A 56656-nucleotide genomic window follows, 5' to 3' on the forward strand; every position below is an offset into this window, starting at 1 on the left:
ATTCAGATATGGATACCACTCCATTACGAGTGGTGGGTTTCCCCATTCGGAAATCTCCGGATCAAAGCTTGCTTACAGCTCCCCGAAGCATATCGGTGTTCGTCCCGTCCTTCATCGGCTCCTAGTGCCAAGGCATCCACCGTGCGCCCTTTCTAACTTAACCGTTAAAAAGAATCACTACGTGATATCTTGCATTACTAATTGAATGTGAATTACTTCTGTTATCTAGTTTTCAAAGAACAACATCTCGAAGAATCGAATGATCCTTCAAAACTAAACAAGACAGGGAACGTTCTGTTTATAAGACCCAAGGTCTTATATTCCGTTAAAATCCTTAGAAAGGAGGTGATCCAGCCGCACCTTCCGATACGGCTACCTTGTTACGACTTCACCCCAATCATCTGTCCCACCTTCGGCGGCTGGCTCCATAAAGGTTACCTCACCGACTTCGGGTGTTACAAACTCTCGTGGTGTGACGGGCGGTGTGTACAAGGCCCGGGAACGTATTCACCGCGGCATGCTGATCCGCGATTACTAGCGATTCCAGCTTCACGCAGTCGAGTTGCAGACTGCGATCCGAACTGAGAACAGATTTGTGGGATTGGCTTAACCTCGCGGTTTCGCTGCCCTTTGTTCTGTCCATTGTAGCACGTGTGTAGCCCAGGTCATAAGGGGCATGATGATTTGACGTCATCCCCACCTTCCTCCGGTTTGTCACCGGCAGTCACCTTAGAGTGCCCAACTGAATGCTGGCAACTAAGATCAAGGGTTGCGCTCGTTGCGGGACTTAACCCAACATCTCACGACACGAGCTGACGACAACCATGCACCACCTGTCACTCTGCCCCCGAAGGGGACGTCCTATCTCTAGGATTGTCAGAGGATGTCAAGACCTGGTAAGGTTCTTCGCGTTGCTTCGAATTAAACCACATGCTCCACCGCTTGTGCGGGCCCCCGTCAATTCCTTTGAGTTTCAGTCTTGCGACCGTACTCCCCAGGCGGAGTGCTTAATGCGTTAGCTGCAGCACTAAGGGGCGGAAACCCCCTAACACTTAGCACTCATCGTTTACGGCGTGGACTACCAGGGTATCTAATCCTGTTCGCTCCCCACGCTTTCGCTCCTCAGCGTCAGTTACAGACCAGAGAGTCGCCTTCGCCACTGGTGTTCCTCCACATCTCTACGCATTTCACCGCTACACGTGGAATTCCACTCTCCTCTTCTGCACTCAAGTTCCCCAGTTTCCAATGACCCTCCCCGGTTGAGCCGGGGGCTTTCACATCAGACTTAAGAAACCGCCTGCGAGCCCTTTACGCCCAATAATTCCGGACAACGCTTGCCACCTACGTATTACCGCGGCTGCTGGCACGTAGTTAGCCGTGGCTTTCTGGTTAGGTACCGTCAAGGTGCCGCCCTATTTGAACGGCACTTGTTCTTCCCTAACAACAGAGCTTTACGATCCGAAAACCTTCATCACTCACGCGGCGTTGCTCCGTCAGACTTTCGTCCATTGCGGAAGATTCCCTACTGCTGCCTCCCGTAGGAGTCTGGGCCGTGTCTCAGTCCCAGTGTGGCCGATCACCCTCTCAGGTCGGCTACGCATCGTCGCCTTGGTGAGCCGTTACCTCACCAACTAGCTAATGCGCCGCGGGTCCATCTGTAAGTGGTAGCCGAAGCCACCTTTTATGTCTGAACCATGCGGTTCAAACAACCATCCGGTATTAGCCCCGGTTTCCCGGAGTTATCCCAGTCTTACAGGCAGGTTACCCACGTGTTACTCACCCGTCCGCCGCTAACATCAGGGAGCAAGCTCCCATCTGTCCGCTCGACTTGCATGTATTAGGCACGCCGCCAGCGTTCGTCCTGAGCCAGGATCAAACTCTCCGATAAAGTAGTTTGACTGACTACGCACATCGCTGTGCGATTTATTTAAAACTTTGAATTAACAGGTACGTTTTGTCTTGTTTAGTTTTCAAATATCATTATAATGGAGCGGGTGATGAGAATCGAACTCACGACATCAGCTTGGAAGGCTGAGGTTTTACCACTAAACTACACCCGCGTTTGAATTGGCGCGCCCGAGAGGAGTCGAACCCCTAACCTTTTGATCCGTAGTCAAACGCTCTATCCAATTGAGCTACGGGCGCTTATCAGGCGACTTAACTATCATACTACCAATCAGTTATGATGTCAAGTGTTTTTTTTATTTCTTTTCAAAGTCTTTTTCTCGACCTCATTTATTATACACGCTTTCGAGAATTTGTAAAGTCTTTTTTCAAAAGATCATTTTCTCATTTGTCGTTATCGCTTTGTTCATCAGCGACGTCTAATAATATACCATGCACTTTAAATTAGGTCAACACTTTTACGAAACTTTTTTCTCACTTATTATTCCCTTCTATGTAATAAATAAAAAAGCAGGATTCCCAGGAACCCCGCGTCTATTCAGATTACCCGCTCACCTTGGCTTCCGCGCTATTACGATCTGTTTTTTCATAAGCACGGAAGTTTTGTTCAAGCTGTTCGAGCGACAGACCTTTCGTTTCCGGAAGGAACCTTTTCACAAATATAACGGACGCTATCCCTAACAAGACAAAAATGAAGAAGGTTGCAGACAATCCGATGTTTGCGAGCAGGACCGGAAAAGTGAAACCCACAAGGAAGTTCACGATCCAGAGGCAGAAGACAGTGACCCCCATACCAAGTCCCCGCAATCGAAGCGGGAATATCTCCGACAGCATCAGCCAGGTCACCGGAGAGACAGCCCCCTGCTGAAACGCAAGGAAAGTGACTGTTAATGAAAGAACCACATAAGGAAGAGCGGGCGATCCTTTCAGCACGACAGACAGAACTCCGATCAAAAGCAGCACCGCAGTCGTTCCGATCAGCCCCGTCATCAGCATCGGGCGGCGGCCGACTTTGCCGAGAAGCCATATTCCTACAAAAGTCGCGAGCACCGAAATCACACCGTTAGCGATATTGCCGATTAATGCGGCTTTTGTCTCGAAACCGGCATCTTTTAAAATTTGAGTTCCATAATACATAATTGAATTCACGCCGGTGAGCTGCTGCACTACCGCAATTCCGATCCCGACAAACACAATGCGGCGCACCCACGGAACGGCAAGATCCTTAAAGGCGACCTGCTCCATCTCAGCTTCCTTATGAAAGGCAGATTCAATCTCAGCGAGCTCAGACTTCGCTTTCTCTTCATTCCTTATTCGCCGGAGAACGCGCAGAGCATCTTCTTTTCTTCCTTTAGAAACCAGCCAGCGCGGACTTTCAGGAACTCTCAGCATACCGAAAAACAAGAATACCGCAGGAAGAGCCGCGATAACGAGCATATAACGCCAGGCGTGAGAGGTATCACCAAGCACATTGCCGATAATAGCATTACACGTGAAGGCAAGCAGCTGGCCTGTTACAATCATCAATTCATTTTGGGTAACCATTCTCCCTCGGCTTTCCGCCGGCGACATTTCAGCCAAATACGCCGGAACGGTTACGGATGCTCCCCCGACGGCAAGCCCCAGCAGAAAACGGGAGATGACCATAACAGATACGTTAGGCGCCAGTGTACATCCAAGCGTCGCTGCAAAGAACAAAACGGCAAGGATAAGGATATTTTTACGTCTGCCGTTATAGTCCGACAATCTCCCTCCGAAAACTGCTCCGATCGCAGCCCCCAAGAGCAGGGAGCTCGCCACCATCCCTTCAGTCAAAGCGGTAAGATTAAGCTGGTCAGCTTCCGCCATAAACGGCAGCGCCCCATTAATTACACCTGTATCGTAGCCGAAAAGCAGACCCCCGAACGTCGATACTAAAATGATGGTTCTCAAAAATGAATGCTGGCTGCTATTTTTATTCATCTTCAAATCCTCCTAGTTTTTACATAGAGATAATATCGGAATATTCAGTTATCAATATTTGCACCTATAACGTCTGCATACAAGTTCTGACCGTCCAAAACAGTTATATAAGAAGAAAATAATCCGAAAGCGTTATCATTTATAGTGATTATCCGCTCTCCCCTCTCGTCAAATTGTTATTTTATAGTTACTTTGTAGTGAAGTTATAATGATATTATTGGCATTTATGTTATTATCATAATTTTAAAAGCGCTTTCAGTCAATAAATATTTCAGAAAATTTTATAACTTACCTTTATATTACCTATATATAACCAATTTGTGTTTTTAATCGGCTCATTTCCACGATATACTCAATAGTTAATCTCTTCTCAATAAATAATTGATTATATATTGAAAACCCCCAACTGCTGATTGGGGGGTTTTTGATTTATTCTTCGTTTATTGTAACGATCGTTCTTCCTCTCGCTTCTCCTTTTAAAAGAGCAGGAAGCGTATCCGGCAGCTCTTCAAGTGTAATTTCCTTTTGAATAAAGGCCTCCAGATCTGCAGGCTTGAAGTCATCAGCTAAACGCTGCCATGTTTTCTTTCTTGTCTCCATCGGACAGAATACGGAATCGATTCCCAAGAGACTGACGCCGCGCAATATAAACGGAAAGACTGTAGCCGGGAGTTTCGTTCCCGCTGTCAGTCCGCTCACAGCAACTGATCCGCCGTACTGAATCTGACTGAGAACTGAAGCAAGCGGCTCACCTCCGACCGGATCGACGGCCGCTGCCCATTTTTGTTTTTGCATTGGTTTTAACGTGCCGTTATACACTTCGTCACGGTGAATGACCGTCTTTGCTCCGAGGCTCTTCAAATAGCCGCTTTCGTCTTCTTTTCCCGTACTGGCCTCGACCTCGTAACCTAAGGTTGAAAGAATGGAGACGGCAAAGCTTCCGACGCCGCCTGTCGCTCCTGTCACCAGCACCTTCCCTTTTTCAGGAGCGGCATGGTTTTCTTCAAGACGCTGGACGGACAATGCGGCAGTGAAGCCGGCGGTTCCGATCGTCATGGCTTCTTTAAGTGTCAGACCTTCAGGCAGCGGCACGATCCAATCTGCCGGAATGCGGGCCATCCCGCTATAACCGCCAAAGCGGGAAACACCTATGCCGTAGCTTGTCGCAATGACTTTATCCCCCTCTTTGAAACGGGCGTCATCTGAGGAAACGACGATTCCCGCTAAATCAATTCCCGGGACGAAAGGGTACGACGTTACGATCTTGCCGTCAGGAATGGCAGCCAAGCTGTCTTTATAATTCACCCCTGAGTAGCAAACCTTAATCAGCACTTCACCCTCGGGAAGGTCCTGAACCGCCAGCTCCCGTACGCTGACTGAAAACCGGTCTTCACGTTGATCGACTACTAACGCTTTAAATTGATCTGTCATTACTACGTCTCCTTAAAATGAATTGAATGGCTTTGGAAAAGCATAAAATAAGTTTGATTTGTTTTCAAATGTCCTGCCCCGTGTAGTATGATCAAAAGTAAAAACAGCGAAAGAGTGGTTACGCATCATGTCTGATAAACAAAACAAAGATAACAAAAACAATAACAGCAGCAATCAGCCATTACCGGACATTATTCATACCGCCGTTTTCAAGGCGCCGATACAAGTTGTCTGGGATACGGTCTCCACTGCGGACGGCCTGTCTCTCTGGTTTATGCCGAATGATTTCACACCTCAAGAAGACAGTGAGTTTCAGCTGGAATCTCCGTTCGGTCCGTCTCCGTGCAAGCTGCTGGATATTGAAGCGCCGTACCGCCTTTCTTTTTCGTGGGATACGGAAGGCTGGATCGTTTCTTTTGTCTTAAAGGAAACGGAAAGCGGAGATACGGAATTCACTCTCATTCACGGCGGATGGAAAGAGCCGGAAGCCGTCATCAATAAAGTCAATCGGAAAAGCTCCGAGATTCACAGTACGATGGATCAAGGATGGAACGGGCTTGTCAACACGAAACTTCGCGGAGCGGTTGAGGCTTAACACAAAAGGACGGACACGCTTTCCGTCCTTTTTTTGATGCCGATACATAAAAACTGACTTTGCAAAGACACTAACAGAAGAACCGAAAACTTCTTTCAGGGGGCGCTGTTTATGTATTATTACAAAGAAGAGCTGATCAATATCATTAAACCGGACAAGCCGGACCCGGCCGCGGCCAAGGTGCTTCAGGAAATTTTAGGCGGGCACTACGGAGAAATGCGGACGATGATGCAATACTTTTTCCAAAGCTCTAATTTCAGAGGAAAAGAAAAACAGTTCCGTGACCTGCTTCGCGGTGTATTTTTAGAAGAGATCGCACACGTTGAGCTTGTCCAGCATACGATCAATGCGCTGCTCGACGAAAGCGGCGCTGAGGGCCCCGGAAATCAGGCGGCAGATCAGGCGCCGCTTGACGAAGCAGTTAAACACGCCAATCCGCACCATTTTATCATCGGAGCGCAAAGTTCTCTTCCTGTAGACGCCGGCGGCAATCCATGGAACGGTTCTTGGGTATACAACCACGGGAATCTGATTTCCGATTTATTGGACAATGTCGTGCTGGAATCAACCGGCGTGCTGCAAAAGACACGCATTTATGAAATGAGTTCAAATCAGACGTTCAGAGAAACACTCGGTTTTCTGATTGTCCGTGACAACGCCCATCAAAATGCATTTACAAAAGCGTTGGAAACACTGGGTGTCGAATGGGGCAAATTATTTCCCGTGCCGAATTATGATATTGAAAAATACCCGGAATGCCGGAAATTCGTTGAGATGGGTTATCATAATACTCAATTTAATTTCAGACTGGATCCGACACGGATCGGAGAAATTCTGCAGGGAACGACGCCGAGCCGAAACGGCGGCGAATTAAGTGTGTCCGAGCCTCCTAAAGGTTTCCCCGTGCCGGAACTTCCTGAGCTTCCGAATGAGCACAGCCCCGGACTGAAAGATATGAACTTGTAACAAAAAACGCCTGTTTCGGGCGTTTTTTGTTTTTCTGAATATGAGGTTTGAATTTGTTTAAAACGGGGAATATAAGCCGGGAGATCTTGCCATACGGCCGTTATTATAATGTGAGCACATTGCTGTACATACTTCGTTTCGAAAGTTGTCCTAATTTTCCAGCCGGCCGGCTGGGTATGTTTGAATGATAATGGGAATTATGTAAAGAGAACAATGTCTTTTTTAAGGAGGCAGCGAATGTCTAAGCAAGGAAACTTCCAGAAAACTATGTCACTTTTTGATCTTATTTTAATCGGCATGGGAGCCATATTCGGTTCGGCATGGCTGTTTGCCGTCAGTAACGTCGCCTCTAAAGCGGGCCCATCAGGCATTTTTTCCTGGCTGATCGGCGGGGGAATCATCTTATTGATCGGCTTGGTTTATGCCGAACTGGGCGCCGCGCTGCCGCGGACCGGGGGAATTATCCGGTATCCCGTATATTCACACGGACACCTCGTCGGATATTTAATTTCCTTTGTCACCATTGTGGCATACACGAGTCTTATTTCTATAGAAGTCACGGCAGTCCGCCAATACGTGGCGTATTGGTTTCCCGGTTTGACCGTAAAAGGCTCCGATTCTCCGACAATTGCCGGGTGGATATTGCAATTTGCGCTGCTCTGCCTGTTCTTCCTCCTCAATTACTGGAGTGTCAAAACCTTTGCGAAAGCAAACTTCATTATTTCGATTTTTAAATATGTCGTACCGATTACGGTAATTGTGGTACTGATTTTTCATTTTCACCCGGGCAATATGACCGTTCACGGATTCTCGCCTTTTGGTTTCACCGGAATTCAGGCCGCGATTTCCACAGGCGGCGTCATGTTTGCATATCTTGGGCTGCATCCGATTGTGGCTGTCGCGAGTGAAGTGCAGAACCCGAAGCGGAACATTCCGATCGCATTGATTGTCTGTATTATCGTGTCTACTATTATTTACACCGTGCTGCAGCTCACTTTTATAGGGGCGATCCCGGCGGATACCCTGAAGCACGGATGGCCGGCTATCGGGACTGAATTCTCCCTTCCGTTCAAAGATATCGCCGTTTTGCTCGGTTTGGGGTGGCTGGCGACATTGGTCATTTTAGATGCGATTTTATCACCGGGCGGTAACGGAAATATCTTTATGAATACGACTTCACGTCTCGTCTATGCCTGGGCCAGAAACAGAACATTATTCAGCATTTTTTCTAAAGTCAATAAAGAAACCGGGACACCGCGCGCCTCCCTTTGGCTTTCGTTCGGTCTGGCTGTTTTTTGGACGCTTCCTTTCCCTTCTTGGAACGCTCTTGTCAACGTATGCTCCGTCGCATTGATTCTGTCTTATGCGATTGCGCCGATTTCTTCAGCGGCGCTGAGAGTCAACGCGAAGAATATTAACAGACCGTTTTATTTAAAAGGGATGAGCATCATCGGGCCGCTGTCGTTTATTTTTACCTCTTATATTGTATATTGGTCCGGATGGCGCACCGTATCCTGGCTTCTCGGTTCTCAAATTGTCATGTTTCTGATCTATCTCTGTTTCAGTAAATATGCTCCCAAAGATGATGTCAGCATACGGCAGCAGCTGAAATCAGCATGGTGGATCGTCGGCTTTTATGTCATGATGCTGATTTTCTCCTATCTCGGCTCGTTCGGCCACGGATTGGGCATTATCAGCAATCCGCTTGACCTGATTCTGATCGCCATCGGTTCGCTCGGTATTTATTACTGGGCAAAATATACGGGTCTGCCGAAGGCTATGATCGACAGTGATAAATGACGAATGCCGGAAAGAAGTATGGTCTTCTTTCCGGTATTTTTATTTTAAGGGATGACAAAAAAGAGAACATGCGATAAAATGAATGACAGTCATTCATAAAAGGAGGAACCCCTCTATTGGCAAAACAAAGCTCGGGAAAATACGAAAAGATCCTGCAAGCCGCGATTGAAGTCATTTCTGAAAAAGGATTAGACAAAGCATCCATTTCAGAAATCGTCAAAAAAGCCGGAACGGCCCAAGGTACGTTTTACTTATATTTTTCTTCTAAAAACGCACTGATATCCGCGATTGCAGAAAACCTGCTCGACACTACGCTGGACAGAATAAAAGGGAAAGCGGACGGTTCTGAAGATTTTTGGACGTTGCTGGACATTTTGGTAGATGAGACATTTCACATCACCCGGCTTCATAAAGATATTATCGTTCTCTGTTATTCCGGTCTTGCCATTGATCATTCAATGGAGAAATGGGAAGCCATTTATCAGCCTTATTATTCCTGGCTGGAAGGCGTGATCAATACGGCCATTGAACAGGGTGAGGTCCACAGCGGCATTCATGTCAGATGGACGGCCAGAACGATTATCAACGTTGTCGAGAACGCGGCTGAACGGTTTTATATCGGCTGTGAACAGGATGTCGATCTCGAAGTATATAAAAAAGAAATATTCAGCTTTCTCAAAAGAAGCTTGCAGAAATGATTGGCGGAGACCGATCATTTTTGACCGCCGTAAAAATGACTGACATTCATTCATAACTGAGGTGACTGTATCATGTATTGGCTGCTTGTATTGATAGCCGGACTGTTAGAAGTAGTTTGGGCGTCCGCCCTGAAGCATGCGGATTCGCTCTTTGATTGGATTGGTATTTTCCTTCTGATTGCCGTCAGCTTTCTGATGCTGATCCGCTCTTATAAAAAAATTCCGATGGCTGCCGCATATACCGTTTTTGTCGGAATAGGCACCGTCGGCACATATGTAACGGGCGTCATTTTAGGTGAATCGTTTTCAATCGGGCAAATATTCTTTTTGGCTTTGCTGTTGTCCGGCATTTTAGGAATGAAGGTATTTACGAAAGAAACTGAAACAAGGGGTGAACATTAATGGCATGGCTGCTGTTATTTATTGCCGGAGCGGAGGAAGTTGTAGCGGCCGTTGCCATGAAACATATTGACGGTTTTAAAAAAAAGTGGCCGCTGATTGTCATGGTAACAGGCTTTATGCTTTCATTCTTTTGCCTTTCCGGAGCGATGCAGGTTCTTCCCACAGGTGTCGCGTATGCGGCTTGGACCGGCATGGGAAGCATCGGCGTTTCGGCCGTGGGCATACTTTGGTTTAAAGAAAAATTCAATCTGTCACAATTGGTGTCTCTGGGGCTTATCCTCATCGGTGTCATCGGCTTAAAACTGACAGCGTGACGGCCTGAGACAGCTTTTCAAATAAAAAACAAAGGACCCTAAACGGGCCCTTTGTTTTTTTATGCTGTTTTGATCTGTTCTGCTTTTCCCGCTCCGACTCCGAAAATAAAAATCAGAACGGAGACTGCGATCAGCATGAATAACGGAACCGTCCAGCCGTGCGTGATGTCATGCAGCAAACCGAATACGAGCGGCCCGAACGCGGCAAGCAGGTATCCGAATGACTGAGCCATGCCGGAAAGCGCCGCGGCTTCATGAACATGCCGGGTCCGCAGGCTGAAGAACATCATCGCCAAGCTGAACGCACATCCTCCCGCAATTCCGATCAAAATGACCCATAGCGGAGTGAGAGCCGGGCTTCCGAAAAGAACGCCGGCAATGCCGATAAGGAAAAATAAAGCCGTCAGTCCGGCGAGTGCGCGCTGATTTTTCATTTTAGCGGCAGCGATCGGCACGATAAAAGTAATCGGCAGGACTGAGAATTGCATTAATGAAAGCATCCATCCCGCCTTACTTGAGCTGAGACCATTCTGCTGAAGAATTTCCGGCAGCCAAGCGATGACGGTGTAAAAAATAAGGGATTGCAGCCCCATGAACATCGTCACCTTCCAAGCAAGCGGAGACCGCAGCAGACTGCTTTTCTTCTCTCCGTTTGTCCCAGTCGTGCGGACGGGCAGTTCGCGTCCTCGCATTTGCGGAATCCACATGACAAACGCAATGAAAGAAAGGATAGCCCAGCAGCCGAGCGCGCCTTTCCAGCCTAACCCCGCTGAAGAGGCGATCGGCACGCTGATTCCGGATGCAATCGCGCCGCACAGATTCATAGAAACCGAGTAGACGCCGGTCATGATGCCTAAATTTCCGGGAAACTTATGTTTAATGAGACTCGGCAGCAGGACGTTGCATACGGCGATCGACAATCCCAACAGAATCGTTCCGAAAAAGAGAGTGCCGATTCCGGCGATGGAGCGCAGCAGAGTTCCGGCTGTCAGGACAATTAATGATGACAGTAAGACAATCTCGGTACCGAAGCGCCGGGACAATAAAGGAACAAACGGTGACAGACATGCAAATGCCAAAAGCGGCACTGTCGTAATGGTGCCGGCAGCCGCATTGGTCATGCCGAGGCTGTCCCGAATTGAGGAAACGAGCGGCCCGACCGATGTCAGAGGCGCTCTGAGGTTGGCCCCTATCAATATGACTCCGATGACCAGCAATATCAGTTTTTTACGCTGACTTGCTTGCAGAATTTGATGTTCGTCTTTAATTTTCATGTTCATCCTCCATGTGTATTGTATCTTTAAATACTGTGATGTATTGGTTGACGGCCTCCATGGCCTGATCCGGTTTCTGTCCGATAATCGCGGCGGCAAGCTGGGTGTGGATCCGTATAGCAGGGGTGATTTCCAACAGGTTATGGACTGACGCACAAAGCGCCTCCGTCATATGCTCGTAAAGATCAGAAAGCATGTTGTTATGGGCCGCCTGTACAATGGTTTTGTGCAGTTTAATGTCAGCCTCGGCATACCGTTTTCGATCTTCATTTTGCAAGGCCGCTTCACATTCATCCAAGCATGCCTTCAGTGCTTTCAGGTCTTCGTCATTACGCCTTTCCGCCGCCAATCGCGCAGCTTCTCGTTCGAGTGCGTATCTGACTTCTAATGTTTCAAGCAAATTTGATTTTTTAATATGGCGGTAAAATGCCGCGCCGAGAACACTGGATGAGCTGACATACGTACCGCTCCCCTGCCTTGTCTGAAGCAGGCCGGCATGTACGAGCGCCCGAATGGCCTCACGCAATGTGTTTCGGCTCACATCAAATTGCTTCATTAAATCCAGCTCAGGGGGAATGCGCGTCCCGACCGGCCATTTATCCGATTGAATTAACGATTCAATTTGCGTCACCACTTGTTCTACGAGCGACAGTCTGCTTGTTTTGGATATCTCCATCAAAACACCTCTGAAATTTGTAGGATGATTCTATCATTGGGTAATATAACATAAAAGAAGCGAAGATGTAAATCAGCGGCAACAAAAAAAGAGTGAGTTTTTCTCTCACTCTTCGGCGCTTTTATGAACGTTTTATATTGACTGAGGTCACGACAAACTTGTCATGACGGTGGCGGGAAAATGAATATTCAAAGGGAGTGCCGTTGTCCAAAAAGCCTACATGCTCGACTTCAAGTATCGGGTCATCCGGCCGGCAGCCGAGATATTGCTGATCCATATCATCCGACTTGCACGCTCTGATTTTTCTGTGTGAGCCTGCGATTTTGAGCTGGAGTTCCCGCGTAATATGATCGTAGATGGAATGGTTGAGCACCTCGTCATTAATGCCGGGTATAAGGCTCGCCGGCATGTACGTTTTTTCAAGAACGTACGGTTCGCCTTCAACAATTCTGAGCCTTACTACATAATAGACGGGAGTCTTTTCATCGATGGCCAAATGTGCGGCGACATCTTGAGACGGAAACTGCACTTCAAACCGGATGACCTTGCTCTTGATATTTTTTCCTTTTAACAAATTGCTCAAGCCGAGAATTTCGTTGCTGACTACGTGAACGTGCTCATCCTGCATGGCTGATTGAATGATAAACGTGCCGTGCCCTCTTTTTCTGAAAAGCATCCCTTCAGCCGCAAGTGTATCAAGCGCCCGCTTCATTGTCATCCGGCTGCACCCGAACTCCGCAGCGAGCGTCTTTTCATCCGGGATCGGCTGATCTATGTCATATACACTGCTTTTAATCCTCTTTCTCATTTCGTTGGCGATTTTTTCGTACTTATTCATCGGTTTCCTCCGGCTGTATAATGTTTGATCTGTATAGACTCCTTACGGTTATCATAAATTTTTTTCCCGGCTTCATCAATGACGTTACAGCCGCCGATATTGAAAATGAAAGGATTTCCTTGAATTTTCTATGGAATCTCCCTCACTATTATGGTAGAATTTTTTGCAGAAACGGACACAACCGAATATTGCATACATTGTATAACCTCAATGATATGGTTTGAGGGTGTCTACCAGGAACCGTAAAATCCTGATTACAAAAATTGTCCCGTACACTTTTTGTAATCAGGATTTTTTATTTTCTAAAAAATAAAAAAAGGAGTATCTGTACATGAATTTCAAAGTATTTCTGCTTGCAGCATCTACCATCGCAGTCGGATTGGTTGAATTAATTGTGGGCGGTATTCTTCCGCAAATCGCTTCCGACTTAGATATATCTATCGTCAGCGCGGGGCAGCTGATCAGCGTGTTTGCGCTCGGTTACGCGGTATCCGGCCCGCTGCTTTTGGCGGTGACGGCAAAGGCTGAACGAAAGCGGCTTTATTTAATCGCACTGTTTATTTTCTTCCTAAGTAATCTGGTGGCTTATTTCAGTCCCAATTTCGCCGTACTTATGGTGTCACGGGTGCTCGCTTCCATGAGCACAGGGCTGATTGTCGTCCTTTCTTTAACGATTGCTCCTAAAATCGTGGCGCCTGAATACAGAGCGCGGGCGATCGGCATCATTTTCATGGGGTTCAGCTCCGCAATCGCTTTAGGCGTGCCTGTCGGCATTATCATCAGCAATGCCTTCGGATGGCGCGTTCTGTTCTTGGGAATCGGCGTATTATCTCTCGTTTCCATGCTGATCATCAGCGTCTTTTTCGAAAAAATACCTGCTGAAAAAATGATTCCGTTTCGTGAGCAGATCAAGACGATCGGGACCGCCAAAATTGCCAGCGCACATCTTGTCACCTTGTTTACATTGGCGGGGCATTACACACTCTATGCCTACTTTGCGCCTTTTTTGGAAAGAACGCTTCATTTGAGTTCCGTTTGGGTCAGTGTATGCTACTTTTTGTTCGGTCTGTCAGCGGTATGCGGCGGCCCGTTCGGAGGCTGGCTGTATGACCGTTTAGGAGCATTTAAAAGCATCATGCTTGTGACCGTTTCTTTCGCTCTGATCCTGTTTATTCTTCCGCTGACAACGGTTTCTTTAATCATTTTCCTGCCTGCGATGGTGATCTGGGGATTGCTCAGCTGGAGCCTTGCGCCTGCGCAGCAAAGCTATTTAATCAAAATTGCGCCTGAGTCTTCCGATATTCAGCAAAGCTTCAACACGTCCGCTTTGCAGATCGGCATCGCGCTCGGGTCAGCCATCGGCGGCGGCGTGATCGGACAAACCGGTTCAGTCACAGCAACAGCCTGGTGCGGCGGTTTGATTGTCATTATCGCTGTCGCGTTAGCTGTATTCTCTTTAACGAGACCCGCTTTGAAAAGAAAATCCGCATAAATGTGAGACCGCAAAAAAGCCAAAGGAGTTCCTTCGGCTTTTGCGGTCTTTTTATTTTGCGGCAGCAAGCTCGTCTTCTGTCACCCATTTATGATTGGTTACTTTTTGGCCGCCGTCAGTCGGTGTATAGTCGACCATATAAACGGTTGTCTTTTTGGCTGAATCAATAACGGCTTCGGCGCCCTTCATGCCTTTCATATGGGATGCCTCGATCACGGCCTTGTCACCCGGTTTTAACGTTTTATTACCGGCGCCCTTCAGCTCTTCCTGAATGACCCATTTATGATCTTCGACGCGCTTTCCTCCCGTTTCCGGAGTGTAAGATACACTGTAAACCGTTGTATCATAAGCACCTTTTACGGTTCCTTGCGCATTTTTCATGCCTTTCATATGAGAAGCTAAAATCATGACGTCACTGCCGACTTTATAAGTCGGATTTTCTGCCTTCTTTAAACCTTTCGGCACCTCGGATGAACCTGAGTGATTCATGTCTTCGTGAGAGTGCGTTTCTTTGTCTTTCGCTTTTTCGCTTCCTCCTGAAGATTGGCTGTTGCATCCGGCAAGCGCCAGAACGGGGATCAGGAGAAACATGCTGAATAAAAATAGTCTCGCTTTCATTTCAAGAACTCCTTTGCCTTTTTGATTTTTCACTTTCCCTTTCGTTTCTTCAGTAAAACAAAAAGATGGCCTGTCATTTCTCCTAATTCTTCAAATCTCTCTTTATTGCCTTTCATCAGGTGAAATTGTTCACAAAATGTACACATTAATGGAGATGCAGTATAATTCAATTATCAGATAATAGGGGGAACTCATCATGAAAACGAAGGTTTTTGCGGTGGTATTGGGCGCTGTTTTAATGATTGCGGGGTTGGTTTTGGCAGAAGTTTCGCTTTATATGGAATACATCACAATGCTCGGAGCTATGATTTTTTCTTCTATATTTATGTCAGAGCCGAAAAGAAAATTTCGCGTCATCAAAGAGGTTTGACTTTTCTATTACCGCCGTCTTCTCAGGACGGCGGTTTTGTTTTGCATGTCACTCAGTCTATCCGCACAGCCGTTTCTTCTGTACCGTCCTGATATAAAACGAAATGCGGGGCTGTTTGTGCTTTATCACCTGCAAATTCAATTTCAAGCGGCAGCGCCCTGACAAAATAACGGGTTTCCGTCATTGGGAATAATTCGAATGGAGTCTGCCCGTCTATTGTAAGATACAATCGGTTTTCTTTTACCGCCACCGATGCATGTGTGTCATCCTGAAATGAGTAATTGCCGGTAAATCTGCTGTAAATCGCAGGATCGATATCTGCTTTTTTCTGATCTGCCGGACGTTTCGGAATCACGTATGGCTGATCAAATAAGATGTTTACAGCCGCGGCAATTACAGCTTGTTCAAATTGATACGATTGTTCCATATTGCTGAGATAAATCAATGTTTTATTCTGGTCAATATATCGGATCATCAGAGTTGAATAGCCCGGCCAGCCTCCGTCGTGACTGATAACCTTCCCTTTTTGGGGGCTGTTTTGAATCATCCAGCCAAATCCGTATCCGAATTGCTTTTCTTCATTCCAATAGCCCGGTGTAAACGCTTGATCTTTAGACTCTTTGCCGATGATTTCTTCCGTATAAAGAGCCTGATCAAACAGATATAAATCTCTAATAGCGGAGTTAACGGTTCCGTCACCTTGAATTCCGTCAAGAAAGACGACATAATCAGTTTCCTCAAGTTCATCCGGCAGCACATATTCTCCGGAATGAACATCATACACATAGCCATATGCATAGTTCGGAATGTTTTCTTTACTCAGCCTTCTGTTATAAATCCGCGTATCGTGCATACGAAGCGGATGAAATACGGCTTGTTTCATAAATTCAGCAAAACTCATGCCTGATACAATTTCTATAATAACCGCTAACACCACATACCCCGTATTACTGTAAAGCCACTCCTTGCCCGGCGGGAAATAAGCATCCGGTTTATGCTGCTTAAGCATATTGATCACATCTTGATTAACGGCAATTCTGTCCCGGTCCCAATGTGTTAAGAACAACTCCATATAATCCGGCAATCCTGACGTATGATGGAGTAAATGCCGAATGGTAATGCCCGGATAAGGAAAATCAGGAAGCCACCGCTCTATCATATCGTCATAACACAGCTTCCCTTGCTGCTCTAAAATGATAACGCCTAAAGCTGTAAACGGCTTCGATACTGAGGCCAATTCAAAGACCGATTGGTCATTCAGCATCCTCTTTGTTTTCAGTTCTGCAACGCCGAATGAACCCTGGTATAAGATGCGGCCGTTTTCCGCTGCCAATACAGCGCCGTTTATTTCATGTCTTTCGTCTAAAGTGCTGAAAAGCTGTTCAAACGCTTGTTTTTTCTTATCGTTCATTTCACGAACCCCCATATACAAGCTGATTTACTCTTTTATACGAGCGGCCGCTTTAGAAGTTTCAATATTTTCCCTTCTCAAAACACCAGTCGGTATACTGCCGTTCAGGCAGCCGCGGAGGTTTGATGAAGGTCTTTTATTCACACAATACTGTGCAGGCTTCGAATTCAACATGCTTCTCGTCTTTATTTGCACCGGCAATTTCCATGGTCGAAAACATCGCGCAGACGACGGCTTTGTATTCGTTCATGACGGTTTGAATTTCAATCAGGAACCGTTCGGATGAAGCCGCGTATTCCGTTACGTACTCTTTCATTTTGCCGATAATATCATCTGCCTGACAGCTGAAGCCGGCCGCCTCCAAGTCACTCTCAAACTGGTTTTTGTTGATCATATGAATATGCATTTTTTAAAGGCTCCTTTCAGCAGCATTTTGTGGTTATATCTACTGTAAAGGACAGGCTTGGATAAACTTTTAATAAAATATGAACAAAATATGAATTGGCTCATCGGCTGACCGGCGGGCTTTCGGCTGTGCTCCGTTTCATTTGGACTACATGAAAAAATGACTTCTTTACTCTGTTAAAAACAGCTCATATATGATCTAATACCAGTAAAATGTTTAGGAGGCGGCCTATGTCAGCAGCAGGAAATCGGCAAAAATTTTGGGTCATGGCGATGCTTATAGCGGTCTTTGCCGTGTTCGTTTTCTCTTTTTCTGAGAATCATTCACAAAAGGACTGGCACACGGCGGTTGACCAGGCGTCTGTGAATGTCTTCGGCCAGCAGATCTTTGAAAAAAACCGTCTGGCAAAAACACTCGACGCACGTGAGGCAGAATCTCTTCTGACTCTTGTGAAACTTGCAAATGAAGAACATCACATCATCTAAAAGCCATTATAAAAAGCCTGTTTCCCTTTGGCAGAGGAAACAGGCTTTTTCCATGTATTATTGAGCATGTTTTTGTTCAATAAACCGGTCGATCCGGGCGAGAACATCCTTCATGTTCGTACATTCTTTAAAGCTTTCATTAATGGCTTGAATGCCTTGTTTGTATTCTCCGTTATGCAGCACTTCTTCCGCGGCAAGCTTTACCTTTTCAGCGCTTACTTCATCTTTTTGCACGGTATAGCCTGCATCCAATTCAGTCAGGCGACGCGCAACCATCGGCTGGTCTTTATCGTGCGGGATGACGACCAGCGGCACTTGATAATGAATGCCTTCATTTACACTGTTCATTCCGCCATGCGTGACAAACACGTCGGCCTGCTCCAGCACTTCAAGCTGCGGCACGTACGGTGCGATGATAAAGTTTTCCGGCGCCTGTTTGATTTTCGACAGATCGGCTTTTTCCCCGGCGGCAATGACTACTTTTCCTTCAAAATCTGAGAACGCGTCTATGCACAGATTGAAAAACGCTTCCGTGTCCCCGAGCACCGTTCCCATTGAGATATAAATGACTTTTTCATTCTTTAATGCGTCAATCGGGAAGTCGACGCGCCCTTTTCTCTTCGGAAAACTCGGACCGATAAATAAATACTCATCTCCGAATGTCTCACTTTCGGGCTGAAAATATCTGCTTGTATAGACGACGTTCAATTCACCTGTGTTGTTCATAAATTGAACCATGCTGTCAGGGGCGACACCGTATTTGTCTTTCATCTCGGCCAACAGCTCTTCACATTCCCTGTCCGGCTGAAACGGCACGGCCGATTCCGGGTGGAGCGGCAGTATTTTCAGACGGTCTTCATTGAACAGGAAGGACGCTGAAGAAGAGATGCCGGGAATGTTGAGATAATCCCGCACCAGCTCTCCCGCACCGAATTTATCATAATAGACGGCGTCGAATTGAATGTCCTCTGCCAGCCGCTGCACAATATGTAAAATCTCCAGTGACGTTTTGATATGAACCTTTAAAAATGCAAGTATGCCGGACGGACTGCCGGGATCAATGGGTGTCATTCTGAGCAGATCGCTGTGAAGATGAACTTTCGCCCCTACTCCTTCCAGTCTGCTTTTGTATTTTTCCGTTGAGATATAATGAACGTGATCGCCCCGTTCGCTGAAGGCCTTTGTCATACCCAATGTCGGGTTTACGTGTCCTTCTGCAGGAAAATTGATCATCAGAATATGTTTCGCCATTTTTCAAACTCCTTTGCCTTTTTTGCGTCTCTTCCATATCCATCATAAATGACGCGGAAAAAATCATGCAAGGAACATCCGTCAGGTCTTTATGACGGTTCGATGACATCGGCAAAAAAAAAGACAAGGCTTTTCACCTTGTCTATCGTGATGATTCGTCTGTTTCTTCCGCTCTCAGCACGCCTTTCAGATGTTCTTCATCATGCTTGAGATGCTCCGTCATATATTGCACGGCTTTTGTTTTGTCGCCCTTTTTTATTTCTTCAAAGATTTTTCGGTGCTCATGCAGAATAACCTCCGCACGGTCATCGCCTTTAAAATTAAGAACTCTGCAAAAATGAATCAGCACATTGACATGCTCAAGCAGCATGGCCAGCCGGCTGTTATGGCTGAAATCCACAAGGAGCTGATGAAACGTCTCGTTCAAGGAAATAATCTCAGTCTCTTTGACGCCTTTATTGATGGCTTCTTCCGTCTTGCGCAGCTGTTTTTCAATGAGGTCAATTTCACTCTCAGCCGCTTCATCAATAACCAGTTCGACTGCCAGTGATTCAAGTGACATTCTGATTTTATAAATCTCTTCAACATCCTTAACGGACAAAGAATAAATGACAAAGCCGTTTCGATCGTCTGCCGTCAGAAGCCCGTCCTTTTCAAGGAGCCGCATGGCTTCTCTGACCGGCGACCGGCTGACTCCGAAATCCTTGGCCAGCTGAGTCTCATTCAGCCGTTCACCCGGTTTAAAAATCCCGTCAAATATCATTTTTTTCAATTGGGAATAAAATTGCAGATAATACGGGATTGGCTTATCTAATTTAAAATTATCCATCTTTCCTACCTCTTCATACAATTTAGGCCTTATTGTTACCAAGATCATATAACAGTTTATCTATGGAAGCAACATTCCCGAGCTTGTCAGCATATCGGAGGTGGCGTAATATGGAACTATAATGAACGACGGTCGACGGTCTGCCGTAAACCGAAAACAATTCATTCAGAGGTGACGGAAACATGAAAACATACAAGATTGCCAGCATACCGGGGGACGGTGTGGGGAAAGAAACAGTCCCTCAAGCGGAGCGGGTGTTGAATGCGATTGCCGAATTACATGGAGGCATTGCCTTTGATTTCACTTCTTTTCCGTGGAGCTGCGAGTATTATTTGGAGCACGGGACTATGATGCCGGATGATGGATTAGAAAGGTTACAGCACTTTGATGCTTTGTTTTTGGGGGCGGTGGGGAATCAAAAACTCGTCCCCGATCATGTTTCGCTGTGGGGGCTGCTCATCAAGATACGCCGGGAATTTGAACAGGTGATTAATGTGCGGCCGGCAAAGCTCCTGCCGGGAATCACTTCCCCCCTCGTTAACCCGAAGGATTTTGATCTGATAGTCGTCCGCGAAAACAGTGAGGGCGAGTACAGCTCTGTCGGCGGCAGAATCTATCAGGGTGAGGACGAAATCGCCATACAAAACGCGGTCTTTTCCCGACGGGGTACGGAAAGAGTAATGCGGTATGCTTTCGAACTGGCGGCAAGTCGGCGGAAACACGTCACAAGCGCGACGAAATCAAACGGTATTGTTCACTCGATGCCGTTCTGGGATAACATCTTTAAAGAGGTCAGCCGTGAGTACGCCGGGATTGAGACGGATTCCCAGCACATCGATGCACTGGCGGCCTTCTTTGTCACGCAGCCGGAACGCTTTGATGTCATTGTCGCTTCGAATCTGTTCGGAGATGTGCTGACAGATATCGGTGCGGCGATTATGGGAAGCATCGGAATCGCTCCCGCAGCCAACATCAATGTAAACGGCAAATATCCTTCCATGTTTGAGCCTGTTCACGGCTCCGCCCCGGATATTTTCGGAAAAGGAATTGCCAATCCTATAGGCCAAATATGGACGGCGAAATTAATGCTCGATTCATTCGGAGAAGAGGAACTGGGCCATCTCCTCTTACAATCTATTGAAACGGTCACAAACAGCGGCATTCTGACTCCTGATGTCGGCGGAAAATATTCAACGGAAGATGTCACTTCCGCTATTATTTCTCAAATCAAGAACAGATAATACGAAAAAACCGCGGGCAGAAAAACTGCACAGCGGTTTTTTTCGTCTCAGACGGGACGGATCGCGCAGAAACAGGCCGATTCACCTGTGAAGCCCGCAATACGGCCTGATTGATCCTTTTCTACAGAAAAAAACCGCTGTATATCATGAGGAGCATCCAGCATCTGTTTTTCCAGTAATGCGGCTTTCTCTTCAGTCAGGCCTGCCCGTTCACACCAGACGGTAAATTGAAATGGTTTCAAAAAGCAGACAGCGGATTCAATCCGGAAGCCGGCTGTCTCCAGAAAACGGAGCCATTCTGTTTTTTTCCACGCCCGAAAGTGGCTCTGATCCCGTCTCTTCTCAATGTCATTATAAAAATGGTCATATTCATCCTTTTCAGGTGCGGTATTGTCAATGAGAAGCAGTCTGCCGCCCGGTTTGACAACCCGAAACGCTTCATGAACAAAGGCTCTGACATCGGGAAAATGATGCGCCGCGATTCTGCATGTGACGATATCGAAAGCAGCATCGGAAAACGGCATCTTTTCAGCATCGCCTTTTTCGAATGAAACGTTCGTCCATCCGTTTCCGGTTATAAATGCTTCAGCGGCTGCTAACATTTCTTCCGTGAGGTCATAGGCGATAACAGAGCGTACGAGAGGAGCGAGAGCGTTAGCCGTATGTCCGCCTCCCGTCGCGATATCCAGCACGTCCATATGCTTTTCGGCACCGGAAGCTGAAACGAGATACGCCAAATCCTCTCCTGCGGCGTGTCCTGGACTAGTCACATATTTCGCGGCGTTTTTGGCAAATTGCCGCTGCGCCTGCTGTTTAATTGAATCCTCCATTATACTCGGGCCCCCCTTTTCTTTCTGATTGCTGCCTTAATCAAAATAAACGGGTTCGTCCGGATGTTTGAGATATGCAAACATCCTATCAATCTGACTTTTTGTATTGCGGGCTTCAGATAGCGGCGGCAGTTCCGTTTCCGCAAAAAAGCCGGCGGCGCTTGTTTCTGTTCCCTCCCTGATCCGGCCGCCGATGATCTCGCATTTGATAAACACTTTGTAAACGTGGGCGGCGGACGGCGGATGGGAATGGCATTTCTTATCCATTACAGCTAACAGTTTAACGGGCTTTACGTCGATTCCTGACTCCTCTTTTACTTCTTTGACAGCGGTCTCGCCCGGAGAAATCCCGATATCAGCCCATCCGCCCGGCAGCGCCCATCTGCCGTCGCTTTTCTCTCTTACCATTAATATGCTCTGATCTTTAAAAACTGCCGCTCTGATATCAACTTTCGGAGTGGGATAGCCCGTGTCACCGGCGAATACGTCTTTGATGACCCTTTTATCGATGCCGGTATGATGCGCCATGATATCCACGCTTATTTTTCTTATTTCTTCAAATCTCTCAATATCATATATGTCTTTGGAATAAGCCAGCCCCGCTTGCGCCGCTGATTGAAGCTGTTTTGCCCATTCAAGCCATTTTGGCTCCATTTTTTCACCGCCCGTTATGTTAATTGACGAAACCCTGAGGGTCCGAGTATTGCACCTTGAGAGTACCGGTGCCCATGATCCGTTTCTGCTCCTTGTTTTCTGTGTATGACGGAGCGAATCCTGCCGGAAAATCAGAAAAAAGCAGGCCGATCTCGTCATAATGGAACAGGGTTTGTTTTTTTACGTGGCACAGTTTTGCAAATTCACCCGTTGTGAAGTATTTTCTGACGTCTTCGCTCATAATGCCTCCTTGACTATACGGTAACCATATCCTTTATGATGATCATTGAGAAGGCTGATTCACAAATGGCTTACGTAATGAAAGCTTTACCGTCTCAAAAAAAGCGGAAGAGGAGTATCAAGTATGACGATTGAAATCAGAACAGTCACGGAAGAAAACCGTGCCGATATACTGGCGCTTCATGTAAGGGAAAGCCAGACTTCATTTATTGAAACCGCGGAAGAGTGCTTACAAGATGCTGAGGATTGCCGGCATTATCAGCCGGCCGGTCTTTATGTTAACGGGGAATTGGTCGGCTTTGCCATGTACGGATGGTTTCCGGAATATGATGAGGAAAATGAAAACGGCAGAGTATGGCTTGACCGTTTTTTTATTGATGAACGCTATCAGGGACGGGGATTGGGCAAGCTGTTGCTTGATGCCCTTATCCGCCATCTCGTTCGAATATATGATTGCAGACGGATTTATTTAAGCCTGTTTGAAGATAATGTGCACGCATTGCGGCTTTATCAAAGATTCGGCTTTTCATTCAATGGAGAGCTGGACTTCAATGGTGAAAAAGTGATGGTGAAAGAGCTGTAAACCCTCTGTATAAAAGCAATTCGTCTTCTTGCCAATACCTTAAATTTGAGGTAACATAAAAATATTAGACGACGGTCGACGGACTACGGTCGATTATTAAAACCTGATACAGCGGAGCGGAACATGGTGATCAGGCATCTAAATGGAGGAGAAGATTGTGCTTATTATACTCGTTATGTTTCTTCTCGGGATTATTCTCGGGTTTATCGGCGCGGGGGGAGCCGGTTTTGTCATTGCACTTTTAACTATACTGTTTCACGTACCGATTCATACGGCTTTAGGCACCTCCCTTGCCGGAATGGCTTTCACAAGTTTATCGGGGGCATTCAGCCACTACCGTGAAGGCAATATTCAGATGAAAATCGGTCTCATCGTCGGCGTTTTTGCGGCATTCGGTTCGTTTTTCGGGGCAAGGCTTACTTCCCTTATCCCCGCAGATTTGCTGCATTACTTGACGGCGGGCATGCTGTTTTTATCTGCTCTGCTTATTTTAGTCCGGTTATTTATTGTAAAAGAAACACAAGAAGATTCGGGACAGCAAAGCAATCTGAACATATGGGTGAAAGCCGTTGTACTCGGTGTCATCGCAGGAATCTTGTCCGGAACGTTCGGGATCGGCTCTGCCCCTTTCATCCAAATCGGCTTAATGATTCTTTTGCGCTTATCCATCCGCCAGTCGGTCGGCACCACCATGCTTGTCATTATCCCGCTTGCGGTCGGCGGAGGACTCGGTTATGTGACGGAAGGATTTGTCGATTATATGCTGTTGGTCAAAGTGCTGATCGGAACGATGTGCGGCGCATATGTCGGAGCGAAATTCACCAACCTCGTGCCGAAAATCATTCTGAAATCAGCCATCTTTTTAACACCGGCCATCGCCGGTCTCATGCTTTTATTTTAAACTGAAACGGGAGGCGGCCGCCTCCCGTTTTGTTCTGTTCTTCATCTGTTTTCGAAGAGCTTTTTCAGCTTTGCTTCCGTTTCGGTATGATCTACCGGTGTATACACACTGCAGCGCAGATCACTGTTGCCCTGAACCTGAAATGAAGTCAGGTTAAAGACCATTTTTCCCGCCTTCGCGTGGCGGAACTCAATTAATACTTCGGGTGCCGAGCTGACTTCGCTCTCATTCCACAGCGTATGAAATTCCGAATACGTTTTCTCCATTTCTTCTATAAACTGAGAATACCACGTATCAGCTACATACTGGCCGTAATACGTTCTGAAAATGGCGATGAATCCTTTCACAAAGTGCTCCCAGTTCACGGCTAAACTTCTTAATTCTTTTCTGGAAAACAATAGCTCTATGAGATTCCGCTTTTCAGGAGGGATTTGTTCAAAATCTAAAAACACGTGCGCCGCAGCCTGGTTCCACCCTACGATATGACACCGCCTGTCCGAGATAATGGTGGGACAATAACGGAGCTCCTGCAGGATTTTTGAAAGAGACGGGCTGATAACCGCTTCTTCCTCCGCAGCAAACGGCTGCTTTACGCCCTCCTCAATGGCAAGCGCGTATAAATAATTTCTCTCATCTTTGTTCAGCTGCAGCGCATCGGAAACGGCGTCCAATACGGCTGCGGACACTTTAATGTCTCTGCCCTGCTCCAGCCACGTATACCACGTGGTGCTTACGCCGGCTAATTGCGCGACCTCTTCTCTTCGGAGTCCGGGCGTTCTTCTCCGTGTGCCCATCGGCAGCCCGGCCATCTGCGGAGAAATTTTGGCCCGCTGCGTTTTTAAAAACTCTGAGAGCGCCTGCAATCTTCCTTCTGGTATCATACCGAATCTCTCCTCTCTTACCCTGGTATTTATTATACTAGGATAATCAACAACTTGTAATAGGATAATTGCGAGTTACAATAAATACATACCGAAGGAGGAATGACCATGAAAAGAGTTGTGATCACCGGAATGGGAGTGATTTCACCTCTCGGCAATGATGTGCATACATTTTGGAAACACCTGACGGAAGGAAAATCGGGAATCTCTTTCATCGATTCGTTTGATGTCTCCGGCTCAAAGACAAAAATAGCCGGTACCGTCCGTGATTTTGACGCAGAAGAAAGATGGGGCAGAAAAGAAGCGAGACGGCTTGACCGTTTCAGCCAGTTTGCTTTAGCTGCAGCGGAACAGGCGCTTGAAAGCTCCGGGATTCAGCTCGATCAGATTGACCGTAAACGCCTTGGCGTGTACGTCGGCTCGGGAATCGGCGGCATCACGACTTTGATTGATAACGTTCATACTTTAAATGAACGGGGAGCGCGAAAAGTGAGCCCAAGCCTTGTCCCCATGATGATCTCAAATGCGGCCGCCGCTCAAATCAGCATCAGATTAGGCGCGCTCGGCCCCTCACTTTCTCCCGTCACCGCGTGTTCCATCGGCAATACGTCGATCGGGGAAGCATTCAACGCCATCCGGAATGATGACGCAGATATCATGTTTGCCGGGGGAGCGGAAGCGGCGATTACGAATTTGTCATTAGCCAGCTTCGGCAATGCCCACGCGCTGTCAGCGAGAAACGAAGACCCCGCCGCGGCAAGCCGGCCGTTTGACGCGGATCGCGATGGATTTGTCATGAGTGAAGGCGCGGGCATCTTAGTATTGGAATCATTGGATAGCGCAATCGGCAGAAATGCCCCGATCCTTTGTGAGGTGCTCGGCTACGGTGCGAGCTCTGACGCCTATCATATGGTGGCCTCCCATCCGGAGGGAACGGGCGCATACCTGGCGATGAAAAACGCTTTGAAAAAGGCGAATGTTTCAGCGGAAGACATTGATGTCGTAAGCGCCCATGCGACAAGCACAAAAGCCGGAGATCTTTCTGAAACATTGGCCATCAAGACATTATTCGGGGAGCTTGCGTATGATATTCCGGTTACGGCAAACAAATCAATGCTCGGCCACATGCTTGGCGCGGCAGGCGGCGTTGAAGCCATCGCTTTGACAGAGAGCTTGAGACACGGCATCATCCCGCCGACAATCAATCTGCAAAACCCTGATTCGGCATGTGATTTGGACTATGTAGCAGACGGGCCCCGCCATCAATCGTTAACGATCGGCCTTTCCAACTCATTCGGCTTTGGCGGGCATAATTCGGCGATCGTGCTGAAGACATATGAATAACGGGCATCAAAAAAAGGAGTGAATCATTTCACTCCTTTTTTGCTTTCTCCGGTTTTGTTGTTAAGGCGAAAAAAGCGATGGAACCGATAACGGATGTCGTGAACATAATTGCCCCCATCGGGACGGCCGTCGCTTCATTCATCCCCACAAGCGGCGACACGATGGAACCGAGAAGAAGCGGAAGCATGCCAAGCAGTGCGCTTGCGCTTCCCGCGCGGTGTCCCTGCTTTTCCATCGCCAATGTAAAGGTGCTTGTCAGCGTCATGCCGATCGTAATCATATAAATAAAAATTGAAATCACCAGTGCCGCCAGAGGTCCGTGAATGATCGTCATGACGAGCAGAACGGCAGTCGCCGTCATCGCTGTAATCACGCCGATTCTCAACAGGCTTTTTTCGTGAATGATCCCGCCGAAACGCCCGATGATAAAGCTTCCGGTAATGATCGCCAGACCGTTTATGCCGAATAAAACACTGAATACCTGAGGCGATACTCCGTAAATATCCTGATACACAAAAGGCGTACCGGAGACATACGCAAAGCTCCCGCCGTGAATAAAACCGACCGTCAGCGCATAACCGATAAATGACCGATCCTTCAGCAGGCTTCCCATTGTCCGCACGGAATTTCCGATGGAGCTCGGAATCCGCTTTTCCGGCGGCAGGGTTTCTGTCAGCTTGAGCGCAATGATGAGAACAAGCAAAAACCCGATAAAAGTTAAAAAGAGAAAAATCGTATGCCATGATGCAAACGGAAGCAGTAATATCGCGCCTCCCGTCATCGGCGCCACCATCGGCGCGACGGCGGTAATGACCATCAGCAGCGAGAAAAATTTAGAAAGCTCTCTTCCCGTAAACACATCTCTGACGATTGCACGGGATAAAACGAGTCCTGCCGAAGCGGTGAATCCTTGAAGAAAACGGGCAATCACTAATGTAGTAATGTTCGGTGCAAGCGCGCAAAACAGAGAAAACAAAGCAAATAAAAAAATACATAGTAATAACGGTTTTCTTCTTCCCTTCGCGTCACTTAACGGGCCGACAACAACCTGTCCGATTGTCAGTCCGATCAGACAAGCGGTTAAACTGAGCTGGACAAGCGATGCGCGGGCGCTTAAATCTTCAGCGATCTCAGGGAAACTAGGCAGATACATATCTATATTGAGCGGCCCCAGTATCGCAAGCATTCCGAGAAGAAAAGCCAGCGCAAGCCGCTCCTTACCGGTCGGATTATGCAGCATATCGTTCCCACCTTTCCTTTGTCAATCTCTCAAAACATTTGTATATTGTATCATAATTTTTTCTTTATTTTTAAAAGTTTTCAAAGGGCGCAAAAAAACCAAGGGCTGTAACAGCCCTTGGGTCCGGGTCACGCGGTAAAAGGTTTTACGCGTGTTTTTCTTTAAATGCTTTTGCGTATTGATCAGCCGCTATAATGGCATCCGCCACGTCGTCAGCCGTCACGTCAAAAGCGGCATGAATTGTTTCTTCTTCAATCGTCGCGGCTTCTGCCACTTTCATAATGTCCTCTTTAGATGCGTCTTTCAATTTGATGTCTTCAAGTGTGACAGGCAGCCCCAAGCTGATATAAAACGCGATATACCGCTCAATTTCCTCAAGCGAACGTTTTTCCAGCGCCAATTGAACGAGCGTGCCGAATGCCACTTTTTCACCGTGGGTCAAGTGATGGATTTCACCTTCAAGCGCGGTAAATCCGTTATGAATGGCATGTGCCGCAGCTAAGCCGCCGCTTTCAAATCCCAGTCCGCTCAGAAGTGTATTGGCTTCAACCACCGCTTCCAATGCGGGCGTAACGGCTTTCGCTTTCACAGACTCATAAGCGAGACGGCCGTATTTGAATAATACCGCTTCACATTTTTCCGCGATAGCCTCTCCGGCGATTGTCGGAATTCCGCCTGCCATCGTTTTACCGCCATTGGCGATGACACTGCGCGCCTCTATCCACGTCGCCATTGCATCGGCAATCCCTGATGCTAAAAAGCGCGGCGGAGCTTCCGCGACGATTTTCGTATCGACCAGAACCAGGTCAGGATTCTTATGATAGAAACGATAGTTTTCGAACGCGCCTTGTTCAGAATACACGACAGACAGCCCGCTTGTCGGAGCATCCGTTGAAGCGGCCGTCGGCACGATAACGGTATAGCCGTTTATTTCATCTGATACGGCTTTGGCCGTATCAAGCGTTTTACCGCCGCCGACTCCGATGACAATAGTCGCGCCTGCTTTTTCTGCGATGCCGGCAATTCTTTTCATTTCTTCCTGGGAGGCTTCGCCGTTGAAAACCGCCTCTTCAGAAGAGATATTGCTTTTCTTTAATTCAGCCGTCACCTTGTGGCCCGCGATATCCCATACGGTTTTGTCCGCGATGACGACGGCTTTTTCACCAACGCCCTCCAGATGTCCGCCGATCGTTTTAATGGCGTTTTTTCCCTGCACGTATTTGGCCGGACTGATAAAAATTCGTTCCAATGTCATCATCCCTTCTTCGTTGTCTCTCATTACATTTCTCTTATTGATAGAGCAGAAATGAAAACTCTTCTGATATAATTCCTCGTTTTAACTTGATTTAAACCTCATATACACTGCAGAAAAATCAATTTTCACGACATTGACAAGATGTGAAGGTGTCTATATAATCTTCGATATTGAAGCTGATCATTCTTTACTGAATGAACAAACGAGATTGTGAATGATTCGTCTTAAAAATTATTTAGTTCTGCTGGATAATTTTTGAGGCGTTTTTGTTTTTTATATATTTTTGACTGCGGAGGAGGTTTGCACATGAAGAACATTTGCAAGGATATACTGATGATTATGGCCGGAGCCTTTCTTATTGCGGCGTCCGTGGAATTTTTCGTCATCCCGAATCATTTAGGGGACGGCAGCACCGTGGGAATCGCTCTCGTGTTATATTATCTTTTCCATATACCTGCAAGTATTACGACTCTGGTTGTAAATTTGATTTTTATCGGGCTGGCTTATAAATTTTTAACGAAAAAAACGATTTTATACACGATACTCGGTACGGGAATGACTTCTGTTTTTCTCAGCATCGTCAGCTTTATTCCGTTCGGCGTGCACGATATGGTGCTCGGGATTGTATTCGGCGCTCTGCTGATGGGAGCGGGGCTGGCATTGATCTTTATCGCTGACGGATCTACCGGCGGGACCACGCTGTTGGCGTATTTATTAAATTACACAAAGGGGTTTAACATCTCGAAAAGCATGTTTTATATGGATTGTGTCATCATTTTCGCATCCGTTTTAGCGATCGGCATCAATCATATGCTGTATACGTTTATATTCGTATATCTGTGCGCCAAAATCGTCGATATTGTCATTGAGGGTTTCCATAATAAAAAAGCTCTTACCATTATGTCTGACCAATACGAAGAAATCGCCAAAGCCATCACCTCCGAGTACGGCAACGCGGCGACGATTTTTTACGGATACGGGTATTACGGCAGCAAAGACAAGCGCATTATCTATGTTGTCATTAAAAAGAACGAATTGCTGAAAATCAAAAAACATGTTCAAAAAATTGATCCGAAATCATTTATCGTTATTCATGAAGTAAAAGAAGCTGTCGGAGGGCAATTCGGGTTTACAAACCTGCCCGCCGCAAATGAAAAATAACCGCCTGCAGTGTATAGCTGCAGGCTTTTTTTATTCGTCTCTGCCCCGCTTAAAGGTTTTTACATCTTTCAATCGAAGTAGTAAATGAAACCTTTTTTGATGGAGGAACATAAAAAATGAATATCAAAACTGACAGGCTCGTAATTCGGACATTTGAACCGGAAGATTGGCAGGATGTCTATGCGTACACCTCAAATTCGAATGTCATGAAATATATACCAGAGGGTGCCTTTACCGAAGAAGATGCCAGGAAATTCGTTACTGAAAACAGCGGTGAACATGCCGGGAAGTTTCCCGTTTTATTGAAGGATGAGAAAACGGTCATTGGCCACATTGCTTTTTTTCAGTATTTTGGCGATCATACGTATGAAATCGGCTGGGTGTTTCACCCGGAATACCAGGGCAAAGGATATGCTTCAGAGGCGGCGCGCGCCGTGCTGGCATTCGGGTTTAACAAGATGAAATTACACCGGATCATTGCGACATGTCAGCCGGAAAACATGGCTTCGCACCGGGTGATGGAAAAGATCGGGATGAGACGGGAAGGCTTTTTTAAAAAATGCATCCCCCATGATAATGAATGGTGGGACGAATATTATTATGCCGTTTTAGAAGAAGAATGGGAAGTCTCCAATCTGGAATAAAAAGGCTTATACCCTTTGCTTTTACAGATAAGTGTGTGCTACACTGTTTGTAACAAATACGAAGGGATGATGGGTGGACAATGATTAACTAATCTTATTTTGACCGTTTGAAATCAAATATTTCAAATCAGAAAAAATAGGATTAGTCTGCCCATTTTCTATACGATACGAAAGCTATGTAAAAATAGCTTATTTGATCATGCACAGGTACGGCTAATCCTTCCAAATCAATTGGGAGGATTTTTTTGGTCCTCCCTTTAAAGCGAGGGATTGACATATGAAAGAAATGTTAAAAATAAGCGGCATCAGTTATGAAATCAACAGCGTTCCCCTTTTTGAACAAATCAGCGCGAGCGTTCAGCAAGGTGACATCATCGGCGTTATCGGTAAAAACGGCGCCGGCAAATCGTTATTGCTGCAATTGATCTGCAATCAAAAAGCGCCGTCACAAGGACAGATCCAGATGATGCAAGATGTGAACATATATATGGTGGAACAAGAAACAGAAGCTTATGATTCCGGCCATCCGGAGCCTGCGGAGGCAGCCTTGTTAGAAAAGTGGAACGTACCCGCACGCGCCTTTTCGCAATTAAGCGGCGGAGAAAAATTGAAAGCCCGTCTTGCCAAAGGTTTCTCCTCCTCAAGCAGCCTTTTGTTATTAGATGAGCCGACGAACCACCTCGATCAGCACAGTTTGGAAATACTGCTAAATCAGATCAAGAATTACAAAGGCACCATTATTTTTGTTTCGCATGATCGTGCTTTTATAGATGCAGCGGCGACAAAAATCTGGGCCATCGAAGGAAAGAAACTCATTGAACATAAAGGGAATTATTCAAGCTATATGGAGGTCCGCAAACAGAGAAGGCTGACACAGCAGCGCGAATATGAGAATCAGCAGAATATGGTCAAAAGGATTGAAGCTCAAATGAACGAGCTGAGCGCCTGGTCAAAAAAAGCCCACGCCCAATCAACGAAAATAGAAGGCTTTAAAGAATACCATCGCGTAAAAGCAAAACGCACGGACGCCCAGATTAAATCAAAGCAGAAGCGTCTTGAAAAAGAGCTTGAAAAAGCGAAAGCAGAACCGGTTGAAGCGGAGTATGAAGTCCGTTTTTCCATTGAGCACCGCAAAAAAGCGGGAAAGCGTTTTTTAGAAGTAAGGGATGTCACAAAGTCATATGACGGACGAACGCTTTTCAAAAACGTGAATTTCACTGTGATGCACGGTGAAAAGATCGCGATTACAGGCCCGAACGGCAGCGGGAAAACAACATTATTGAAGGTCATCCTCGGTCAGGAAAAAGCGCAGGGCGGCATATGGATTTCTCCGTCTGCAAACGTCGGATATTTAACGCAGGAAGTATTCGACCTTCCGCTTGATAAAACCCCCGAACAGCTTTTTTACAAAGAAACGTTCGAAGCTAGGGGAAATGTCCAATCCCTCATGAAGCATTTAGGATTTACCGCAGCGCAATGGACGGAACCCATCGGCAAGATGAGCATGGGAGAGCGGGTCAAATGCAAACTGATGGCGTTTATTTTAGAGGAGAAAGATGTGCTGATTCTGGATGAGCCGACAAACCACCTTGATCTGCCGTCACGCGAGCAGCTTGAAGACACTTTGGCCCGATACGACGGAACGCTCATCATCGTATCTCATGATCGTTACTTTGTCGAAAAGACGACGGACATCCGGCTTGATATCTCAAACGGCAGCGTCCGAAAACAATGGAAAGAATCTCCCTCCGTCAGAGACGATGCTGAAGAACTGCGATTAAAGCTTGAGACCGAACGGCAGGAAGTCCTCGGAAAACTCTGCTTCATGACTCCGGCTGATAAACAATATCGTGAGCTTGATCAAAAATTCAAAGAGCTGACGGAAGAAATCAAGAAATTGAAATGAATGTAAAAACCCGTGATTGTCACGGGTTTTGTTTTGGAAAGCTCACGTATCATGAAGAATAATTTCAAACTGATTTGTACAACCTACGTTCAGATTAATTATGAGCATGGTTCAGGGGGGCGAAGAATGGCCAAACGCATCGGAATTACGGGAAACATTATGGCTGATCAATCCGGCCCTTTCCCGGGTTATAATCGGGCATATGTCAATAATGATTATATTCAGTCTGTTTCTGAGGCCGGCGGTGTGCCGTTTATATTGCCGGTGATTCAAGAGACGGCGCTTTTAAAGGAACAGGTCTCTCATGTTGACGGGATCATTCTGTCCGGCGGTCAGGATATAGACCCGCTGTTTTACGGCGAAGAACCTTTACAGGCTTTAAGAAAGACCTTTCCTGATCGAGACGCCTACGAGAAGGAGCTGATTCTCACGGCGGTTGCTTTAGAAAAGCCGATTCTGGCCATCTGCCGGGGGATGCATATGTTAAACGTCACTTACGGGGGAACTTTATATCAAGACCTGACACACGCTTCGTTTGCTGACATTAAGCATGATCAAGAAAAAGATCCGCCGTTAAAAACCCATCATGTTTCTTTTGAAAAAGGGACACGTCTTCATTCCTTGTTTGGCGATTCAGCGCGGGTGAATTCATTCCATCACCAGATCATAAAAGAGACGGCGCCTTTGTTTAAAGTGGCGGCTTATGCGAAAGACGGGGCCATTGAAGCGATTGAACGGACGGGTGAATTATTTGTCGTCGGCGTGCAATGGCATCCTGAAATGCTGACAAAAAAACATGAAGACATGAAAAAGCTTTTTTCTCTTTTCATGGATGCGGTCAGCACATAAAAAAAGCAGATCATAACGATCTGCTTTTTCATTTTATTCTTCCGGTTTCTCCGGTGTTTTGCCTTGTGTCAGCTTATGGCCTTCGATATCCACGTTCGGAATGATTTTATCCAGCCACTTCGGCAAGTACCAGGCCGCATGTCCCATCAGCTTCATGGCACTCGGAATAATGGTCATTCTTACAATGAACGCATCAAAAAGAACACCGAAGGTCATTGCCAAGCCCATGGATTTGATCGTAGCTTCTCCCGCAAAGATGAATCCCGCAAAGACGAAAATCATGATCAGTCCCGCCGCTGTTACGACAGGTCCGCTATGTTTCAATCCGGCATGAATGGCTTGTACCGGATTTTTTGTTTTGACATATTCTTCTCTCATTCTGCTGACAAGGAATACTTGATAATCCATCGCCAGCCCGAAAAGAATACCGATCGCCAAAATAGGCAGGAAGGCGAGAATCGGGCCTTTTTCCGGAATGCTGAGCAAGCCGGTGAAATTCCCATCCTGCAATATGAATACCGATAAGCCGAGTGTAGCGGTCATCGTCAGCAAAAAGCCGACGACGGCGGCAAGCGGCACGAGAAGCGAGCGGAAAACAACGGTCAGCAATACAAACGCAAACCCGACAATGAGAATGGCGAATTCCGGAATCGCATCGTTTAACCGGTCTGAAATATCAATGTTCACCGCGGTTGACCCGGTGACGAGCAGGCGGATGCCGTTTTTGTCTGATCGTTTCCGTATATCCTGCACTAACTCTTTCGTTGCCTTATCATTCGGCCCGGTTTCAGGCACTGCCGTAATAATGGCATAATCCCCTTTTTCGTTCGGCATGGCAGGGGTGACGCTCGCCACATTGTGCAAGTCCTTCATTTCTTTCACGGCGCCTTGAAAAGCTTCACTTTTGTTCCCCTTGACCCCTTTTGCATCGGCAACAATTGTCAGCTTGCCGTTAAAGCCTTCTCCGAATCCTTTAGACAACAGATCATAGGCGCGGCGATCCGGGCTGTCTTTCGCTTTCATTCCCGCATCAGGCAGCCCCAGCTCTAAATGCATGGCCGGCAGACTGATGACGGCTAAAAGAATAATGCTGAAAATGCTTAACAGAATAGGCTTTTTTGTAACGAAGCGCCCCCAGGCATTCGTGCCGGCGCTTTTCTTTTCTTTCTTCTTGTATGATTTCGGAATCATCCGTTTTCCTGCGATTGACAACACCGCAGGCACCAGCGTTACTGATGCCAATACAGCCATCAGCACACTGAGTGCCGCAGTCAATCCCATGGCAGACATGAACGGAATGCCGACAACAGTCAATCCGCAAAGCGCGACGATCACGGTCAGTCCCGCAAAAACGACGGCGCTGCCTGCCGTTCCCGCGGCTTTCGCGATCGATTCATTTTTTTGTACACCTTCGCCCAAAAACTGACGATGCTTCGTAAAGATGAACAGCGCATAATCAATTCCGACGGCCAGTCCGATCATTCCGGATAATGAGAGACTGACCGAGGCTATCGTAAAGAACTGTGTCCCAATTAACGTCAGCGCGACGCTTACACCTAACCCAATCAGGGCGGTGACAATCGGAAGCCCCGCGATGACTAATGAACCAAACGTAATAGCCAGTACGACGAATGCCAGCACAACGCCGACAATTTCAGATACACCGCCGATTTCAACACCGGCCCCCGGCACATCGCCGCTGAGCTCCGTCTGCAGACCCTTGTCTCCTGCGGCGGACAGACTGTGTTTAATATGTGAAACAGACGCATCCGTAATGTCATCCGCCGCTTTTTTGTACGTAATATCGGCATATGCCACTGATCCGTCTTTAGAAATGGTTCCTGTCTCAAAAGGACTTGCAATCGAAGCGACTGAATGATCTGTTTTGATCTTCTTTAATGTCTCTTCAATCGCTTGTTTTTCCGGTTTTGACGTCAATTTCTTCCCGTCTTCAGCTCCGAAAATAACCCGTATGCTTCCTTTATCGGGACCCTTTGAAAATTCTTTTTGAATGATATCCATCGCCTTTTCAGAAGGTGTGTCGGGAATTGACATATCCTCAGAAAAAGCAGGTTTTAACGAGATGGCGATCACAATCGAAGCGATCAGTATCACGAGCCACGCACTGATCATTTTTAATCGGTTGCGGGCAGACCATCCCCCTAATTTATATAAAAAACCAGACATCGAATACTCCTCTCCAATCATTACTTTCTGCCTAATTGTAGTTCACATTCACATAAAAAAAACGTACATAGGGGCATGTACGTTTGGGCAGTTTTTCATTATATATTCAGTTTCAGAATGCCTTTTTGCATGGCAATGGTGACGGCTTCCGTCCGCGAATCAGCGCCTAATTTGTTATAAATCGATGTTAATCTCGCTTTTACCGTCCGCTCTGAGATTCCTAAATCGAAGGCGATCGCTTTGCTTTTATGTCCTTTCGCAACGGCTTCTAGAACTATGATTTCCTTGTCCGTCAGCTGTGTTTCATTGGCATTTGCCCGTTCCATTTTCATTTCCCGGAAACGCCGCAAGATGTCCGGCTGCAGAAGCACTTCTCCCCTGACCGCCGCATCCATCGTATGAAATAAGGTTTCTGAGCTTGTGTCTTTCAGCAGATAACCGTTCGCGCCTGATTCAATGCCTTCTATCATCAGATGATCTTCATTATAGGTCGTCAAAATAATGATCGGCACATCAGAATGCTCTTTTATCTGTTTAATGGCTTCCAGCCCGCTCATTTCCGGCATGTACAGATCCATGAGAATGACATCTGGCTTTAATTCCTCTGCGAGGCGGACGGCGGTTTTCCCGTTTTCCGCTTCTCCCGTTATGGTGTAATGGTCATTTGTTTCTATCAAAAGCTTCAGACCTTCTCTGACGACAAGATGGTCATCTGCTATTAACACTTTATACATGTTCCGCCTCTCCTTGAATTGGTATGATGATCTCAATTTGAGTTCCCGCTGATCTGGCGCTTGTTATACGGAAAGTGCCGTTCATCATATTGACGCGTTCTTGTATCCCAAGCAGCCCGTAATGTCCGCTTTTTCTCATTTCTGTCCCGGCATCAAAGCCTTTCCCGTCATCTTTGACGGTTATGCAGATCTGTCCCTCTTCTTCTTGAACGGATACCCAGACATTCTTTGCTTCTGCATGCTTGGCGGCGTTTGTCAGGCCTTCTCCGATCATGTAATGGCAATTCTCCGCCGTATGAACGTCAAGCACATGATGCACTCTGTAATCTAAAAAACAAGACAGCCCGGAGGCTTCTGTAAAATGGTTGATTTGTTCAGTGATGCTTTCTTTTAAGAACCCGATCTTTTCTGATGTGCTGCGAAGGTTGTCAATGGCCGAGCGCGCATCAGCCAATGTGCCTTTCACTCTGTCCATTGACTGACGGATGATGTCTTTCGCTCTGTCAGTGTTGTCTTTTGAAAGATGAACATGCACCGCTTCAAGCTGCATATGCAAGCTGACCAATCCCTGCGCAAGCGTATCGTGCAAGTCTCTCGCCATCCGCTGCCTTTCATTCTGAAGCGTCAGCTGTTTCACTTGCCGGTGAGCGAGCTCTAATTTTTCAAGCGTCATCTGTGTTTTTATTTTTTCATCAACTTGCGCGAAAAATGTGGCCGCATACGTGATAATCACGATCATGATGGGAGCGGCGATAACGATGAAACGCAGCAGATGATGCGGATGCTCCTGGTGCAGGGCTGTTATGGACATTAAAATGAAAAGATAGAGTATGAGCAGCGTTTTTCCCTTATCCGCCATTCCGATAATCTGCCCGATTAAAAAGGCATAGAGACCGACGACAACCGCGATATAGCCCCCGGTCATCAAGTTAGCCGATGTATATATGATAAATCCCTGTATGATGAAATAAAGAAACGTTTTTTTCTTCACCCAGCGATGGGAATGCCAGTGCAGCACGGTAAAAATGACGATCAATATCGTGAATAACAGCAGAAAAAAAACCGTCCAGCTTTCATAAATGTACTGCAAAGAGACTGATGCGGCATATACCATTAAAATAAACGCCAGACCGGGCACCCGAAGCGCAAGCATATGCAATGAACGTCTGTCACGGGAGACATAGTCTTCTTGATGTTTCGTACCAAACAATCTCTGTCCACTTCCTTTTAGCCGACCGGCCTCACGAGGTTTTATTCTATTTGTCATCATACCATAAGTGCCTGCTTCTCACCTTCCCCTTCTTTCCTGCATGACGGGTGAAAGAAAAAACAGCCTGCGGGATTGTTCGCAAGCTGCTTTTTTGTTTATATCTTTTTTATGACTTTTCCCGGGTTTCAGCGGGCTCGTCTCCCGCGCGGCAAAACCGCGCGCATCAGAAAAACGTTCATGACACCAACAGCCATTCCATGTGAACAAGAGGAAGCGATTGTGCCTCCTCTTTTTTTTTGACTCTCCGCTTTTTCTGATAAACAAAATTTGTAAGACTAGACCTCTTTTCTCAGGGGAAATTAACTACGTATTTCTACAAGGGAGGTTTCAGACGATTATGGATAAGCGTGAATTAGCGGCTCACGAGTCGCTGGACTTACATGAAATCATTAACTTCAAGACGCTTTGTGTCGCGAAATCCAAGCTCATGCAAGGCCTTGTGTTTGATCAGGATCTGAAAACGTTAATGGAAAAAGACGTTCAGCAAGCCTCTCAAGACCTTGCTGATCTGCAGGCGGTTTATGAACGGGCAACGTTTCAGGCCCCCGTTCCTCAAAACCGGCCGACTTCGATCATCAATTGAAAGGAAGGTAAGCATCATTGAATCATGACCATTTAGATCCGATCAATTCATTACATGTCCCTGAACTTGCGGATATGACATTCGCAATGGATTTTCTCATACGCGCCAAAGAAGGCGTCAGAAATACCGCCGTTGCTTTAACAGAAACCGCTTCACCTGATGTAAGAGCTTTGCTGCGCAAACAGCTCATGCAGGGAATCACGATGCATCAGGAGATAACAGACTTGATGGTCAGCAAAAAGTGGTTTCACCCGCATGATCTGAGCGAACAGTATAAATTGGATCAGCTCTCTGCGAAAAATACCCTCATGGTCGGAAATATGAATCTGTTTCCCGTTGAAACGAACAGAAAAGGGATGTTTGACCGCACACCTGATGAACACTAACACTGGAGGTATTACAGCATGAAGGCCGTAACGTATCAAGGAGTGAAAAACGTCGTTGTGAAAGACGTGCCTGATCCGAAGATTGAAAAACACGATGACATGATTATAAAAGTCACAAGTACGGCAATTTGCGGATCAGATTTACATTTAATCCACGGACTCATCCCGAACTTGCAGGAAGACTACATCATCGGCCATGAACCGATGGGCATCGTGGAAGAAACCGGTCCCGGCGTGACGAAAGTCAAAAAAGGCGACCGTGTCATTATTCCTTTTAATATCGCCTGCGGAGAATGCGTTTATTGTAAAAATCACCTGGAAAGCCAATGTGATCAATCAAATGAGAACGGCGATATAGGCGCTTATTTCGGCTATTCAGGAAATGCCGGCGGCTATCCGGGAGGCCAGGCTGAGTATTTGCGCGTGCCATTTGCGAACTTTACTCACTTTAAAGTTCCCGAAACATGCGAAGAACCGGATGAGAAACTGAGTGTTATTTCCGATGCGATGACAACCGGCTTTTGGAGCGTTGACAATGCCGGCGTAAAAGAAGGCGATACAGTTATCGTTCTCGGCTGCGGGCCCGTGGGCCTTTTCGCTCAAAAATTCTGCTGGTTAAAGGGAGCAAAACGCGTAATAGCCGTAGACTATGTCAACTACCGTCTCCAGCATGCGAAACGGACGAATAAAGTGGAAATCGTGAACTTCGAAGACCACGAAAATACGGGCAGCTACCTGAAGGAAATCACCAAAGGCGGCGCCGACGTGGTCATTGACGCCGTCGGCATGGACGGAAAAATGACGGATCTTGAGTTCCTCGCCAGCGGATTAAAACTTCAGGGCGGAGCGATGAGCGCATTGGTCATCGCGTCCCAAGCGGTGCGAAAAGGCGGAACGATCCAGATTACGGGCGTGTACGGCGGCAGATACAACGGGTTTCCCCTTGGCGATATCATGCAGCGAAACGTCAATATCCGATCAGGACAAGCTCCCGTCATCCACTATATGCCGTATATGTTTGAACTGGTGTCAACCGGCAAAATTGATCCGGGCGATGTTGTAAGCCATGTCATTCCGCTCAGCGAAGCGAAGCACGGCTATGAGATGTTTGACACGAAAACAGATGATTGCATAAAAGTTGTACTCAAACCTTAGAGAACGGAGGCTACAGAAATGACCAGCGCCTTACATGAATTACTTGAAATTCAGGAGATGGCTTCTTTTAAGTCACTTTGTCTGACGAAATCTAAAACCATGAAAGCGCTCGTATCCGATCCGCAGCTGAAAGAAATCATGCAGCAGGATGCGGATACATCAACAAGGCAATTGCAGGAATTTGCCTCAATTTTATCTGATGCACAGCATGAATGAGGAGATGAATGACGAATGAATCCGATTATTGAATACTTGACGGGAATGAATGCACTGACAGACCAAATTGTCGCAATGGATTTATTGAATTCGGCAAAAAGCGGTGTCAGAAACTATGCGATGGCGGCGACGGAAGCCGGAACGCCTGAAGTGAAAGCGATCCTCACCCGGCACTTAGAAGAAGCCCTTGACATGCACGAGCAAATCTCACGCTATATGATGGAAAAAGGCTGGTATCACCCGTGGAACACAAATGAACAAGTCCGACTCAATTTGCAAAATATTGATACTGCGCTCCGCCTGCCCGTCCTATAAATCGTTTTGCTGCTGAGACTGCACCCCTGACTCAAGCTTCAGTATTTCAAACTGTGAGCTGCCTTTTACAGCGCCCAGGCGGCTCTCAGTTTTTTTATGCCTTCTTGTATATCGGTTTCAGAAACCCCCGCAAAACCGAGAGAAACTGTTTTTTCAGGGACCTGTTTTTGATAGGTAAGAGACACGGGATAGATTTTGACGCCTTGTTCCTCCGCCTTTTCAATCAGCTCTTTTTCGCTGAAAGGCAGATGAACGTCAAGTAAAATCCGCAGCCCGGAATTTTCTCCGCGAATCCTGACGTATTGTCCCAGCTCGCGCCGCACGGCCTCTAATAATACCGCTCTTTTTTTCCGGTACAGCTTTCTCATTCTGTTAATATGTTTCTGCCACTCTCCGCTTTTGATAAATTGAGCCAGCGTCAGCTGACTGTGGCAGGAGACGGTCTGTTTATATAAAGAAGCGATTTCCCTGCCTTTTTCGATAAGCGGCAAAGGAAGAATCATATAGCTGATGCGCAGCGAAGGAAGCAGAGATTGGGAAAACGTCCCCATATAAATAACACGGTGATGCTGATCAAGCCCCTGCAATGATGGGATTGGCTGGCCGGTGTATCGGAATTCACCGTCATAATCATCTTCTATAATGAACGATTGATGTTCCTCCGCCCATTTCAGCAGCTGAATCCTTCTGTTTACTGGCATAACAGTTCCTAACGTAAATTGATGAGAAGGCGTGACATATACAAGACGTGGCCGCTCTTCATTCAGCTTCCGGATACAGACTCCTTCATCATCGACGGGTATCGGAATGATCTTCATGTGATTGGCTTTAAAAATCTCCCTCGCTCTCGGATAACCCGGATCTTCATATCCGATGGATAGATTTGCTTCAAATATTTTGCACAGCATTTGCAAAAGAGCAGGGTTCCCGGCGCCGACTATCACTTGTTCAGGAAGACAATTCACTCCGCGCGACTGATATAAGTACTCCGAAATGAGCGTTCTCAATTCAAGCTCGCCCAAATCATCCCCGGGCCGATACAGCTCATGTCCGTATTGATCTAAGCTTGCAACCATGCTTTTGCGCCATGCCGAAAAAGGAAAATGAGCGGCATCCACAGTGCCGTAGTGAAAATCAATCCATTGGCAGTCTTCCTTCGCCTTTGTTTGAACAGGCGAAGCGCCCGGCTTTTTCACATAGACGGCGTCCGAGTCGTAATCGGCAAACCATCCGCTTCTCGGCTTACTGACAATATAGCCTTCGGCGGCAAGCTGTTCATAGGCCCGCTCTACAGTCGTCTGACTGACGGAAAGCTGACTTGACAAAAGCCTTTTTGAAGGAAGCTTCAGTCCTTTAGGAAGACGGCCCTGATGCATATTTTCCTTAAAATGCCGATAAAGCTGCTGATAAAGCGGAATATTCAGATTTCTATTTAAAAATGGCGTGATATCCATTTTTACTCCCTCCAAACTGGCATTCTTCTTTTTATAAAAACTGGCCATTTGTATAAGGCCAATTTCAGTTTATAGTCATTATAAACTTTGAAAATGGGTTTAGAAATATATATTGGAGTGATTGGAATGAAGAAAGCCGCAAACGGCTGGATTAACGGATTTATCGGCGTGCTCATTTTCAGCGGCTCGCTTCCTGCGACCCGCTTGGCTGTAGCGGACTTTGACCCGGTTTTTCTCACCGTATGCCGCGCCGCGATAGCCGGTATATTGGCAGGCGCTCTGCTCCTCATTTTTCAAGAGAAACGCCCTGCCAAAAGCGACATCATTTCACTAATAACAGTAGCGCTCGGCGTCGTGATCGGTTTCCCGCTGCTTACAGCCTTAGCGCTTCAGCATGTCACATCCGCTCATGCCATTGTCTACATCGGGCTTCTCCCGCTTGCGACGGCGATCTTCGGCGTACTGCGAGGAGGCGAACGGCCCAGGCCGGTCTTTTGGATTTTCTCGGCTGCCGGCAGCATCCTCGTAGCCGGATATGCTCTGCTGCAAGGAGGAGAATCCTCTCCGCTCGGTGATACGTACATGATCGCTTCGATTATCGTGTGCGGTCTCGGTTATGCTGAAGGCGCCCGCCTCTCCCGGCGGCTTGGCAACTGGCAGGTGATCTCTTGGGCACTCGTTTTATCGCTTCCCCTTATGTTCATCCTGTCTTTCTGCTTCATGCCGGACTCATGGTCAAACATCGGCGCGCCCGCACTGCTCAGTCTTGCATATGTCTCAATATTCAGCATGCTGATCGGCTTCGTATTCTGGTATCGCGGACTCGCCCAGGGAGGCATCGCCGCGGTCGGACAGCTGCAGCTTCTGCAGCCTTTCTTCGGACTGTTACTGGCCGCCATGATTCTCCATGAAAAAGCAGGATGGGAACTTGCGGCGGTGAATGCCGGCGTTATCGCTTGCGTGGCGGCCGCCCGGCGGTTCGCAAATCAATCAGAAAAGGCCGAACAATGAACTTGTTCGGCCTTTTCATTATATTCCGCCCATAGGGAGCAGAAGTCTGTATCTCTTTCACATGATCCGGGTATTTTTCAGGCAGGCTGAACTCCCTTAAACGCACTCATCACCAGATCATGCACATAGGAATCATTCACCTCATCACCTGTGATCAACAGACGATAGAAAATCGGTCCGTAAATGAGATCGATGCTTACGTCAATATCAAGATTCTCTCTTAATTCACCTTTTTGAATTCCCTTTTCCAGAAGGCCTTTCGCTTGGAGGCGGCGGGGCTTGAAAAATCGCGTGCGATATTCTTCCGCCAATTTTGCATCCAGCTGCCCCGCACCGATTAATTCCTTAATAACGGTTCCTTCCCGGCTCGTCAAAAACCTTGCTAAATTCGTGGCGTGGGTCAATATATCTTGCACTGTTGATCCTGTATCGGGCACAGGCAGTCTGTCCGTAGCGGTCGAAAGAAAGCTGTCCATGATAACGGCAGCCTTGTTTGACCACCATTTATAAATCGTTGCCTTACTTACTTTGGCACGCTCAGCAATTTTATCGACTGTCACCGCGTCAAAGCCATTTTCCAACAATAGATCATAGGCTGCAGAAAGAATCGCCTTATGTGTTCCTTCATCGCGCGGCCGTCCTCGTTTACTCTGCACATGAATCATTCCTTCCCGAATTATAAACGATACGTTCAGTATACTTAACCTGTATAAAAAAAGAAAACAGAAACCCATTTACAAAACTGAACGTTTAGTATATTATTTGTTTATAATAAAACTAAACGTTCAGTTTACAAAGTAACCTGATGGAAGTCTTGATGAAATGCAGACTCCAAAAGCCTCTGCGTAAAGGAGATGAATCAGCAAATCATTTATCAAAGCATCATAAAAACCACTTAAAAAGGAGTTCATTCATATGGCTAAAGAAAACAAACAAACAGCGGATCAGGGAATTTCACCTGGTTTAACCCTTCTTCTCGCAACGGCATGCGGTATCATTGTCGCTAATCTTTATTATGCACAGCCCTTGGCAGGATTCATTAGTGCGGCAATCGGGCTTTCTCCAAGCAGCGCCGGACTGATTGTCACACTGACCCAAATCGGATACGTTGCCGGCTTACTGTTTCTCGTCCCTTTGGGAGACATTATCGAAAACAAAAAACTTGTCGTTGTATCGCTCCTTCTAAGCGCAGCCGCTTTGACACTGACAGCATTTGCGAAGCATGGAACACTGTTTTTAGCCGCTGCGTTTTTCATCGGACTGGGATCCATCGCAGCCCAAGTGCTAGTTCCGTTCGCATCATACCTTGCACCGGACGCCGCACGCGGCCGGGTTGTCGGCAATGTGATGAGCGGCCTGCTGCTCGGTATTATGCTTTCCCGTCCGATATCCAGTCTGGTCGCTGATATATGGGGGTGGAATGCCATATTTGCTTTATCCGCCGCGTTAAGTGTTGTCCTGGCAATCGTCTTATCAAAAGTGCTTCCTGCCAGAAAACCAACAGCAAACACAAGCTACACCGTCTTACTCGGCTCAATGTGGAAGCTGCTGCGCACGACTCCGGTCTTACGCCGCCGTGCCATTTATCATGCGTTTGTATTTGGCGCTTTCAGCTTGTTCTGGACGACTGTGCCTTTATTATTGTCCGGTCCTGCTTTTCATTTTTCTCAAAAGGCAATCGCGCTGTATGCATTAGCGGGCATTGCAGGTGCAGCGGCAGCACCGATAGGCGGCCGTCTGGCTGATCGCGGCTTGACCCGGCTTGCCACCGGAATCGCTCTTGGTGTTGTCATCGTTTCTTTATTACTCCCGCTCATGATTCAGAGCAGCTCCCCCGTCGGCATAGCAGTTCTGGTGGCCGCAGCTATCCTGTTGGATATGGGTGTATCTGCCAATCTGGTACTCAGTCAGCGTGCTATTTTTTCGTTGGCACCTGAATTTCGCAGCCGATTAAACGGATTATTTATGGCCATCTTCTTTCTGGGCGGTGCTGTAGGATCATCAATCGGAGGATGGGCATACGCCTCAGGCGGGTGGAGTATCACATTATGGATTGGAATCGCTTTTCCGGTCATCGCATTGCTTTATTTCAACACGGAGAAATAAGCCATTCACCAAAAATAAGCCGTCAGAACCAAGCTGACAGCTTTTTTTGATGTATTCTTCTTTACATCCATCCGAACAAAAAATCCGGATTCATAAAAAGATGATATTGATTCTTTACGCCCCGCTCACATAGCAGAAACGGTAAAACCATGTCATAATATGTTAAGAAATAATTGCGCCATAGGCAGGTGAACACATGAAGAAGTATTTATATAAACACCTTTTGTTAACTCTCGTTTCGTCCGTTTGCTTTTTATTGGTCTTTTATGTGGGTTTAAAAATGACACAGGAAGACACACCGCCGTTGTCTTCTTACCCGTTTTACCTTTTTATTTATCTTTACATAGCAGCCGGATATTTGACGGTCGGCCTTGTTTTAGCTTGTATGACTGATATCTTGAAGAACCGCTGGACATTCAATAAACCATCTACCATTCTATTGAAACTTATCGTTTACTTACTCATACCGTATGCTATTTTTCATTCTTTCTTCATTTTAATGGCGCCGTTGATTTATGTGCTGTTTGAGTCGTTATTCATCCTGAGAAAAGCTTCATAACCTGAAAAAACATACCGCATGCTGCCGGTATGTTTTTAACATGCTTGTCAGTTGTTCGCAGTGATCCGTTTGATGTTTTCTTCCATCAAGCCGGAAATGAGCTGTTCGTTTGTATGAGGAATCTGTTTGAGCTGTTGTACGACCAGCCCCTGTCTTGCAGCTGAATGATTTTGACTCAGCTTTGCTTTCCCCTCTATTTTGCTGATTTTGATTTTAAAGCCTTTTACCCCTTTGTTCATGCCTGCCAGCAATTTCGCATCGACATCCTCTAATTTGTACGGGCTGTCGGGGCTTTCGTATTTCAATACGAGTTCACTCATCGACTGCACGGTTTCTTCCTCATCCAAAAGCTCCGCCTCTCCGTAAACATGAACCCCCACATAATTCCAAGTGGGTACAGCCTGATTCGTCTCATACCATTTAGGTGAGATATAACAATGAGGCCCTTGAAAAACGGCTAACACGTTTTGGCCATCAATCTCTTTCCATTGGGGGTTCGGCAATGCAAAATGACCGTATAAGCATTCGTGATTCTTACTCATCATCAATGGCAGGTGGGTTGCATACGGCATGCCTTCCGCCGTTGAAAACAATGCTGCGAAACCATACTCTTTGATGACATCGCACGCTTCAGCTTCACTCAGCTGAAATGGAGCCGGAATATACATACAAAACTCTCCTCTCGAACATGGATTGATAAAGCGCTTTCCGCTATAATAAGATATCAACTGACATTTAAAAAGGTACAGTTAGGAATAAATACACATGTCAGAGGAGAACATCTGATGAAAAATATGATTTTCGCTTTCGAAAGCGATACCCCGAAATACAAACAAATTTACGAACAATTTAAAACATTGATTGAGCAGGGAAATATTCAGGCAGATGAGCGGCTGCCTTCGATTCGGGAGCTGGCAGATTCCCTGCGGGTAAGCCGTAATACAACGCTGATGGCTTATGATCTTCTTTTAGCGGAGGGATACATTCGCGGAGAAACACGCAAAGGTTATTTTGTAAATGAAGTAGAACCTTCTATATTTCAAAAAGAAAACGATGTTGTTTACGCTGAAAAAACCGAATCAACTCAGCCGGTCCTGACTGATTTTTGCGCCGGAGCCGTCGATCAAAAGCATTTTCCTCTGAAAACATGGAGAAAATTATACAATCAAGTTTTGACATCAGAGAAAAGCTTTCTGTACGGCGAACCGTTCGGCGAGAGAGGCCTGCGTGAACAAATTGCCGCTTATCTCTTGGAATCCCGCGGAGTGAAAACAGATGCGGATTCCATTATCATCGGCAGCAGCACGCAGCAGATGCTGATATATCTCAGCCGGATTCTGAAAGAGGATTTTTCGGGAATGATCGTTGAAGACCCGGGATTTGACGGTGCCAGAGCGGCATTTCAATTTCACGGGCTATCTCTGGAAACGATGCCTGTCTATGAAAACGGAGCTGATTTTTCTCAATTACATGCAATGAAAGAAAAATTAATCTATGTGACCCCATCCCATCACAGCCCTTACGGCGTAAGCATGTCCATTCAGCAGCGCCAAACTCTGATCAATTGGGTGAATCATAGAGAGGGTTATATTCTTGAGGATGATTATGACAGTGAATTCCGTTATACACAGCAGCCGTTTCCCGCTCTTGCTTCCATTCAATCAGACCGGGTGATTTATTTAGGGAATTTCTCAAAATCCTTTCTTCCGGGCATCCGCATAAGCTATATGGTTTTGCCGCAGCGCCTTTTGCACCGGTATAAAGAACGGTTTATTCATTTCGAAAGCACCGCTTCTTCGCTTAACCAGCTGACCATGGCTGAATTGATGAAGGCCGGTGAATGGACCCGCCATATTAAGCGCATGCGCATTGTTTACAGGCGAAAAATGCAGCACTTGATTTCACATGTAAAGCAGCAGTTCGGCGATCATGTGACGATCATCGGCGAGCAGTCGGGATTGTATATATTGGTGAGAGTTCACCTGAACTATACAGAAGAAACATTAATCGAACGCGCTTTTCAGTACGGAGTGAAGGTATATCCTACCGCCGTTTATTTCGTTGCCGAAAAACCCGAACCGCCGATCATAAAGCTAGGTTTCGCTCATCTCGATACGGATCAGATCACACAGGGCGTACAGCTTTTGAGAAATGCTTGGCTGTCATGAAAGAAAAAAGGCGCCGAACGGCGCCTTTTTTCATTTCGTATTTCTTGTGAATTTCGGCAGTCCAAATATGATGGCGGCGATGCCGCAGATTCCGATTAAAACGGGATAGAAAGAGTATGGCAGGATGCTGACGGGTGAAATATTCCCGAATTTTCCGGCTGATAACAGCTGCGCGCCGTAAGGAATCAATCCTTGAATCATGCACGAAAAGATATCCAGAATACTTGCCGATTTTCTGTTGTCGATGTTGAATTTATCAGCGATATTCTTTGCAATCGGCCCGGCTGCGATAATCGAGATCGTATTATTGGCCGCAGCCAGATTCGTCACGCTGACCAGTCCGGCAATGCCGGCTTCGGCGCCTTTTTTCGAACGGATTCGTTTCGTGATGAACTCCAGTAAAAAGTCGATCCCGCCGTTTTGTTTCATCACGCCGACCATCCCGCCGATCAGCATGGACAGGATGATCAGATCGCTCATTCCGGCAATTCCCTCCGTAATCGCCTTAAAATAAGAATCAAACGTAAGGCTGCCGCACGCTAACCCTATGATTCCCGTCAAAATCAATCCGCCGAATATGACAGCCATCACATTAATACCGATTAACGCAAAAACCAACACGGCGATATAAGGAAGCACCTTAATCCAGCTGTAAGATGCAGTTCCCGTATGGACGGCGTGGCCTGCCGGAATAAAAAATAAGATAATAACAGTCACAATGGCAGCGGGCAAAACAATCAGAAAGTTCGTTTTGAATTTATCCCTCATTTGTGTTTTTTGCGTCCGGACTGCCGCGATGGTCGTATCGGAAATAAAAGAAAGATTATCTCCGAACATAGCTCCGCCGACCACAGCCGCAATCGGAATCGCGGCGGAGATGCCAAGCTCGCCGCTCAAACCCGCGCTGATCGGCGCAACCGCCGCAATCGTGCCCATTGATGTTCCCATCGATATAGAAATAAAACAAGCAATGATAAACAGCCCCGGCAGCAAAAACTGCTGCGGAATAACGCTCAAAGCAAGATTGACAGTTGAATGCACCGCTCCCATCGCTTCAGCCGCTGAAGCAAAGGCACCTGCCAATATAAAAATCATAACCATAATGATAATATCAGGATGTCCCGCACCGGAAGCGAACCATTCTATTTTTTGATTGAGCGATTTCTTCCGGTTAAATAACAGCGCAAAAGCTGACGCAATGATCGCGGCAATCAAGATCGGCAATTTATAAAAATCTCCGGTCACCAGACCAGAGCCGACAAAAAGCCCTACGAATAAGACTAAAGGCAATAACGCCCAAGGGTTCTTTTTATTGTTCATCTGGGTAAACCACCTCTTTTCAGCATTAAAGTCGCTAATCACAGTCTAAGCAACATTTCACACTTTAAAAGTCTGCAGTAAAAAAGTCAAGCTGAAAAAAGGATAAGTAATGATTGATAAGATAGAAAAGGCTGTTTTGTTTCCACTCTTTAGAAAATAAAAAAACCAAGGCTCGTTTCCCTTGGTACATTTCATGCGGCCCCGCGTCCGGGACACCTTCTCTTCATTCAGAAATACATTCAGCTTTCAATCTGTTTTTAAGTTTCGCTTCATTTTCAAGGATATCTTCGTAATCCTCAATCTTCCTGTTTAATCGTTTTATGGTTTCATCAATTTCCCTCTGTTTCTCCGTCAGCCTTTTCCTTTCATTTATCAGGATGTTTTTTCGGGGTTCGATTGTATGATCGGCTCCTTCAATAAATAAAGCGGTATATTCAATCAGCGCCTCAATCGACAGCCCGGCACTTCTCATGCATTTTATAAATTGAATCCAATTCACATCATCTTCGTCATAATCGCGGATGCCGCTTTCATCGCGTTTTACCGGAGGAATCAGTCCTATACTTTCATAATACCTAAGCGTTGCGGCTGATAACTCAACCTGCTTTGCAGCCTGCGCAATCTTCATATTTTTACCACCCGTCCTTCATACCTTTCATAAGCGTGCCATTATAGAATATCATTTCATAAAAAAATAAACCAAACTCCTTGACTTAAAGTCCGCTTTAACATTTAAAGTAAAATCGAACAGAGGATTCATCACTTTATCTTGGAAAGGAAGATAACCATGTGCAATAATCATCCGACTCGTGTATTAAGCGCTCCGCATGCAAAAGCTAAATTTGAGCGGACAACGATTGAGAGAAGAGCATTACGGCCGCACGATATCCTGATTGATATTAAGTACAGCGGGATTTGTCACTCAGACATCCACAGTGCATTCGATGAATGGGGCGGCGGAATCTTTCCGATGGTTCCCGGACACGAAATTGCCGGAGTTGTGGAAGCCGTGGGTGAAGAAGTCACCACATTTGCCGTCGGCGACCGTGTGGGTGTCGGCTGTTTTGTAGACTCCTGCGGGGAATGTGAATACTGCCTGAACGGAGACGAACAATATTGCACAAAAGGCGTTGTTCAGACTTATAATAACCTGGACTACGACGGAAACCCTACGTACGGCGGCTACAGCCAAAAAATAGTTGTCACTGACAGATTCGTTGTCCGGATTCCGGATCAGCTGGATTTGGCTGCTGCCAGCCCGCTATTGTGCGCGGGCATTACCACCTATTCTCCGCTGAAACACTGGAATGCCGGCCCCGGCAAAAAAGTGGCGATTGTCGGAATGGGCGGGCTCGGACATTTAGCCGTTCAATTCGCGCACGCTTTAGGCGCAGAGGTCACCGTCCTCAGCCGCTCAATGAACAAAAAAGACGAAGCGCTTGAATTTGGAGCCGATCATTACTTTGCAACAAGCGATCCGGATACATTTACTGAGCTGGCCGGACGATTTGATCTTATTTTAAATACAGTATCCGCGAACCTTGACGTAGATGCCTACTTATCCCTGCTTCGCATTGACGGTACATTGGTAAATGTGGGAGCGCCCGCTAAGCCGGACTCATACAGTGTGTTCTCCTTAATCACGGGCCGCCGCAGCATTGCGGGTTCACTCGTCGGCGGTATTCCGCAGACTCAGGAGATGCTTGATTTCGCCGCCGAGCACGGCATTGCTCCTAAAATTGAAGTGATACCGGCCAATCAAGTTGATGAAGCGTACGAACGGGTTCTCCAAAGCGATGTCCGCTACCGTTTCGTCATTGATATTTCAACTTTATAATCGACATAAAAAACATACCAATATTTGTTGGTATGTTTTTTTCAGTTCAAATTATTTTTTATTTCAGCAGCCAACCGGGCACCGCTTTTATATAAACCAATTCGCCTATCAATTCAACAATCGTCTGTGTGACGATTACAGCGGCGGCTAATGAGGCCCAAGCATCCGGCAAAGCCAGCGCTAACGGAAGGACTGCGAGAGAATTTCTTGTGCCCGTGCTGAAGATCAATGCTCTTCCTTCACCTGTATCCAGACGGAACGCATATGCGATAAGCCGGGAGACAAACGGCATAATGAGCAGGAATAACAGATAGATCGGAATCACACATATAATGATGTCAGCATCACTGATGACCTTTCCGATTTGTGTGGCGACTACCGCCAGTAAGACCAGAGCCATAAAAGGAACAGGCAGCCACGCCGTCCATTCCAGCACCTTTTCTCCCGCCAGCTTCTTATCAGCCCATAATTGAGTCATCACCGCCGCCAGCAGCGGCACTGCTATTAACAATAAGAATGCTTCCAGAAACGGTTCCGCATGAACAGCCCCTATCACTTCTTTCCCGATAAACAGCCACAGGTATAACGGAAGCAATACCATCTGAACGGCGAACAAAACCGGCGTGGAAGCCAGTATTAATCTCTCATTTCCTTTGCCGAGCTGAGTAAAGACGATGACGTAATCAATACAAGGTGTAAGCAATACCAAACAAACCCCTAATAATATAGGAGGAGATTGAGGAAAAATGGCGGTTAACACCCATACAACGACAGGTACAGCTAAGAAATTACCGATCAATAAAGCCGCCATAAACTTGAGGTTTGACATGGCTTCCTTCAGCTTCAAGAATGGGATTTGGGCAAACATGGCATACATGAGAACAGCGATAAGCGGTGATATCGTCCATCCCCAGAGAAGTCCTGAATCTTTCCCGGCGATCCCCGCTATTCCGCCGATTACAAGAGTCACACCATATATCCAAATTTGCTGATTTTCTAATGTCTCTCTGGTTATTTTCATTGGCTGACACCTCTTCTCCGCCCATTATACCTTCTTTTCTGCCGCTCTTGCATTATGGTTCTGCCGGAATTAAAAAACACCAAGGGTCTGTGACACTTGGTGTTTTTTGGAACGCGGCCGAGAAAAACGGGTTGAAAACCGTTAATCGTTTGTAAATAACCCCCAAAAAGTATTTTTGACATACTGTTCCTTATCGAATAAAAGCATTCTCTTTCATTTCCAAAGCATCATCCAGCCATCTCGGGTGCATCGGCAAGAGATGTTCAGGTAATTCATGGATATCAAAATATCTGATTTCCATGGCTTCCTCAGTGGACTTTTTCAAAGTGCCGCCGATGACGTCACATTGAAAACAATTGGTAATAAAATGGCTGACTCTGCCGTCAGGGTATATAAAGGTTTGTGAACTCGGATCAGAATAAACGCCTATCATTTTAGAGACTTTCACCACTAATCCAGTTTCCTCTTCTATTTCTCTTATAATTGCTTGTTCAACTGTTTCACCAGGTTCCACATGTCCTGAAGGAATGCCCCATAAACCATTATCAGCACGCTTCATTAATAAAACGGAACTTGATTCTTTAATTATAATTCCAGCGACTCCGGCTTTCACTTGTTCTGTCCATTGGAAATCCGGTTTTTTCCGTACTTCTGCCTTTATTTCATTATCGAACAAGTCTTTCAGATCGCGGATCACAACATCCGGATTTCTAAAATCATGTTTTGCAGGAAATAAAGTATTTTGTTCAGAAACTAATACGGAAGTGATGCCTATTTGGTTTGCTCCGACAATATCTGTTTCAGGCGTATCCCCAATCATAACGCATCTCTCTTTATCTTCAAAAGACTCGAGTACTTTTTCAAATATTGAAGACGCCGGTTTTCCAATTATAATCGGCTCTTTAGCAGCTGCTGTTTTAACAGCCGCGACTATAGCGCCTGTCGCGGGAGCTGGTCCGTTAGCGGCAGGAAATGTTTTATCCCCGTTTGCAGCGATAAATGAAGCCCCGCAGCGGATGAGGTTTACTGCCTTATGCACATCCTGAAATGTAATATTTTGATCCCAGCCAATGACAACAGCCTCCGCCTGATCTTCCGTAAGATCAATACCGGCCTTTTGAATTTCACTTTTAAGTTGGTCATTTCCCAATATATATGCCTTCTTTATTCCTTCACTGACAAGGTAATCAGCTGTTGCCCACCCCGCAGTAAACACTTCATCAATACTTGCTGAAATCCCCAGTTTATGAAGGCGTTTCACAATCGTTTCTCTTGTAACACAAGGATCATTCGTTAAAAAGCGAATGGCTTTCTTTTCTTCACGGAGTCGTTTTAAAGAGGCCACAGCTCCTGGTAAAGCTTTATCTCCTATATATATCACTCCGTCTAAATCAAATAAAAATACATCATAATTCTCGGAGATCATCATAACACTCCTTAAGCGGTTGTCTCTTGGTTAATAGTTGAGCGATACGCAAAATGATTTGTAGGGCCTTGTCCTTTCCCGATTCCTAAGGGATGTTTAATGGCTGCTGAAATGAATTCCTTTCCAGTTGCCACTGATTCCGGTATGCTGTGCTGCTTTGCCAGCTCTGCAGTTATCACAGCTGAAAACGTACAGCCTGTTCCATGAGTATGCTTTGTGTCAAAGCGGGGAGAAACAAATTCCTCGAAGTCCTCGTCAAAGTACAAAATATCACGGGCTTCTCCGTTCAGGTGCCCCCCTTTTACGACAGCACTTTTTGCCCCGTATACCTCCACTATTTCTTTCGCCGCATCACGCATCTGCTGTACAGTCTCGATTGATTTGCCGATGATTACTTCCGCTTCCGGAATGTTCGGTGTAATAACAGTTGTTTGGGGTATTAATAATTTCTTCAAATGATCAATGGCGTCCTTATGGAGCAGATGATGTCCGCTTTTAGCAATCATAACCGGATCCATCACATACGATTGAATATTTGCGTCTTTTAACTTTTCTGCCAGCAATTCAATAATTCCTATACTTGCAAGCATACCGGTTTTGACAGCATCCGGTTTTATATCATCCATGACACAGTCTATTTGCTGAGATATATTCTGAAGAGACATCTCCTCAAAACTTTTCACACCAAGTGTATTTTGTGCAACAACTGATGTAATAACTGCCATTCCATATACCTTTTGTTCCTGAAATGTTTTTAAATCCGCGTGAATTCCCGCCCCTCCGGAAGGATCAGTCCCAGCAATCGAAAGCGCTTTATAAATATCCGTCAACTTACACTCCTCCTTCAGGCAGGTTTCACTGCTTTAAAAATGACAAAAGGCGGATATTCCTTTTCACATTTCCAATTATTAAATTGAAACTCTTTCTCTATGGCTTTTACATGCTCTTGGTCAATATCGTTTAACGTTGGTTCTGATAAAGTTACATTTTCAAAACCTGCAAGAGTTAATAGTTTATAATACATTGATTTCGGCCAATGAAAATCATTTAAAATTAAATCTGCTTGTCCGGGAACATGGAGCCATTCATTTCTTTCTTCTCCGTAAGAATATTCTTTCCCCGGTATTCCATTGCGGAAGGTTGAAAATTCAATTCCGGTTGAATCAGGATTCGTATCGAGTATGACAAATGAAGCTCCTGGTTTTAACACACGAAAAATTTCATCTATGATACCTTTGATACGCTGGTCACTATCCGTATTAATAAAAACATAACAGGCCATTGCAGCATCAACTGAGTGATCTGGTAAGAAGGAAAGATTATCGTGTTCAATTAAATGATAGTCCACATGAGGATGTTGTCTTTTTGCCTTTGCTATATCTAACATCTTCCTTGATTCATCGACTGCGATCACATTGCAGCCTATTCTGTCAGCCAGCCTATAAGCTACCTTTCCTGGACCGCATCCGAAATCGAGCACCTTTTTAATCTCCGCTTTATCAAAAGTACGAAAAACAAACTCAAAACCTAACGTTTGTTCTAAAACGTCGTTATAAGCATCGAATTTACCAGCAACACTGTCTTCTTTCCATGAAGTTTTCATTGAATTTCCTCCTTTTGCTCAGTTGAGAAATAATGAAGCCACTTATTCCTGACGAAAAATTGATATACAGGAAGTAAACTTTGAAATAGAGAATGATCCATATCACGTTTATATGCAATATGCTGGTATATACTGAAAAGGAAAAGAATCTGTTTCCAGTAATCAGGTAAATCAAGCATTTCAATATCGTTTTTAGTCATAGAAATTTGATCTTTCCTAAGTAATTCTTCGTACTTTAAGACTGTTTCAATGGACGGCCAGTTATTTCCCTCAGGCATTTTCGGGAATTCAAATTCCGGAATATCATGGTAATTTTCAGCTTCTTCAAGCACCGTTTTCGCCCATTCATGATCTGAATCATAAATATGGATTGATCCCGCATTATGAAAATATTCTCCGACTTCTACACGCAGTTCTCTGGCCATTAATTCCTGCATGAAGGTAAATGAGAAAAGATCACTGATCATCCCGCGAAAAGCATCATTTGCACGCATGACAGAAGACATGTATAATTCGCCTTCCCTCACAAAAAACTGCAAACCGATTGTGCAGGAAACATCTATATTTTCTAAAACGAAGAGTTCCGAAGCATCGAATATTTGAATAAATGCCCTTTTTGAATCAATATCTTCTTGTGTCAAAAGATTTTTTATTCTATTCCATTGATTTAGTTTTGCATTTCCGAATTCAAATATTTTAGGCCCGTACGCAGTGCCTGTTAATGTTTTTTTATTCATTGAATATGAGGGCATTTTTTTATTGTAATAACTGATAAAATCTAAGTCGTTACTCCCCGATAAATACCATAGCACTTCAGCAAAATTAAACACGATATTGGTTTTTCTTGAGGATAAATAAGTAACACGTTCTATTGGATTTTCCAAAGTCAGATGGTAGTTCAATTGTTCTCTGCTTTTTTGTCCGCGCGGTGAATTGAAAAATTCAGGGTTGTGATAGATGTCATACAGCGTTTCCGTATATGCTTCATGAAAAGTTCTCTTTCTCATTGAGATTCCGCCTTATATGCTGCAAAGGTATTTTTAATGTTCTCTATTAAATCATCTGTATCTTTATAGCTGATGTACTCAACATCCGCCACTGCATGTAACCCTTGAATTAAGAAAGCATAATCCTTGTCCTTTTCTAGAAATAGCACGATCTTTTTTTTCAAGGCGGAAGCCCATCCAATTTCTATATGTGTTCCAGGAGAAGCGGGTGATCCGGGAAATGCTGCAAAAAGGTCGCAAGTACTTATTTCATCAAAATCAATTTTAGTGCATTGAAGGGGTGTCATGAAATCTTTCCCCCACCCTTCCCGCTTATGAGCATTATGAACCAGCCATCCTTCATTCTCAAAAAAGGAAATTAATGATTCCAGCTTTCCCCTCTCATACGTACTCATCAATCCAGTTTTCTCATCTACTAAACTTTTAAAAGGCCCTGCCAGAAAAACTTTTTTAGTCGCCACTTCATATCACCCTTTCAAAATAAATAAAGCCACTTTCCTCTATGGAAAGTGGCTTAAATATAGATAAGATAAAGAATCTCTCTAATTTTTCACTTCCCTACGCTGGTATTAACCAAATCAGGTTCAAAGGGTCAGGACGTATTGTCTCTTCTCAGCTATTAAAGCTCCCCTAGTGACTTTTTATAAATATTTACTTTAATTCTATGCTATTCCATATAAATAGTCAAACAATGACTTTCCCTTCAATATTGCAGCTTACCCACTAGTTTTAAAACCTTCCGGCCTCTTTTTTCCTGCCAACGAATAAGGTCACGGCAACACTCGCTGAACTGACCAAAGTCCCCAGTACGGCAGCAAGAATTGTCAAAAAGCCATTGGGAATCAG

57 protein-coding genes, 2 tRNA genes, 2 rRNA genes, 1 pseudogene and 2 riboswitches (2 of these 64 only partly in view) are annotated in these 56656 nt (G+C 46.0%); of the genes and pseudogenes, 27 read left to right on the forward strand and 35 right to left on the reverse strand.

All coding sequences use genetic code 11. The features are described 5' to 3' along the window. The 6 genes from SB24_RS06710 to SB24_RS06735 form a co-directional block, all read right to left on the reverse strand. A 23S ribosomal RNA gene (locus SB24_RS06710) occupies positions 1 to 163 on the reverse strand; it reaches 2767 nt to the left of the window's first position. A 175-nt stretch (positions 164 to 338) separates the two neighbouring features. Next, positions 339 to 1888, reverse strand: a 16S ribosomal RNA gene (locus SB24_RS06715). Together the 16S and 23S rRNA genes with 2 tRNA genes alongside form the textbook arrangement of a ribosomal RNA operon. Before the next feature lie 98 nt (positions 1889 to 1986). Next, positions 1987 to 2060, reverse strand: a tRNA-Gly gene (locus SB24_RS06720). Between the two features lie 8 nt (positions 2061 to 2068). Further along, a tRNA-Arg gene (locus SB24_RS06725) sits at positions 2069 to 2145 on the reverse strand. A gap of 303 nt (positions 2146 to 2448) precedes the next feature. Continuing rightward, positions 2449 to 3867 (reverse strand): sugar porter family MFS transporter, encoded by a 1419-nt coding sequence (locus SB24_RS06730; RefSeq protein ID WP_015416941.1) that lies wholly within the window; start codon positions 3865 to 3867, stop codon positions 2449 to 2451. A gap of 429 nt (positions 3868 to 4296) precedes the next feature. Continuing rightward, the gene (locus tag SB24_RS06735) at positions 4297 to 5298 is read right to left on the reverse strand and encodes an NADPH:quinone oxidoreductase family protein (protein WP_007409291.1); all 1002 of its coding nucleotides are present in this window, start codon (positions 5296 to 5298) and stop codon (positions 4297 to 4299) included. 127 nt (positions 5299 to 5425) lie between these two features. Here SB24_RS06735 and SB24_RS06740 point away from each other — a divergent pair, with 127 nt between their 5' ends. The 6 genes from SB24_RS06740 to SB24_RS06765 all read left to right on the forward strand — a co-directional run bounded on the left by SB24_RS06740 (position 5426) and on the right by SB24_RS06765 (position 10073). Then, complete coding sequence (locus SB24_RS06740) at positions 5426 to 5893, forward strand: SRPBCC family protein (protein ID WP_020955414.1); 468 nt, start codon at positions 5426 to 5428, stop codon at positions 5891 to 5893. 111 nt (positions 5894 to 6004) lie between these two features. After that, a complete protein-coding gene (locus tag SB24_RS06745) occupies positions 6005 to 6859 on the forward strand; it encodes a manganese catalase family protein (protein ID WP_007409292.1) in 855 nt (284 codons plus the stop codon). A gap of 237 nt (positions 6860 to 7096) precedes the next feature. Next, the gene (locus SB24_RS06750; protein ID WP_039252530.1) at positions 7097 to 8659 is read left to right on the forward strand and encodes an APC family permease; all 1563 of its coding nucleotides are present in this window, start codon (positions 7097 to 7099) and stop codon (positions 8657 to 8659) included. Positions 8660 to 8775: 116 nt separating this feature from the next. Further along, entirely contained in the window at positions 8776 to 9357 is a 582-nt protein-coding gene (locus tag SB24_RS06755) for a TetR/AcrR family transcriptional regulator (RefSeq protein ID WP_039252532.1), read from the forward strand. 72 nt (positions 9358 to 9429) lie between these two features. Then, positions 9430 to 9759, forward strand: a complete 330-nt coding sequence (locus SB24_RS06760) for a DMT family transporter (protein WP_003156023.1) — start codon at positions 9430 to 9432, stop codon at positions 9757 to 9759. Beyond that, positions 9759 to 10073 (forward strand): DMT family transporter, encoded by a 315-nt coding sequence (locus tag SB24_RS06765; RefSeq protein WP_003156024.1) that lies wholly within the window; start codon positions 9759 to 9761, stop codon positions 10071 to 10073. The genes SB24_RS06760 and SB24_RS06765 overlap by 1 nt, the downstream gene beginning before the upstream one ends. A gap of 59 nt (positions 10074 to 10132) precedes the next feature. On the opposite strand, the gene SB24_RS06770 is transcribed toward SB24_RS06765, so the two are convergent. From SB24_RS06770 to SB24_RS06780, 3 genes are all read right to left on the reverse strand, one after another. After that, positions 10133 to 11347, reverse strand: a complete 1215-nt coding sequence (locus SB24_RS06770; protein WP_012116961.1) for a CynX/NimT family MFS transporter — start codon at positions 11345 to 11347, stop codon at positions 10133 to 10135. Beyond that, positions 11337 to 12023, reverse strand: a complete 687-nt coding sequence (locus SB24_RS06775) for a FadR/GntR family transcriptional regulator (protein WP_007609773.1) — start codon at positions 12021 to 12023, stop codon at positions 11337 to 11339. The genes SB24_RS06770 and SB24_RS06775 overlap by 11 nt, the downstream gene beginning before the upstream one ends. Positions 12024 to 12144: 121 nt before the next feature. Next, complete coding sequence (locus tag SB24_RS06780) at positions 12145 to 12861, reverse strand: GntR family transcriptional regulator (protein ID WP_007409298.1); 717 nt, start codon at positions 12859 to 12861, stop codon at positions 12145 to 12147. A gap of 177 nt (positions 12862 to 13038) precedes the next feature. Beyond that, a riboswitch (purine riboswitch) is annotated at positions 13039 to 13138 on the forward strand. A 54-nt stretch (positions 13139 to 13192) separates the two neighbouring features. Here SB24_RS06780 and SB24_RS06785 point away from each other — a divergent pair. Next, on the forward strand, positions 13193 to 14353 hold the full coding sequence (locus tag SB24_RS06785; RefSeq protein ID WP_007409299.1) for an MFS transporter: 1161 nt from the start codon (positions 13193 to 13195) through the stop codon (positions 14351 to 14353). A 51-nt stretch (positions 14354 to 14404) separates the two neighbouring features. Here the strand turns inward: SB24_RS06785 and SB24_RS06790 are convergent, their stop codons facing one another. Continuing rightward, the gene (locus SB24_RS06790; protein WP_014417056.1) at positions 14405 to 14971 is read right to left on the reverse strand and encodes a YdhK family protein; all 567 of its coding nucleotides are present in this window, start codon (positions 14969 to 14971) and stop codon (positions 14405 to 14407) included. Positions 14972 to 15167: 196 nt separating this feature from the next. Here SB24_RS06790 and SB24_RS20205 point away from each other — a divergent pair, with 196 nt between their 5' ends. Further along, positions 15168 to 15341: a hypothetical protein gene (locus SB24_RS20205; RefSeq protein ID WP_165458413.1), complete on the forward strand. Its 174-nt coding sequence runs from the start codon at positions 15168 to 15170 to the stop codon at positions 15339 to 15341. Between the two features lie 52 nt (positions 15342 to 15393). On the opposite strand, the gene SB24_RS06795 is transcribed toward SB24_RS20205, so the two are convergent. Continuing rightward, positions 15394 to 16752 carry a serine hydrolase gene (locus SB24_RS06795; protein ID WP_039252534.1) on the reverse strand — a complete coding sequence of 453 codons (1359 nt, stop codon included), beginning with the start codon at positions 16750 to 16752 and terminating at the stop codon, positions 15394 to 15396. A 136-nt stretch (positions 16753 to 16888) separates the two neighbouring features. Beyond that, positions 16889 to 17158, reverse strand: a complete 270-nt coding sequence (locus SB24_RS06800; protein ID WP_039252536.1) for a hypothetical protein — start codon at positions 17156 to 17158, stop codon at positions 16889 to 16891. Positions 17159 to 17388: 230 nt separating this feature from the next. Between SB24_RS06800 and SB24_RS06805 the strand changes: the two genes are divergently transcribed. Continuing rightward, a complete protein-coding gene (locus SB24_RS06805; protein ID WP_031378602.1) occupies positions 17389 to 17643 on the forward strand; it encodes a hypothetical protein in 255 nt (84 codons plus the stop codon). A 57-nt stretch (positions 17644 to 17700) separates the two neighbouring features. Here SB24_RS06805 and SB24_RS06810 read toward each other — a convergent pair whose 3' ends face one another. Together SB24_RS06810 and SB24_RS06815 are read right to left on the reverse strand one after the other, a co-directional pair. Beyond that, the gene (locus SB24_RS06810) at positions 17701 to 18894 is read right to left on the reverse strand and encodes a macrolide family glycosyltransferase (protein ID WP_039252538.1); all 1194 of its coding nucleotides are present in this window, start codon (positions 18892 to 18894) and stop codon (positions 17701 to 17703) included. Between the two features lie 142 nt (positions 18895 to 19036). Further along, positions 19037 to 19723, reverse strand: coding sequence for a GntR family transcriptional regulator (locus tag SB24_RS06815; RefSeq protein ID WP_039252541.1), 687 nt, complete (start codon positions 19721 to 19723; stop codon positions 19037 to 19039). A gap of 182 nt (positions 19724 to 19905) precedes the next feature. On the opposite strand from SB24_RS06815, the gene SB24_RS06820 reads away from it, so the two are divergent. After that, positions 19906 to 20964, forward strand: a complete 1059-nt coding sequence (locus tag SB24_RS06820; RefSeq protein ID WP_039252544.1) for a tartrate dehydrogenase — start codon at positions 19906 to 19908, stop codon at positions 20962 to 20964. A 47-nt stretch (positions 20965 to 21011) separates the two neighbouring features. Here SB24_RS06820 and SB24_RS06825 read toward each other — a convergent pair whose 3' ends face one another. The 3 genes and pseudogenes from SB24_RS06825 to SB24_RS19945 form a co-directional block, all read right to left on the reverse strand. Continuing rightward, positions 21012 to 21794, reverse strand: coding sequence for a class I SAM-dependent methyltransferase (locus SB24_RS06825; protein ID WP_015416930.1), 783 nt, complete (start codon positions 21792 to 21794; stop codon positions 21012 to 21014). A 36-nt stretch (positions 21795 to 21830) separates the two neighbouring features. Further along, entirely contained in the window at positions 21831 to 22448 is a 618-nt protein-coding gene (locus SB24_RS06830) for an NUDIX hydrolase (protein ID WP_015416929.1), read from the reverse strand. A 142-nt stretch (positions 22449 to 22590) separates the two neighbouring features. Then, a pseudogene (locus tag SB24_RS19945) lies at positions 22591 to 22689 on the reverse strand (MerR family DNA-binding transcriptional regulator); the annotation flags it as partial. Between the two features lie 123 nt (positions 22690 to 22812). Between SB24_RS19945 and SB24_RS06840 the strand changes: the two are divergent. Both SB24_RS06840 and SB24_RS06845 read left to right on the forward strand, forming a co-directional pair. Then, complete coding sequence (locus SB24_RS06840) at positions 22813 to 23271, forward strand: spermine/spermidine acetyltransferase (protein ID WP_015416928.1); 459 nt, start codon at positions 22813 to 22815, stop codon at positions 23269 to 23271. A 157-nt stretch (positions 23272 to 23428) separates the two neighbouring features. Continuing rightward, a complete protein-coding gene (locus tag SB24_RS06845; RefSeq protein WP_039252550.1) occupies positions 23429 to 24172 on the forward strand; it encodes a sulfite exporter TauE/SafE family protein in 744 nt (247 codons plus the stop codon). A gap of 41 nt (positions 24173 to 24213) precedes the next feature. Here SB24_RS06845 and SB24_RS06850 read toward each other — a convergent pair whose 3' ends face one another. Further along, the gene (locus SB24_RS06850) at positions 24214 to 25053 is read right to left on the reverse strand and encodes a helix-turn-helix transcriptional regulator (protein WP_007409314.1); all 840 of its coding nucleotides are present in this window, start codon (positions 25051 to 25053) and stop codon (positions 24214 to 24216) included. Between the two features lie 108 nt (positions 25054 to 25161). Here SB24_RS06850 and fabF point away from each other — a divergent pair, with 108 nt between their 5' ends. Continuing rightward, positions 25162 to 26397, forward strand: a complete 1236-nt coding sequence (gene fabF, locus SB24_RS06855) for a beta-ketoacyl-ACP synthase II (protein ID WP_015416926.1) — start codon at positions 25162 to 25164, stop codon at positions 26395 to 26397. A 28-nt stretch (positions 26398 to 26425) separates the two neighbouring features. Here fabF and SB24_RS06860 read toward each other — a convergent pair whose 3' ends face one another. Together SB24_RS06860 and SB24_RS06865 are read right to left on the reverse strand one after the other, a co-directional pair. Next, positions 26426 to 27637 carry a Bcr/CflA family efflux MFS transporter gene (locus SB24_RS06860; RefSeq protein WP_012116945.1) on the reverse strand — a complete coding sequence of 404 codons (1212 nt, stop codon included), beginning with the start codon at positions 27635 to 27637 and terminating at the stop codon, positions 26426 to 26428. A gap of 145 nt (positions 27638 to 27782) precedes the next feature. Next, a complete protein-coding gene (locus SB24_RS06865; RefSeq protein WP_015239268.1) occupies positions 27783 to 28916 on the reverse strand; it encodes a glycerol dehydrogenase in 1134 nt (377 codons plus the stop codon). Between the two features lie 282 nt (positions 28917 to 29198). On the opposite strand from SB24_RS06865, the gene SB24_RS06870 reads away from it, so the two are divergent. The 4 genes from SB24_RS06870 to SB24_RS06885 all read left to right on the forward strand — a co-directional run bounded on the left by SB24_RS06870 (position 29199) and on the right by SB24_RS06885 (position 33452). Continuing rightward, complete coding sequence (locus SB24_RS06870) at positions 29199 to 30053, forward strand: YitT family protein (protein WP_015416925.1); 855 nt, start codon at positions 29199 to 29201, stop codon at positions 30051 to 30053. 116 nt (positions 30054 to 30169) lie between these two features. After that, positions 30170 to 30697 carry a GNAT family N-acetyltransferase gene (locus SB24_RS06875; protein ID WP_015416924.1) on the forward strand — a complete coding sequence of 176 codons (528 nt, stop codon included), beginning with the start codon at positions 30170 to 30172 and terminating at the stop codon, positions 30695 to 30697. 277 nt (positions 30698 to 30974) lie between these two features. Continuing rightward, positions 30975 to 32603: a ribosomal protection-like ABC-F family protein gene (gene abc-f / locus SB24_RS06880; RefSeq protein ID WP_039252554.1), complete on the forward strand. Its 1629-nt coding sequence runs from the start codon at positions 30975 to 30977 to the stop codon at positions 32601 to 32603. Between the two features lie 126 nt (positions 32604 to 32729). Then, a complete protein-coding gene (locus SB24_RS06885) occupies positions 32730 to 33452 on the forward strand; it encodes a gamma-glutamyl-gamma-aminobutyrate hydrolase family protein (RefSeq protein ID WP_015416922.1) in 723 nt (240 codons plus the stop codon). Between the two features lie 33 nt (positions 33453 to 33485). Here the strand turns inward: SB24_RS06885 and SB24_RS06890 are convergent, their stop codons facing one another. The 3 genes from SB24_RS06890 to SB24_RS06900 form a co-directional block, all read right to left on the reverse strand. Further along, entirely contained in the window at positions 33486 to 35639 is a 2154-nt protein-coding gene (locus SB24_RS06890) for an MMPL family transporter (RefSeq protein WP_039252555.1), read from the reverse strand. Positions 35640 to 35737: 98 nt separating this feature from the next. Then, the gene (locus SB24_RS06895) at positions 35738 to 36373 is read right to left on the reverse strand and encodes a two-component system response regulator YdfI (protein ID WP_031378615.1); all 636 of its coding nucleotides are present in this window, start codon (positions 36371 to 36373) and stop codon (positions 35738 to 35740) included. Then, positions 36366 to 37583: a sensor histidine kinase gene (locus SB24_RS06900; protein ID WP_039252558.1), complete on the reverse strand. Its 1218-nt coding sequence runs from the start codon at positions 37581 to 37583 to the stop codon at positions 36366 to 36368. Before SB24_RS06900 ends, SB24_RS06895 begins: the two co-directional genes overlap by 8 nt. A gap of 397 nt (positions 37584 to 37980) precedes the next feature. On the opposite strand from SB24_RS06900, the gene SB24_RS06910 reads away from it, so the two are divergent. The 5 genes from SB24_RS06910 to SB24_RS06930 are packed head-to-tail and all read left to right on the forward strand — an operon-like array spanning position 37981 to position 40298. Continuing rightward, positions 37981 to 38226: a hypothetical protein gene (locus SB24_RS06910; protein WP_015416919.1), complete on the forward strand. Its 246-nt coding sequence runs from the start codon at positions 37981 to 37983 to the stop codon at positions 38224 to 38226. Positions 38227 to 38243: 17 nt separating this feature from the next. Continuing rightward, the gene (locus SB24_RS06915) at positions 38244 to 38612 is read left to right on the forward strand and encodes a spore coat protein (RefSeq protein WP_015416918.1); all 369 of its coding nucleotides are present in this window, start codon (positions 38244 to 38246) and stop codon (positions 38610 to 38612) included. Between the two features lie 18 nt (positions 38613 to 38630). Continuing rightward, a complete protein-coding gene (locus SB24_RS06920; RefSeq protein ID WP_014417028.1) occupies positions 38631 to 39767 on the forward strand; it encodes a zinc-dependent alcohol dehydrogenase in 1137 nt (378 codons plus the stop codon). Positions 39768 to 39785: 18 nt separating this feature from the next. Continuing rightward, complete coding sequence (locus SB24_RS06925) at positions 39786 to 39983, forward strand: hypothetical protein (RefSeq protein WP_015416916.1); 198 nt, start codon at positions 39786 to 39788, stop codon at positions 39981 to 39983. 15 nt (positions 39984 to 39998) lie between these two features. Then, the gene (locus SB24_RS06930; protein ID WP_014417026.1) at positions 39999 to 40298 is read left to right on the forward strand and encodes a spore coat protein; all 300 of its coding nucleotides are present in this window, start codon (positions 39999 to 40001) and stop codon (positions 40296 to 40298) included. A 65-nt stretch (positions 40299 to 40363) separates the two neighbouring features. Here SB24_RS06930 and pdxR (SB24_RS06935) read toward each other — a convergent pair whose 3' ends face one another. Then, a complete protein-coding gene (gene pdxR / locus SB24_RS06935) occupies positions 40364 to 41752 on the reverse strand; it encodes a MocR-like pyridoxine biosynthesis transcription factor PdxR (protein WP_039252563.1) in 1389 nt (462 codons plus the stop codon). Between the two features lie 126 nt (positions 41753 to 41878). Here pdxR (SB24_RS06935) and SB24_RS06940 point away from each other — a divergent pair, with 126 nt between their 5' ends. Further along, a complete protein-coding gene (locus tag SB24_RS06940) occupies positions 41879 to 42763 on the forward strand; it encodes a DMT family transporter (RefSeq protein ID WP_015416914.1) in 885 nt (294 codons plus the stop codon). Between the two features lie 77 nt (positions 42764 to 42840). Here SB24_RS06940 and SB24_RS06945 read toward each other — a convergent pair whose 3' ends face one another. Continuing rightward, on the reverse strand, positions 42841 to 43419 hold the full coding sequence (locus SB24_RS06945) for a TetR/AcrR family transcriptional regulator (protein ID WP_007409331.1): 579 nt from the start codon (positions 43417 to 43419) through the stop codon (positions 42841 to 42843). A gap of 259 nt (positions 43420 to 43678) precedes the next feature. Between SB24_RS06945 and SB24_RS06950 the strand changes: the two genes are divergently transcribed. Together SB24_RS06950 and SB24_RS20560 are read left to right on the forward strand one after the other, a co-directional pair. Further along, on the forward strand, positions 43679 to 44869 hold the full coding sequence (locus tag SB24_RS06950) for an MFS transporter (protein WP_015416913.1): 1191 nt from the start codon (positions 43679 to 43681) through the stop codon (positions 44867 to 44869). A 196-nt stretch (positions 44870 to 45065) separates the two neighbouring features. Beyond that, entirely contained in the window at positions 45066 to 45428 is a 363-nt protein-coding gene (locus SB24_RS20560) for a hypothetical protein (RefSeq protein WP_015416912.1), read from the forward strand. Between the two features lie 47 nt (positions 45429 to 45475). On the opposite strand, the gene SB24_RS06960 is transcribed toward SB24_RS20560, so the two are convergent. Continuing rightward, a complete protein-coding gene (locus SB24_RS06960; protein ID WP_039252566.1) occupies positions 45476 to 46096 on the reverse strand; it encodes an FMN-binding negative transcriptional regulator in 621 nt (206 codons plus the stop codon). A 117-nt stretch (positions 46097 to 46213) separates the two neighbouring features. On the opposite strand from SB24_RS06960, the gene pdxR (SB24_RS06965) reads away from it, so the two are divergent. Further along, positions 46214 to 47596 (forward strand): MocR-like pyridoxine biosynthesis transcription factor PdxR, encoded by a 1383-nt coding sequence (gene pdxR / locus SB24_RS06965; RefSeq protein WP_039252568.1) that lies wholly within the window; start codon positions 46214 to 46216, stop codon positions 47594 to 47596. Between the two features lie 30 nt (positions 47597 to 47626). On the opposite strand, the gene SB24_RS06970 is transcribed toward pdxR (SB24_RS06965), so the two are convergent. Continuing rightward, positions 47627 to 48916 (reverse strand): Na+/H+ antiporter NhaC family protein, encoded by a 1290-nt coding sequence (locus tag SB24_RS06970; RefSeq protein ID WP_039252571.1) that lies wholly within the window; start codon positions 48914 to 48916, stop codon positions 47627 to 47629. A gap of 223 nt (positions 48917 to 49139) precedes the next feature. After that, positions 49140 to 49544: a MerR family transcriptional regulator gene (locus tag SB24_RS06975; protein WP_007409338.1), complete on the reverse strand. Its 405-nt coding sequence runs from the start codon at positions 49542 to 49544 to the stop codon at positions 49140 to 49142. A 159-nt stretch (positions 49545 to 49703) separates the two neighbouring features. Here SB24_RS06975 and SB24_RS06980 point away from each other — a divergent pair, with 159 nt between their 5' ends. Continuing rightward, complete coding sequence (locus tag SB24_RS06980) at positions 49704 to 50753, forward strand: NAD(P)-dependent alcohol dehydrogenase (RefSeq protein ID WP_039252575.1); 1050 nt, start codon at positions 49704 to 49706, stop codon at positions 50751 to 50753. Between the two features lie 58 nt (positions 50754 to 50811). On the opposite strand, the gene SB24_RS06985 is transcribed toward SB24_RS06980, so the two are convergent. From SB24_RS06985 to SB24_RS07015, 7 genes are all read right to left on the reverse strand, one after another. Further along, complete coding sequence (locus SB24_RS06985; RefSeq protein ID WP_039252578.1) at positions 50812 to 51774, reverse strand: arsenic resistance protein; 963 nt, start codon at positions 51772 to 51774, stop codon at positions 50812 to 50814. Between the two features lie 190 nt (positions 51775 to 51964). Continuing rightward, positions 51965 to 53203 (reverse strand): HAD-IIA family hydrolase, encoded by a 1239-nt coding sequence (locus SB24_RS06990; protein WP_015416907.1) that lies wholly within the window; start codon positions 53201 to 53203, stop codon positions 51965 to 51967. Between the two features lie 8 nt (positions 53204 to 53211). After that, positions 53212 to 54030: a bifunctional hydroxymethylpyrimidine kinase/phosphomethylpyrimidine kinase gene (thiD, locus tag SB24_RS06995; RefSeq protein ID WP_014417014.1), complete on the reverse strand. Its 819-nt coding sequence runs from the start codon at positions 54028 to 54030 to the stop codon at positions 53212 to 53214. 14 nt (positions 54031 to 54044) lie between these two features. Then, positions 54045 to 54803, reverse strand: a complete 759-nt coding sequence (locus SB24_RS07000) for a class I SAM-dependent methyltransferase (RefSeq protein WP_039252583.1) — start codon at positions 54801 to 54803, stop codon at positions 54045 to 54047. After that, entirely contained in the window at positions 54800 to 55810 is a 1011-nt protein-coding gene (locus tag SB24_RS07005) for a thymidylate synthase (protein WP_015416905.1), read from the reverse strand. Before SB24_RS07005 ends, SB24_RS07000 begins: the two co-directional genes overlap by 4 nt. After that, the gene (locus SB24_RS07010; RefSeq protein ID WP_015416904.1) at positions 55807 to 56271 is read right to left on the reverse strand and encodes a TIR domain-containing protein; all 465 of its coding nucleotides are present in this window, start codon (positions 56269 to 56271) and stop codon (positions 55807 to 55809) included. The genes SB24_RS07005 and SB24_RS07010 overlap by 4 nt, the downstream gene beginning before the upstream one ends. Before the next feature lie 77 nt (positions 56272 to 56348). Next, positions 56349 to 56452: riboswitch (TPP riboswitch) on the reverse strand. An 87-nt stretch (positions 56453 to 56539) separates the two neighbouring features. After that, positions 56540 to 56656: the final stretch of a hypothetical protein gene (locus tag SB24_RS07015; protein ID WP_031378624.1), read on the reverse strand. 264 nt of this gene lie beyond the right edge of the window; the window shows 117 of its 381 coding nt (coding positions 265-381); its start codon lies beyond the right edge, outside the window; the stop codon is at positions 56540 to 56542.

Origin of the sequence: Bacillus sp. Pc3, from assembly GCF_000815145.1 — a bacterium.
Classification (GTDB): Bacteria; Bacillota; Bacilli; order Bacillales; family Bacillaceae; genus Bacillus; species Bacillus velezensis.

What these genes read in the sequence shown, in the direction of transcription:
- SB24_RS06730 (WP_015416941.1), bottom strand. Translation starts at nt 3,867, where the DNA reads ATGAATAAAAATAGCAGCCAGCATTCATTTTTGAGAACCATCATTTTA.
- SB24_RS06735 (WP_007409291.1), bottom strand. Translation starts at nt 5,298, where the DNA reads ATGACAGATCAATTTAAAGCGTTAGTAGTCGATCAACGTGAAGACCGG.
- SB24_RS06740 (WP_020955414.1), top strand. Translation starts at nt 5,426, where the DNA reads ATGTCTGATAAACAAAACAAAGATAACAAAAACAATAACAGCAGCAAT.
- SB24_RS06745 (WP_007409292.1), top strand. Translation starts at nt 6,005, where the DNA reads ATGTATTATTACAAAGAAGAGCTGATCAATATCATTAAACCGGACAAG.
- SB24_RS06750 (WP_039252530.1), top strand. Translation starts at nt 7,097, where the DNA reads ATGTCTAAGCAAGGAAACTTCCAGAAAACTATGTCACTTTTTGATCTT.
- SB24_RS06760 (WP_003156023.1), top strand. Translation starts at nt 9,430, where the DNA reads ATGTATTGGCTGCTTGTATTGATAGCCGGACTGTTAGAAGTAGTTTGG.
- SB24_RS06765 (WP_003156024.1), top strand. Translation starts at nt 9,759, where the DNA reads ATGGCATGGCTGCTGTTATTTATTGCCGGAGCGGAGGAAGTTGTAGCG.
- SB24_RS06770 (WP_012116961.1), bottom strand. Translation starts at nt 11,347, where the DNA reads ATGAAAATTAAAGACGAACATCAAATTCTGCAAGCAAGTCAGCGTAAA.
- SB24_RS06775 (WP_007609773.1), bottom strand. Translation starts at nt 12,023, where the DNA reads ATGGAGATATCCAAAACAAGCAGACTGTCGCTCGTAGAACAAGTGGTG.
- SB24_RS06780 (WP_007409298.1), bottom strand. Translation starts at nt 12,861, where the DNA reads ATGAATAAGTACGAAAAAATCGCCAACGAAATGAGAAAGAGGATTAAA.
- SB24_RS06785 (WP_007409299.1), top strand. Translation starts at nt 13,193, where the DNA reads ATGAATTTCAAAGTATTTCTGCTTGCAGCATCTACCATCGCAGTCGGA.
- SB24_RS06790 (WP_014417056.1), bottom strand. Translation starts at nt 14,971, where the DNA reads ATGAAAGCGAGACTATTTTTATTCAGCATGTTTCTCCTGATCCCCGTT.
- SB24_RS20205 (WP_165458413.1), top strand. Translation starts at nt 15,168, where the DNA reads ATGAAAACGAAGGTTTTTGCGGTGGTATTGGGCGCTGTTTTAATGATT.
- SB24_RS06795 (WP_039252534.1), bottom strand. Translation starts at nt 16,752, where the DNA reads ATGAACGATAAGAAAAAACAAGCGTTTGAACAGCTTTTCAGCACTTTA.
- SB24_RS06800 (WP_039252536.1), bottom strand. Translation starts at nt 17,158, where the DNA reads ATGCATATTCATATGATCAACAAAAACCAGTTTGAGAGTGACTTGGAG.
- SB24_RS06805 (WP_031378602.1), top strand. Translation starts at nt 17,389, where the DNA reads ATGTCAGCAGCAGGAAATCGGCAAAAATTTTGGGTCATGGCGATGCTT.
- SB24_RS06810 (WP_039252538.1), bottom strand. Translation starts at nt 18,894, where the DNA reads ATGGCGAAACATATTCTGATGATCAATTTTCCTGCAGAAGGACACGTA.
- SB24_RS06815 (WP_039252541.1), bottom strand. Translation starts at nt 19,723, where the DNA reads ATGGATAATTTTAAATTAGATAAGCCAATCCCGTATTATCTGCAATTT.
- SB24_RS06820 (WP_039252544.1), top strand. Translation starts at nt 19,906, where the DNA reads ATGAAAACATACAAGATTGCCAGCATACCGGGGGACGGTGTGGGGAAA.
- SB24_RS06825 (WP_015416930.1), bottom strand. Translation starts at nt 21,794, where the DNA reads ATGGAGGATTCAATTAAACAGCAGGCGCAGCGGCAATTTGCCAAAAAC.
- SB24_RS06830 (WP_015416929.1), bottom strand. Translation starts at nt 22,448, where the DNA reads ATGGAGCCAAAATGGCTTGAATGGGCAAAACAGCTTCAATCAGCGGCG.
- SB24_RS06840 (WP_015416928.1), top strand. Translation starts at nt 22,813, where the DNA reads ATGACGATTGAAATCAGAACAGTCACGGAAGAAAACCGTGCCGATATA.
- SB24_RS06850 (WP_007409314.1), bottom strand. Translation starts at nt 25,053, where the DNA reads ATGATACCAGAAGGAAGATTGCAGGCGCTCTCAGAGTTTTTAAAAACG.
- fabF (WP_015416926.1), top strand. Translation starts at nt 25,162, where the DNA reads ATGAAAAGAGTTGTGATCACCGGAATGGGAGTGATTTCACCTCTCGGC.
- SB24_RS06860 (WP_012116945.1), bottom strand. Translation starts at nt 27,637, where the DNA reads ATGCTGCATAATCCGACCGGTAAGGAGCGGCTTGCGCTGGCTTTTCTT.
- SB24_RS06865 (WP_015239268.1), bottom strand. Translation starts at nt 28,916, where the DNA reads ATGAGAGACAACGAAGAAGGGATGATGACATTGGAACGAATTTTTATC.
- SB24_RS06870 (WP_015416925.1), top strand. Translation starts at nt 29,199, where the DNA reads ATGAAGAACATTTGCAAGGATATACTGATGATTATGGCCGGAGCCTTT.
- SB24_RS06875 (WP_015416924.1), top strand. Translation starts at nt 30,170, where the DNA reads ATGAATATCAAAACTGACAGGCTCGTAATTCGGACATTTGAACCGGAA.
- abc-f (WP_039252554.1), top strand. Translation starts at nt 30,975, where the DNA reads ATGAAAGAAATGTTAAAAATAAGCGGCATCAGTTATGAAATCAACAGC.
- SB24_RS06885 (WP_015416922.1), top strand. Translation starts at nt 32,730, where the DNA reads ATGGCCAAACGCATCGGAATTACGGGAAACATTATGGCTGATCAATCC.
- SB24_RS06890 (WP_039252555.1), bottom strand. Translation starts at nt 35,639, where the DNA reads ATGTCTGGTTTTTTATATAAATTAGGGGGATGGTCTGCCCGCAACCGA.
- SB24_RS06895 (WP_031378615.1), bottom strand. Translation starts at nt 36,373, where the DNA reads ATGTATAAAGTGTTAATAGCAGATGACCATCTTGTCGTCAGAGAAGGT.
- SB24_RS06910 (WP_015416919.1), top strand. Translation starts at nt 37,981, where the DNA reads ATGGATAAGCGTGAATTAGCGGCTCACGAGTCGCTGGACTTACATGAA.
- SB24_RS06920 (WP_014417028.1), top strand. Translation starts at nt 38,631, where the DNA reads ATGAAGGCCGTAACGTATCAAGGAGTGAAAAACGTCGTTGTGAAAGAC.
- SB24_RS06925 (WP_015416916.1), top strand. Translation starts at nt 39,786, where the DNA reads ATGACCAGCGCCTTACATGAATTACTTGAAATTCAGGAGATGGCTTCT.
- SB24_RS06930 (WP_014417026.1), top strand. Translation starts at nt 39,999, where the DNA reads ATGAATCCGATTATTGAATACTTGACGGGAATGAATGCACTGACAGAC.
- pdxR (WP_039252563.1), bottom strand. Translation starts at nt 41,752, where the DNA reads ATGGATATCACGCCATTTTTAAATAGAAATCTGAATATTCCGCTTTAT.
- SB24_RS06940 (WP_015416914.1), top strand. Translation starts at nt 41,879, where the DNA reads ATGAAGAAAGCCGCAAACGGCTGGATTAACGGATTTATCGGCGTGCTC.
- SB24_RS06950 (WP_015416913.1), top strand. Translation starts at nt 43,679, where the DNA reads ATGGCTAAAGAAAACAAACAAACAGCGGATCAGGGAATTTCACCTGGT.
- SB24_RS20560 (WP_015416912.1), top strand. Translation starts at nt 45,066, where the DNA reads ATGAAGAAGTATTTATATAAACACCTTTTGTTAACTCTCGTTTCGTCC.
- SB24_RS06960 (WP_039252566.1), bottom strand. Translation starts at nt 46,096, where the DNA reads ATGTATATTCCGGCTCCATTTCAGCTGAGTGAAGCTGAAGCGTGCGAT.
- pdxR (WP_039252568.1), top strand. Translation starts at nt 46,214, where the DNA reads ATGAAAAATATGATTTTCGCTTTCGAAAGCGATACCCCGAAATACAAA.
- SB24_RS06970 (WP_039252571.1), bottom strand. Translation starts at nt 48,916, where the DNA reads ATGAACAATAAAAAGAACCCTTGGGCGTTATTGCCTTTAGTCTTATTC.
- SB24_RS06975 (WP_007409338.1), bottom strand. Translation starts at nt 49,544, where the DNA reads ATGAAGATTGCGCAGGCTGCAAAGCAGGTTGAGTTATCAGCCGCAACG.
- SB24_RS06980 (WP_039252575.1), top strand. Translation starts at nt 49,704, where the DNA reads ATGTGCAATAATCATCCGACTCGTGTATTAAGCGCTCCGCATGCAAAA.
- SB24_RS06985 (WP_039252578.1), bottom strand. Translation starts at nt 51,774, where the DNA reads ATGAAAATAACCAGAGAGACATTAGAAAATCAGCAAATTTGGATATAT.
- SB24_RS06990 (WP_015416907.1), bottom strand. Translation starts at nt 53,203, where the DNA reads ATGATGATCTCCGAGAATTATGATGTATTTTTATTTGATTTAGACGGA.
- SB24_RS07000 (WP_039252583.1), bottom strand. Translation starts at nt 54,803, where the DNA reads ATGAAAACTTCATGGAAAGAAGACAGTGTTGCTGGTAAATTCGATGCT.
- SB24_RS07005 (WP_015416905.1), bottom strand. Translation starts at nt 55,810, where the DNA reads ATGAGAAAGAGAACTTTTCATGAAGCATATACGGAAACGCTGTATGAC.